Consider the following 55,181-nt stretch of genomic DNA (forward strand, 5'->3'; position numbering starts at 1 on the left):
CGCGTGCGAGTGCGCGACGACGAGCTCGAAGGAGGCGGGGGCGTATGCGTTCGGCCCGGTGCGCGTCGAGAGCCAGTCCGCGACGAGCGCGTCCACGGCCTCCCGCAGCGTCGTGCCCTCGACGGCGCCGGTGTCGAGCAGCAGGCCGCGGTGCCCGCCGAGGAGCAGGAGGATGAAGGGTGCCTCGAAGGTCAGGTCCTTGCTCTGCCGGATCAGGACCGTGCCCGGTGCCAGGTGGTGCACCTGCAGCGGCGGGTCGCCGAGGTGCCGGGGCGAGGGTGAGCCGTGGATCCACTGCACGTCGAGGTGGAGGGGGACCGGCTGGCTGGAGGGCATGGAGGGATTGTGCTCGGGCGAGGTGTCAGCGCGGCCGCTCGGCTCGATTTCTTGTGTGGGGCCCGGCTCCGGTAGCCTGCGCGACGGAGGATTCGCATAGTGGCCTAGTGCGCACGATTGGAAATCGTGTTGGGATAAAACCCTCGGGGGTTCAAATCCCCCATCCTCCGCCACACGACAGCGGCCCCATCGCGTTCGACGCGGTGGGGCCGCTTCGTTTGTCTGTAGGCCCGGTTTCATTGGATGCACCTCAAACCAATCCGGTGCGGCATTCGCCGCGAATGACCTCTTGTGGAGACGGTCGACGACGGCCCCCGCCGGCAACATCGAGGCGGTAGGTCTCCCCATACGGAGGGAATGCAGATGCGCACCACCACCACTCGGATCGCCGGCGCCAGCTTCGTTGCTGCCGCCGCCCTGGCCCTCAGCGTCGGCCCCGCCTTTGCGGCCGACGGCTTCGTCAGCGCCAACCTGAAGCCCGTCGCCGGCAACGGCGTCCAGGGCAGCGGCACGGCCATGGTCGAGGTCAAGGGCAACCAGATCACCGTGACGATGGCCGCCAACGGCCTGCTCCCCGACAGCCCGCACGCCGCCCACATCCACTTTGCCGCAGCAGCCCGACACGAGTGCCCCACGCTCGGGGACGACAAGAACGGTGACGGTCACCTCAACACGACCGAGGGTGGCCCCGCCTACGGCGACATCGTCGTCTCGCTGACGAAGACCGGCGACACGAGCCCGAAGTCGGGCCTCGCCATCGACCGCTTCAGCACGGCCCCCGGTGGCAAGATCGCCTACCAGCGCGGCAGCATCAACGTCTCGAGCGACGTCGCCAAGGCGATCTCGGCCGGCGAGTCGGTCGTCGTCATCCACGGCGTCGACTACAACAAGGACGGCAAGTACGACGGCAACACCAAGAGCGACCTGATGCCGTCGCTGCCGACCGAGGCCACCGACCCCGCGCTCTGCGGCGCGCTGCGGGTGGCTCCGGCCGGTGGCATGCACACCGGTGGTGGCATGGCCGGCGACGGCCTCAAGAGCGGCGGGCAGAACGAGGCCCTCATGCTCGTCGGCGGTGGCGCCCTGCTCGCCGCCGCGGGGACCGGGGCCTTCGCCGCACGCCGCGCGCGGTCGCGCGCCTGAGCGATCGGGGTTCTGCCGATGTCCGAGCACGCCCCGTCCCGACGCAGCGGACGGCTCCCCTCCGCCACCGTCGCAGCCCTGGCTGCGACGGTGGTGCTGATCCTCGTCGGGGCGGTCGCGCTCGTACTCGGCTCTCGAGGTGACACCAGGACGCCCCGGCCGCCGCAGCCCGCGGCCGCCGGGGTCGTCCCGACCACCTCGCCGGTGACCGGTCCGTCCGCGAGGGCGACCGGTGCACCGGGGAAGAGCGTGCCGGCCCCTCCCGGTCGTGGCGGGACGACGGCATCCGGCACCGGGGGGATCGGCACCTTCCTCGAGGCATCGGAGCCGACGTCGATCGAGATCCCGTCGATCGGCGTGCGGTCCTCACGCTTCGTCCCGCTCGAGATCCAGCGCGACGGCACGATCTCCGTGCCGGGGACGACGCACGAGGTCGGGCTCTACGACGCCGGTCCCACCCCGGGCCAGCTCGGACCGGCGGTGCTTGCCGCGCACGTCGACGCGCCCTCCGGGGCGCCGGGGATCTTCTACCGGCTGGGTCGGGTCAAGGCGGGCGACGTGGTGCGGATCAGCCGCCGGGACGGCTCGCACCTGACCTTCACGGTCGATCGTGTGGCGGCGTTCCGCAAGAGCGAGTTCCCCACGGCGCTGGTCTACAAGGGCGACTTCACCCGGGCCGAGATCCGGTTGGTGACCTGCGGTGGCCCGACGGACAGCCGCAACGAGTACCGCGACAACGTCGTGGTCTTCGGCCACCTGACGTCGGCCACCTGACCAGCGAGACCCGCTGCACGCGTACGCCCTCGGTGACCCCGGCTCAGCCGTGACCGATGAGCAGCTCGCCGAGAACGAACGCCAGCACGAAGACACCGCCGAGCAGGGGCAGCATGATGACCGGGACCGACCGCTCCCGGGACACGCTGATGGCGCCCACCGCCGAAGCGGCCGAGACGAGTCCGAGCGCGAGGCTGATCTCGCCGAACGCCGTGAAGGCGAGGGCCACGGCGGCGAAGAAGCAGGCGAGGCTGACCCAACCGCCGGCGCTGGTCGGCACGGCGCCCAGCCGGTCGCCGCGGGCCCGGACCGCGCCGACGACGGTCACGACGAGGGCAACGAAGAGGATGGCAAAGCCGAGCGCCCAGCACAGGTCGGCGAGGGTCGGGTTCGGCACGACGAAGGTCGCGGCCGCGACGAGCACCCCCAGGATGCCGAGCGCGAGGGCGGCCCGGCGGCCCGGCGCCTGCTGCCGCGACGGCTGGCGCGAGGGCTGGCGCGAGGGCTGGCGCGAGGGCTGGCGCGAGGGCTTGCGGCGCTGGTCGAGCGTCGACATGGCAGGCCTCCTTCTCCTGCCTCCAGACTCGGGCCCGGGGGTGTCGGGCCGGCAGGGGCGAAGGTCCCGGAAATCCGGACGACGGCTGTCGGTGGTGACCGGCAGACTCTCCCGGTGAGCTCGACCACGACCCGCCCGCCGCTGTCCTCCTTCTGGCACGACCTGCCACGCGAGGGCCGCTGGCTCATCTCCACCGTCCTCGTGCAGTCCATCGGCACAGGTCTCGTCCTGCCGTTCCTCGTCGTTTACCTCCACGAGGTGCGCGGCATCTCGCTCGAGACCGTCGGCCTGCTGCTGGCCTTCCAGGCGGGCGTCGGCATCGTGCTCGTGACGCCGGCCGGTGCGCTCATCGACCGCATCGGGGCCCGGTTCGTCTACGCCAGCGCCCTGATCGCCCTGCTCGTCGGCGACGTGCTGCTCGCCTTCGCCACCAGCCTGCCGCAGGCCGTCCTCGCCCTGCTCTTCTTCGGCTACGGGTTCGGGGTGGTGTGGCCGGCGTCGAGCTCGCTCGTCGGATCGCTGATCCCGAGCGACCAGCGCCAGCGCTACTTCGGCATCAACTTCACCCTGCTCAACCTCGGTATCGGCATCGGCGGCATCGTCGGCGGCCGATTCGTCGACGTCACCCGGCCCGGCACGTTCGAGGCGATCTACCTGCTCGACGCGGCGAGCTACCTGCTGCCACTGGCGATCCTGCTCGGTCCGCTGCGTCGCGCCGGGGGCCGGGTGCTCCACGCCACGCACGGCGCCACTGACGACGCCGGCGCTCGCGTCTCCTACCTCACCCTGCTGCGCGACCGTCGGCTGCGCGCACTCCTCGCCCTCGGCGCCGTAGCCGCGGTCGTCAGCTACCCCCAGCTCAACGTCGGCATGCCCGCGTACGCCCGTGCCGAGGGGCAGGTGTCCACCGAGGGGCTCGGCTATGCGTTCGCCGCCAACACCGTGGTCATCGTCCTGCTGCAGCTCTTCGTGCTCCAGCGCATCGAGGGCCGGCGCCGCACGCGCGTGACGGTCGTCATGGCCGCGACGTGGGCGGTGGCCTGGTCGCTGCTCGGGGCGACGTCCCTCGTCCCGGGCACCGTCACCGCCACGATCCTGCTCTGCGGCGTCGCCGGTGTCTTCGGTCTGGGCGAGACGATGCTGCAGCCCACGAGCGCCGCCATGGTCAACGACCTCGCCCCCGACCACCTGCGCGGGCGCTACAACGCCCTGAGCTCGCTGATGTTCTCGCTCGCCTTCGCCGGCGGCCCCGTGGTTGCATCGTTCCTCGTCGGTCGGGGCCTCGGCTGGGTCTACATCGGCTTCCTCGTCGGCGGCTGCGTCGCGCTCGCCGTCATCGCCCTGCTCGTGGAGCGGGTGGTCCCCGACCAGGTCAACGGCCTGCGGCCTGTCGAGCCCGCGCCCGCGGTGGTCCCGGCCACCGTCGGAGAGGCGATTTCGGGCTGAGGACGGCTGCGGCATACACTGACCGTCGGCACCCCGCGTGGTGGTACCTCTCCGAACTCCCCCAGGGCAGGAATGCAGCAAGGGTAGGAGAGCTCTTCCAGGTACGCGGGGTGTCCCTTTTGTCAGGGCAGCTACCCGTCACGGCGGCTGTGTCAGGGCAGCGGCGCCGTCGTGGTGCCGACCCGCAGGTCGACCGGCTGCGTGACGCTCCGCGGGCGCCTGCCGTCGAGGCGCCGGCGCACCAGGGTGCCGAGGGTGCGACCCTTCTCGCGGCCGTGCTGGTCCATCGTCGTCAGGCGGTGCGGCAGCCACGGCAGGTCCACGCCGTCGAAGCCGGTGACGCTGAGGTCCTCCGGGACGCGCAGCCCGAGCTCCTCGGCGGCCAGGATCACCCCGGCGGCGATGACGTCGGACTGGGCCACGACTGCCGTCGGGCGCTCGTGCTCGGGCACGTCGAGCAGGGCCCGGCCCGCGATGAGGCCGCCCTCGACCGAGGAGCCGTCGCCGGTCTGGACGGCGGGCGCGTCCGTGCCGAACACGTCCCGGAAGCCGAGCAGCCGCCCGACGCTCGGCACGTAGGCGTCCTTCGGGTGCACCTCGGCGTCGGGCACGCGGCCGGCCGCGCTGGTGGCGAGCATCGGCATGGCGACGTGTGCCACGCGGCGGTGTCCGAGCTCGTGCACGTGGGCGGCGACCGCCGCACCGGCGGCGCGCTCGTCGATGCGCACCTGGGTGATGCGCCGGTCGTTGGGCACGCCAGTGCTGAACATCGGTATGCCGCGGGCCGCCAGGTGCTCGACGGCCGGGTGCTCGCCGGGACCGCAGAGCGAGAAGACGACGGCGTCGAGGGCGAGGGGCGCCAGCTGGGGCACCACCGACTCCGGGTCCTTGGTGGACTGGCCGATGAGAAGCATGCCGGTAGGGACCTCCTCCAGCACCTCCGCCAGCCCGTCGAGGACCGCGATGGCGAAGGGGTCGCGGAACGCCATGCGCAGCCGACCCTCGACGAGCACCCCGATAGCCCCCGAGCGACCCTGCCGCAGCGACGACGCGAGCGGGTTGGGGCCGGCGAAGCCCAGCTCCGCGGCGGCCGCCCGGACCCGCTCGGCGGTGGAGGTGGCGACCGGTCCCTTGCCGCTGTAGACGAGCGAGGCCGTGGACACCGAGACCCCGGCCCGCTCGGCGACGTCACGCAGCGTCGGGCGGGGGCTGTCCGCTTGACCTCGGGGAACCATGCCGGGCATGCTATCGAAACGTTTCGAGTCGAAACGATTCGAACCAGTCGAAGCGCTGCCCGACCTTTGAGAGGCTTTCTGCATGTCCGCCAGCCCGTTGTCGCCCGCCACCGTGCGAACGGCTCGTACGGCCGTCTTCACGGCGTTCGCGCTCAACGGTGCGGCGTTCGCGGCCTTCGCCTCACGCGTACCGGACGTCAAGCACGAGCTGGGCCTGTCGGCCGGTCAGCTGGGGCTCACGCTGCTGGCGGCCTCCCTCGGCTCGGTCCTCGGACTGCCGCTGTCGGGCTGGATCGTGCACCACCTCGGCGCCGCGCGCACCCTCCTCGGGGCGGCTGTCGTCCAGTCCGTCGGCATCGTGGGGGTCGGCATCGGAGTCAACGGCGTGGACAACCGGGCGGTCGTCATGGCCGGCCTGTTCCTCGTCGGGATGGGCACGGGCATCTTCGACGTCGGCATGAACCTCGAGGGCGCCTCGGTCGAGCGTCTCCTCGGCCGCTCGATCATGCCCCACTTCCACGCCGCGTTCAGTGGCGGCACCGTCGCCAGCGCGCTCGTCGGCGCCGGCCTGTCCTACCTGCACGTGCCGGTCGCGGCGCACCTGCTCGGCGTCGTCGTCCTGCTGCTCGTCATCACCCCGTGGTTCCTGCGAGCCTTCCTGCCGCGCTCGGTCGAGACCGACGAGCAGGGCGAGGAGGTCAAGCAGAAGGCCGGCATCGGAGCCGCGTGGCTCGAGCCGCGCACGCTGCTCATCGGCGTCGTCGTCCTCGCGGCGGCCTTCACCGAGGGCACCGCGAACGACTGGGTCGCCGTGGCGCTGTCGGACGGCTACGGCCTCGAGCGGTGGGTCGGTGTCGTCGGCTTCGCCGTCTTCCTCTCGGCGATGACCGCCGGGCGCCTCGTCGGCACCCGCGTCCTCGACCGGCGTGGGCGGGTGCCCGTCCTGCGGGTGCTCTTCGTGTCGGCCGTCGTCGGCTGTGTGCTCGTCGTCTTCGGCGGCCCGGTGCTGGCGTTCGTCGGTGCCGCGGTCTGGGGCATCGGTGCCAGCCTCGGCTTCCCCGTCGGCATGAGCGCTGCCGCGGACGAGCCGAGGCGGGCCGCGGCGCGCATGAGCGTCGTCTCGACCATCGGCTACACCGCCTTCCTGGCCGGCCCGCCACTGCTCGGCTTCCTCGGTGACCACGTCGGCGTGCTGCACTCGCTGCTCGTCGTCGGGGCGATGGCGGTCATCGCCCTGCTGGCGCTCCCCGCAGTCCGCGAGCCGGCGCGCCAGCCAGCGCAGGCGCCCGCGCACCACTGACCCCCGCCTCGTCGCCCCCGGTCCAGTCGAGAGCGCGCCCCGTCCCACTCGAGAGCGCGCCCCGTCCCACTCGAGAGCGCGCCCCGTCCCACTCGAGAGCGCGCTCAACCACAGCGGAGGGGTCGTTTCGGCGATGACGCTGTGACGGGGCGCGCTCTCGAGTGTTGAAGAGTGCGCAGTCGAGTGTTATTGAGCGCGCTCTCGAGGAGAGGGATCAGAAGTACTCGGTGATGTAGGGCTGGCAGGCGAAGGCTGCGTCGAGGGCGGCGTCCCCGTCGAGGGTGCCACCGGAGGCCAGGCCGGCCTGGCGCAGCCGGGACACCGACCAGCCGCACCAGAGCGCCGAGAGTCCTCGCGCCTCCACCCGCAAGACGCTCCCGTCATCGTGACGGGTCGAGGCGATCCCGTCCCCGGGCACGCCGACCCCATCAGCTCGCACCACCGCCTCGTCGATGCGGCGCGCGGTGCCGCGGCCACCGCCGACGGTCAGCGCCCACCGCCCGGTGTTGCTCGCCGCCTCGGGGTCAGAGACCACGAGGTCCACCTCGACCGACACCTGCGGGGCAAAGCCGCGAGCACCGAAGGCCGCCGCGAAGTCGATGACCCGGCCCATCCACGGCACTTGCTGCACCTCGGTCGACGGGAGGCCACCGACCACGAGAGCGACGGGGTCGCGCGGGTCGAGGTAGGTGTGCACCGTGGGGACCGCTGCCGTCCCCGAGCCGACCACACCCCACAGGGTCGCCGCGGCCTCCGGGGTGGTGGCGACGAGCTCCTCCACGGTCAGCGCGTCCCCGGACAGGTCGTAGAGCACGTGACCGCCGTCGACGACGTATGCGTTGAGCTCGTCCCGCTCGAGCGTGCCGCGCAGCGTCGCGACCGACTGGAGCATCGGCCCGCTGACGCCATGACGCGTGCCGGCCTCGCGGGCCACGTCCTGCAGGCGCTGGGCGTCGTCGGGCCGGGCAGGGCGCAGGCCTGTGGTGGCTGCCTCGCGGTCGGTGCCACGGCGGGAGGTGCCGAGCTCGCGCAGGAGGTGGCCGGCATACGTGGTCCGCGTCTGGACACCGCCGATCTCGTAGCCCGAGCGGCGGTAGAGGCTCGGCGTGGTCGGGAACAGGCACGAGACGACGTCGCCGAGCTCGCCCATCCGCGTGATGAGCGCCCGGGTCAGCGTCGTCGCGACGCCGCGTCCGCGGGCGCTCGGCTCGACGTAGACCCCGGCGACACCGCCCATGCGCAGGTGGCGCCCGCCCCAGGCCTGCTCGTACGGGCGGATTCGGCCGGCTCCGAGCACGGTGTCCGACTCGTCGACGACCGCGATCATCCGGCCGTCGAGCGTCTCGGCCGAGACCCGCTGCCACCAGGCGTCGCCGCCGCTCGCCAGCGGCCCGAAGGACCGGGCGCGGATGGCCAGGATCGCGGGCAGGTCGGCCTCGACGACGTCTCGCGTGCGCAGCTCGCTCATGCCCTGAAACCTAACGAGTGCGCCGGCGCGGGGGCGGCCGGGCCTTTCTCAGGTGCGGTGCAGGTAGGTCTGGCGCCGCACCCGCGACACCGCCCAGGCGAGCACCGCGTAGACGAGCCAGCTCACCACCGACAGCCCGGTGTAGCTGCCGCTCTTGGTCAGGACCACCACGAGCGAGCCGAGCACGACCACGGTGAGGGCGGGGACGGCATACCAGAGCGCCACCGTCTGGGGCCGCAGCACGAAGGTCGGGGAGCCGCGGAAGGCCGCGAGCACATTGGTCGACACGAGCAGCACGAGCACGAGCCACAGCGACAGCGGGGCGCTCACCGGCAGCGAGCCGAGCGCGGCTGAGACGCCGACCCAGAAGCCGAGCACGATCGCCGTCAGCACGGTCGGCACGGTGATGTGCGCGACCGCCTCGGTGACCTCCCCGGTGCCGAGCAGCGAGGGCGTGCCGACGTTGTCGGCCTGCAGCCGCAGGCCCTCGGCCCACGCGCCGAAGCCGAGGTAGAGCGGCAGCAGCCCGATCGTCGCGGCGATGCTCGGCGCCGCGGGCTGCGTGAAGGCCCACGTGACGATCGCCCCACCGAGGAGGCTTAGCCCCAGGCCCGAGAGGAAGGCGCCGGGAGTGCGGCGCAGCCCGAGGAGGTCACGGCGCACGAGGACGAGGAAGGGGTGCCCCGCGCGCAGTCGGGCGGAGCGGCCGTGCCGGACCGGCCGCGTCAGGGCAAGGCGGGCGGTGCGCAGGTTGCCGGTCAGCGCCGACCCCGCCATCGTCGACGTGTTGGCCGAGTGGGTCCGCAGGGACTCGGAGTGCAGCTCGCGCAGCGCGTCGCGCACCCGCCACAGCAGGCTGAGCCCGCGGTCGGGGCCGGGCCACGACCGCACCTGCGACCACAGCCACAGCCGGGTCGCGAGCACCCCGAGCGCCGCCCCGGCGAGGGTCGTCACGACGACGGTCCCGATGCCGCTGAGGTGCGCGAACGCCAGGCCGCCACCGATGGTGAGACCGCTCAGGGCGCCGACGAACAGCCCGCCGATCGCCGCATAGCGCCACCAGCGCCGCAGGGCGACGGCCCGGTCGATCGGGGCCGGTAGCACGAGGTCGATCCACGGCATGGGCGGCACCACGGGCCCGCGGAAGCGCCCCGCGAACACGACGGCGCCGAGGAGGGCGGCCACGGACACGACGAGCAGGGCGACCGCGACCGGCGAGCTCAGCTGCCGCCCGAGCGAGCCGGGGTCCGACGTGCGGAAGACCGCCTGGACGATCGGCAGGCCGTAGACGAGGGCGCCGAGGAAGAGGACGTAGCCGGCATACAGCCCCTGCCGCCTGGCCTTGCGCGCGGCCTCGCCGCCGATGACCCAGTCGGCCTGGCCGAGCAGGTCGTGGTCGTCGTAGTCGATCTCACCCAGCGGCGCGTCGTCGTGGCCGGTGTCGTCGCCCGTGTCGTATGCCGGCTCGTCGGCCGGGTGCTCGCGGCTGCTCATCGGGGTGTCCGGGTCTCGGTGAGCTCGCACGTCAGCGGGCCGGGGCCACGTCGACGACGTGAGTGGCGAGCGTCGCCGTCAGCTCGGGGTCGTGACAGGCCATCACGACGGTGGCACCGGCCTCGGTGCGCTCGCGGATCAGCTGGCCGACGACCTGCCGCTTGGCAGTGTCGAGCCGCTGCTCCGGCTCGTCGAGGAGCACGACGCTGGCGGGCCGCGAGAAGGTCAGCGCCAGGCGGAAGAGCTGCTCCTGGCCGGAGCTCAGCTCGTGCGGGAACCGGTCGTCGAGGTGCGCGATGCCCAGGCGGTCCAGCAGGGCCAGGCCCCGCTCGTCGGACGTGGCGGGCGCGCCGCCCCACGTCGAGTCGATGAGGACGAGGTGGTCGATGAGCGTGAGGTCGCGGTAGGTCGTCGGGGCGCCGAGCAGGGCGGCGACGGCGGCTCGGACGGCGCGGTCGCGCTCGTCGGCCTCGCGCCCGCCGATGGTCGCGGTGCCGGTCGAGGGAGCGAGCAGGCCCCCGATGATCCGCAGGAGGGTCGTCTTGCCCGAGCCGTTGGGTCCTCGGAGGACGACGCACTCGCCCGGATCGGCGCTGACGTCGGTCGGCAGCAGCAGGGTGGTCTCGTCGATCGTCTTGCCGACGCCCTGAGCCCGCACCTCGCCGGCCAGCACCGCGACCGCACCCATCTGCTCTTCCCTTCATCGGTCTGCACGGCGCCAGCAGGAGTCCACCGGGCGACCACCCGTCGAGGACACCGTATGCCGTCCGGCTCCGAGCGCGCTGAGCGAGCCGTCCCGCCCCCTCGACGTGGTGACGCAAAGTGCCCACTCGACGTGGTGACGCAAAGTGCCCACTCGACGTACGTCGAGTGGGCACTTTGCTGCAGGTGTCCACAGCGCGTCGAACCGCAACGTCGAGTGGGCACTTTGCGACGGCCGCGGCCGGCGCTCAGCCCTGCTTGCCGACGGGTGGGCCGACGAGGAGAGCGACACCGGTGAGGGCGAGCACGGCGACGACCCCGACGCCGACTGCCACCGCGGGCTTGGCGAGGAGGGCTGCGACGAGGCGCTCGGCGGGGTTGGTCGGGGTCTCGCCGTCGCGGCCGAGGCGCCAGCGGCCGTCGAGGCGACCGCGCCGCTCGAGGCGCCGCTCCCACCACACGGTGAGGAAGGGAGGCACGGCGCTCAGCAGGCCGAGCAGCCCCTCACGCGCGGTCCAGCGCTGGTTGACCCAGAGCAGCACCGTGACCAGGCAGAAGGCGATGAAGACGACGCCGTGCGCCATGCCGAAGACCTTGACGCCGAGATCGGTCGTCTTGGTGACGTACTTGAGGACCATCCCCAGCAGGAGCAGCGCCCACGTCACCACCTCCGCGGCGGCGATGCGGCGGTACAGGGTGCGAGGGCTCATGCGGCGTCTCCTACGTCGTGTCGTACTTGGCTGCCACAGTCTCACCCAGACCTCGACGCAGCGCCCAATCGGGTCATCCCTCCCGGCGGGCGAGGGTCAGCGCGAAGTCGCCCTCGGCGTCGGTCCAGGTGCGTTCGACACCGAAGCCCGCAGCAGCCAGCTCGTCGCGAAGCCGTTCGGGTCGGAACTTCGTCGAGATCTCGACCCGGATCTCCTCGCCGTGCGTGAGGTCGATGACCAGGTCGGCGCCCGGGATGGTCACCCGGTGCGGCATGTCCGCTCGCAGGCGCAGGTCCATCCGCTCCTGCCGAGGGTCCCAGAACGGGACGTAGGAGAACGCCTCGACGTCGAAGTCGGCGCCGAGCTCGCGGTTGAGCACGTGGAGGCAGTTGGCCACGAACTTCGCCGTGACGCCCTGGCTGTCGTCGTAGGCCGCGATGAGCCGGTCGGTGCTCTTGACGAGGTCGGTGCCGAGCAGGAACCAGTCACCGGGCTCGAGGCTGTCGCGCAGGGCTCCGAGGAAGGCGGCGCGTTCCTCGACGTAGAAGTTGCCGATGGTCCCGCCCAGGAAGGCCACCAGGCGTCGGCCCCCGCGCGGCAGGTGGCCGAGGTGCAGGGTGAAGTCGCCGACGAGCGCCTCGACCCGCATGGAGGGGTAGCGCTCGGAGAGCATCGTGGCGGCGTCGCGCAGGGTCTGCTCCGACACGTCGACGGGCACGAAGCACTCGAGGTTGCCGGCAGTGGCGAAGGCGTCGAGCAGCGTGCGCGTCTTGTCGCTCGTGCCGCTGCCGAGCTCGACGACGGTCGTCGCGTCGCAGGCGGCGACGATGTCGGCGGCGTGGTCGCGCAGGATGGCCCGCTCGCACTCGGTCGGGTAGTACTCGGGCAGCCGGGTGATCTCGTCGAAGAGGTCGGAGCCGGCGTGGTCGTAGAGCCACTTCGGCGGCAGGGTCCGCGGCTGCGAACCGAGCCCCCGGCGTACGTCGTCGACGAGCGCCCCGGAAGCCCAGTCGGGGTCGAGGGCGACGGTGACGACGGGCTCGCGGGCGGTCACGAGCGGGCACCTCCGTCCGCGAGGCGCACGCCGGACAGGGCCCATCGCGAGCCCGGCGGGAAGAAGTTGCGGTAGCTGAGCCGCGCATGGCCCGGCGGGGTGAGCGCGCAGCCGCCGCGCAGCACCATCTGGCCCGACATGAACTTGCCGTTGTACTCGCCGATGGCCCCGGCCGGTGGGTGGTAGCCCGGGTAGGCGAGGTAGGCCGAGCTCGTCCACTCCCAGCAGTCGCCGTAGACCTGGCGCAGGTGCCCGGTCGGCGGTCCGGCCGGGCGCGGGTGGAAGGTCTCCGTGTCGGCGAGGTTGCTACGCGCCGCGGAGGCGTCGGCCTGGCCGTCTGCGACGACCGCGTGCTCCCACTCGCCCTCGGTGGGCAGCCGTTTGCCGGCCCACGTGGCGTAGGCGTCGGCCTCGTAGTGGCTGACATGGCTCACCGGAAGGCCGGGGTCGACCGGGCGGGTGCCGCTGAGCGTGTGCTCGAACCAGACGCCGTCGACCTCGGTCCAGTAGAAGGGGGCGCGCCACCCCTCCGACCGGACCCTGCCCCACCCGTCGGAGAGCCAGAGCTCGTGGCGCTCGTAGCCGCGGTCGGCCATGAACTCGAGCCACTCGCCGTTGGTGACGAGCCGGTCGGCCAGGCGGTAGGGCTCGAGCCACTGCTGGTGCAGCGGCAGCTCGTTGTCGAAGCCGAAGCCACCGCCGCGGTGACCGACCTCGACGAGCCCGCCCTCGACCTCGACCCAACCCAACGGGTCGGGAACGGACGGCGCGAGGGGCGTGCCGGCATACGTCGGCTGAAGGGGGTTGACCGACAGCACGTGCTTGATGTCCATGAGCAATAGCTCCTGGTGCTGCTGCTCGTGGTGGAAGCCGAGCTCTATGACCGGCGCGAGCTTCTCGAGCGAGCCGCCGTCGAGCGTCGTGACGAGCTCACGCATGCGGGCGTCGACGTCGGTGCGGTAGAGGCCGACGTCGTGGGCGCCCGGGCGGGTGATGAAGCCGCGCTCGGCCCGTGCATAGCGTGGACCGACCCCTTCGTAGTAGCTGTTGAAGAGGAACCAGTACTGGTCCTGGTAGGGCCTGAAGCCCGGTTCGTGCTCGGCCAGCACGAACGTCTCGAAGAACCACGTCACGTGTGCGCGGTGCCACTTCGTCGGGGAGACGTCGGGCATCGACTGGACGGTCTGGTCCTCGGGTGACAGGGGAGAGGCGAGCGTCTCGGTGTGGGCGCGCACCTCGTCGTAGCGGGCGACGATCGTGTCGGCGTCGCGCATCGGGTCGGGCTTCGGGTCGGGCATCGTTGACCTCCTCCGTCCGGTGGCCGCACGAGGTGCGGCGCTGACCGGTCGTTCGACCCTAGGCGCAGGTGCCGACAGCCGCGCGCCCAAGCTTCCGACCTTCGACAGGAGTTCACGCGGACGCCACTGCGAGGACCGGCGGGAAGGGGTCTCGGTCGTCGTTCCCGGCGTCGGTGGGGGCGGTTAGGGTTTCGGACATGGCCACCGCCCTGTACCGCCGCTACCGGCCCGAGAGCTTCGCCGACGTGATCGGCCAGGAGCACGTGACGGAGCCGCTGATGCAGGCGCTGCGCACCGGTCGGGTCAACCACGCCTACCTCTTCAGCGGTCCGCGCGGCTGCGGCAAGACCACGAGTGCACGCATCCTGGCGCGCTGCCTCAACTGCGAGCAGGGCCCGACCCCCACGCCCTGCGGCACGTGCGACTCGTGCGTGGCGCTCGCGCGCGGCGGGTCCGGCTCGGTCGACGTCATCGAGATCGACGCGGCCAGCCACGGTGGTGTCGACGACGCGCGTGACCTGCGCGAGCGGGCGAGCTACGGCCCCGCGCAGAGCCGCTTCAAGATCTACATCATCGACGAGGCGCACATGGTGACGCCGCAGGGCTTCAACGCGCTGCTCAAGATCGTCGAGGAGCCGCCCGAGCACGTGAAGTTCGTCTTCGCGACCACCGAGCCCGAGAAGGTCATCGGCACGATCCGCTCGCGCACCCACCACTACCCGTTCCGGCTCGTCCCGCCGGCCAAGCTGACCGCCTACATGGAGCGGCTGCTCGAGCAGGAGCACGTGCCGGTGCAGCCGGGCGTGCTCAGCTTCGTGACCCGCGCGGGCGGCGGCTCGGTGCGTGACTCCCTGTCGGTGCTCGACCAGCTCATCGCCGGCTCGGGTCCCGAGGGCCTGACCTACGACGGCGCCGTGTCGCTGCTCGGCTTCACCGACGGCGAGCTGCTCGACAGCACGGTCGACGCGCTGGCCGCCGGCGACGGCGCCGCGACGTTCCGCCAGATCGACAAGGTCATCGAGTCCGGCCACGACCCGCGCCGCTTCGTCGAGGACCTCCTCGAACGCCTCCGCGACCTGATCATCGTCGCCGCCGTGCAGGAGGGCGCCGGGCAGGTGCTGCGCGGCGTCCCCGAGGACCAGCTCGAGCGGATGCGGGTCCAGCAGGCGGCCTTCGGTCCGGGAGCCCTCTCCCGCGCCGCCGACATCGTCAACACCGGCCTCACCGAGATGACCGGCGCCACGGCGCCGCGGCTGCAGCTCGAGCTGATCTGCGCCCGCATCCTCCTGCCGACCGCCTCCGGCGAGCAGGGGTATGCCGCCCGCCTCGACCGTCTCGAGCGGCGCCTCGACGTCGGTGGAGTCCCCAGCGCCGCAGGCGGGGCTGCTGGAGGCCACGGCGGACCCGGGTCCCCGGCGCCGCACGCGCCCTCCGCTCCGCAGCCCGTGGCGGCCCCTCCCCGCACGGTCTCCGACTACACGCCACCCGCGAGCGGTGTCGGCGGCTCGAGCGGCGCGTCCCACGCGGCCGGGGGCATGGGTGGTGGCGGCCGCAGCACGGGCGTCGTGAGCCCGACATGGTCGGCTCCCGGTACGGGGCCGGGCGACGCCGGCCGCGTCGACGCGGCGCGAGCGGAGGTGGGTGCCCCTCCGGTCATGACCCCGGCGGAGTCGGTCGGCGGCCCGTCGGCCGTGGACACCCCGCACGCGCCCGGCGAGCACCTGACCGGAGCGAGTGCGTCGGGCGGCGGCCACGCCGGCGAGCCCGGCAGCGGTCATCGCGGCGACGCCGGCGGCGGTGCGGCTGCACAGGAGAGTGGGGCCGGTGGCGTCCCGTCGACCGGTGCATCCGGCGGTCCCGCTGGTGGCATGGACACCGACGCCATCCGGCGGGCCTGGCCCAACGTGCTCGGTCGGATCTTCACGATGCGCCGCATCACGTGGACCTTCGTGTCGCAGAACGCGCAGGTCACCGCCTTCGACGGCAAGAAGCTGACGCTCGGCATCGCGACGGCCGGGCTCACCCAGACCTTCCGGGCCGGCAACCACGCCGACATCGTGCGTCAGGCGCTGATCGACGAGCTCGGCGTCGACGCCGTCGTCGACGGCGTGCACATCGACACGGTGGCGCAGCAGGCTCCGGTGGCGCCACCCGCGGGCGTGGTCCCGCCCGGACCGCCCGACCCGCCGAGCAAGGGCGAGCCCGCCGGCGGCCCCGGCGAGGCGCCCCAGGGTGACCCCCGCTCGTCGGGCCAGAGCGCTGACGGCTCGCCGGGCCGTGCTTCATGGGGTGATGCCGGCGCGGGGCATGAGTCCGCCGGCCCCGGCGGCTTCGTGCCCGTAGGGGTCGGCGGCTCCGGCGGCGGCGCTCCCGGCGGTGCGCCCGGCCACGAAGGTCAGCAGGGCTCCGGCACGCAGGCCGGCCCGTCCCGCGGTGCGACCGCCCTCGCCGACGCCGGGCTGAGCCCGGTGGCGAGCCGGTCCATGGAGAGCAACGCCGGCTGGGGTGCGCCCACCGGACCTGCGCCCGACTGGGCCACCGCCCCCGCCCCGGCGGCGGGATCCTCGGCAGGCCCGGCTCCGACGGCGGGAGCCCCGGCCGGCGACGACACCGGGCAGGGCACCGGCGAGCGGCCGACGTCGTCCGCGGTCCGCGGAGCCAGTGCCGTGCGGCAGTCGTTCGCCGAGGCGCGCTCCCGTGCGGCTGGGTCACGTTCGGGCGAGGACGAGCAGCCACGCGAGCCGCTCACGGACGACTCGGCCGTGAGCCACGACGACGAGGTCATCGAGCAGTCAAACGACGTCGGTCGCGCCGTCATCGAGAAGGTCCTCGGTGGTCGCGTCGTGCAGGAGCTCAACGAGTGAGGGCCTGAGCCAGCCGTTCGACCACGCGGCACCGCGCGCCGGGAGTAGCCTTTGGCCCGTGACCTTCGAGGTTGCAGCGAGCGCCTACGACCGCTTCATGGGCCGCTACTCGCGCCCGCTCGCGCGCCGATTCGCCGACTGGTCCGGGGTGGCAGCCCCGGGGCGGGCGCTCGACGTCGGCTGCGGCCCGGGCGCCCTCACCGAGGTCCTGGTCGACCGCCTGGGCGTCGAGAACGTGGCGGCGGTCGACCCGTCGCAGTCCTTCGTCGCGGCGCTCCGGCAGGACCGCCCCGGCCTCGATGTCCGAGCCGGTGTCGCCGAGCAGCTGCCCTACGCCGACGACCTCTTCGACCACGTGCTGGCGCAGCTCGTCGTCCACTTCATGTCCGACCCGGTGGCCGGCCTGCGCGAGATGGGCCGGGTCACCCGGCCCGGCGGGACGGTGTCGGCGTGCACGTGGAACCTCGCCGGCGACGACAGCCCCCTGTCGCTCTTCTGGCAGGCAGCGCGCGAGCTGGACCCGCAGGTCGAGGACGAGTCCGGCGTCCCGGGTGCCCGTGAGGGAGAGCTGGCGCAGATGTTCGACCGGGCCGGCCTGAGCCGGATCGAGCCGTCGGCCCTGACGGTCTCCGTGCGCCACGAGAGCTTCGAGCAGTGGTGGGCCCCCTACACGCTCGGGGTCGGCCCGCCGGGCGCCTACGTCAACACGCTCGACGACGACGCCCGCAGCCGTCTTCGCGAGCGCTGCCGCGAGCTGGTGCCCGAGGTGCCCTTCGACCTCAAGGTCACCGCTTGGGCCGTGCGCGCCCGCGCCTGAGCCGAGGTCACCGGCACCCCGGCGGAGGGGAAGACGAGAGCCGGCGGGACGGCATACGGCCTCGGCACGGCATACCAAGAAGTGGACACCCAGGGGTCGCACGGTTGGTCGCGCGCGGTGCGGGACGGACCCGGCCCTAGGCTGTCGCCCATGTTCTACAGCCTCGGGCGCAACCTGCTGTACCCGCTGTCCCATGCGCTGTACCGCCCGACGATCGAGGGCAAGGAGAACATCCCGCGCGAGGGCGGGGTCATCGTCGCGAGCAACCACCGGTCGTTCATCGACTCCTTCGCCATCCCGCTCGCGGCCCCTCGCCAGGTGCGCTTCCTCGCCAAGGAGGAGTACTGGCACGGCCCCGGGATCGGCGGCTTCCTGCGCAAGGGCTTCTTCAGCGCGGTCGGGATGGTGCCCGTCAACCGACACTCGCCGACGGCTGCGCAGGAGAGCCTCGACGCCGCGCTCGAGGTGCTCAAGAACGGTGACGCCTTCGGGATCTACCCCGAGGGCACCCGCTCGCGCGACGGCCGCCTCTACCGCGGCCGTACCGGCGTGGCCTGGCTCGCGCTGACGGCCCAGGTGCCGATAGTCCCGGTCGGGCTGATCGGGACCGAGGACATCCAGCCGGTCGGCGCGCGCTTCCCGCGCCTGGCGAAGGTGACGGTGCGCTTCGGCGAGCCCATCCGCGTCGAGGAGTACGCCGGTATGCCGGCCGGGAAGGCGCGCCGCCAGCTGACCGACCGCGTCATGGACGCGATCGCGGAGCTGAGCGGGCAGGAGCGCGTCGACGCCTACAACGAGGTGCCCGGCGGGGCTCCGCCCGCCTGAGCGCGACCACGCGCTCGACCCGTCGGCCGGGTGGGTGGAGTCGGTCGAGTCGGGCGAAAAGCCGCAAATCGCTGCGGGGCAGCCCGCCACGGCTGTTGCACGCCTTCAGGGCCGTGGCCAGCGCGGTGGGGCCGCTCGTGTGCCACTCGGGGAGGCCCCGCGTTCTCCGGCAAGGCGTCACTGGGCTCGTACTTCCACCAGTACTGAGCCACCGGCGCGGATTCGCCCCCCGGCAGCGGGGGACCCAAAACTGCGATCTCGTTGCAGATGCGACCCAGTCGCATCTAGCGTGGGTCCGTGACCCTGACGACCGCCCGCCCACGGGACCGCGCCGACCACCCCGGCTCCCGACGGCGCCTGAGCCGCGACGAGCGGCGCCGCCTGACCGGCATGGGCGCCTTCGTGCTGCTGCTCCACGTCGTGGGCTGGGGGCTGCTCGTCGGGGTCGTCGCGCCGCAGGAGTACCGCGTGGCGGGCCAGCTCTTCGGCGTGGGACTCGGCGTCACGGCATACACCCTCGGGATGCGGCACGCCTTCGACGCCGACCACATCGCCGCGATCGACAACACGACCCGCAAGCTGATGGGCGAGGGGCAGCGCCCGCTCAGCGTCGGCTTCTGGTTCAGCCTGGGCCACTCGTCGGTCGTCTTCGCCATGGTCACGCTCCTGGCCCTGGGCGTCCGCGCCCTCGCGGGTGCCCTGCAGGACGACGGCTCGACGCTGCAGCAGGTGGCGCACGTCTGGGGCACCTCCGTCTCCGGACTCTTCCTGGTGCTCATCGGCCTGCTCAACCTCGCGGCGCTCATCGGCATCCTGCGCGTCGCCCGCCGGATGCGCGTCGGCGACCTCGACGAGGCCGAGCTCGAGCGGCAGCTGGAGCGGCGTGGCTTCCTGACCCGGATCCTCGCCCGGGTGACGCGCGCCGTCACCAAGCCGTGGCACATGTATCCCGTCGGGGTCCTCTTCGGCTTCGGCTTCGACACGGTCACCGAGGTGGGCCTGCTCGTCGTCGCCGGTGGCGCCGCCGCCGCCAACCTGCCCTGGTACGCCGTCCTGACCCTTCCCGTGCTCTTCGCCGCGGGCATGTCGCTGCTCGACACCATCGACGGCGCCTTCATGAGCGTCGCCTACGGCTGGGCGTTCAGCCGGCCGGTGCGCAAGATCTACTACAACGCCACCGTCACGGCGCTGTCGGTCGCGGTTGCCCTCGGCATCGGCGGCATCGAGCTCGTCTCGGTGCTGGCCGAGCGCCTCGACATCACCTCCGGGCCGCTCGCGTGGGTCGGTGCCATCGACCTCGGCGACGTCGGCTTCTGGGTGGTCGGGCTCTTCGTCGTCACCTGGGCGTTGGCCCTGGCGATCTGGCGCTTCGGCCGCATCGAGGATCGGTGGGGCACGCAGCTTGCCGACTGACCCGAGCGTGCCGGTGGACGCCGCCGCTGGGGCTTAGGGTTGCGGTGTGTACGAAGGCGCGGTCCAGGACCTGATCGACGAGCTCGGACGACTCCCCGGGGTCGGTCCCAAGAGCGCCCAGCGCATCGCCTTCCACCTGCTGCAGGCCGACTCCGAGGACGTCACCCGGCTGGTCACCGCCCTGACCGAGGTCAAGGCCCGGGTGCGCTTCTGCGAGGAGTGCGGCAACGTCGCGGAGGCCGACAAGTGCCGCATCTGCGCCGACCCGCGCCGTGACCACACCGCGATCTGCGTCGTCGAGGAGCCCAAGGACGTCGTCGCCATCGAGCGCACCCGCGAGTTCCGCGGCACCTACCACGTGCTCGGCGGCGCGATCAGCCCGATCGACGGCATCGGCCCCGACGACCTGCGGGTGCGCGAGCTGATGACCCGCCTCGCGTCCGGCGAGGTCAAGGAGGTCATCATCGCGACCGACCCGAACCTCGAGGGGGAGGCGACCGCCACCTACCTGAGCCGGCTGCTGCGCGACGTGGGCCTCACCGTCACCCGCCTCGCCTCCGGCCTGCCCGTCGGCGGTGACCTAGAGTACGCCGACGAGGTCACCCTGGGGCGCGCCTTCGAGGGCCGCCGCCGCGTCGACGCCTGACGCAGTGGGGCGGGGCGCGCTCGCGAGTGGGGCACAGGAGGGCACGTCCCCGACGGGCCGGGCCACACGGCATACGGCATGCTGGGAGTCATGACTGACGAACCGCTGACCGAGAGCCACGCCAGCGAGGTCGCCGACCTGTCGGGCCTCGCCGACCTCACGGCGGCGGAGGCCAGCGCCTTCCTCACCTCGCTGTCGGAGGTGGCCTCGGGCAGCGCGCCCGAGACAGCACTGCCCCTGCTGACCCTCGCACTGTCGCAGGTGCTCGTCGGCGGCGCCCGGCTCGGTGCGGTCCAGGACGTCGTGCCGGAGGAGCGCTTCGAGCCCGACGCGGGGGAGGACGACGCCGACCCGCTGCGGACCGGCCTGGCCAACCTCTTCACCGGCATCGACGAGTACGTCTACGTCATCGACCCGATCACCTCGTCCGAGCGCGCCGACGGCTCGATCACCAACGACCTCGTCGACGTGGCCGTCGCGCTGAGCCACGGGCTCAAGCACTACGCGGCCGGTCGCAAGCTCGAGGCGCTGTGGTGGTGGCAGTTCAGCTACCTGTCCGAGTGGGGCGACCGCGCCATGATGGCGATGCGGGCGCTGCACTCGATCCTCGCGCACCTGCGCCTGGACGCCGACGCCGAGACGGTCGGCGAGGCCGAGTTCGACGCCCTCCACCCCTGACGCGGCGGTGGCGCCTCCCCGGCAGACCCGCACACACCCGCAGATCTTGCGGTGTCCCGGGCCCGGCGCAGCACGTCTCACCATGATGACCGGTCGCAGGCCGGACGCCCCCTCGTGCCTAGACTCGGAGGGCCCTGTCAGCGAGCAGATCCGGAGCAGCGAGTGAGCATCGTCGTCCAGAAGTACGGCGGTTCGTCCGTGTCCGACGCCGAGGCCATCAAGCGCGTGGCCCGGCGCATCGTCGAGACGCAGCGGGCGGGGCACTCCGTCTGCGTCGTCGTCTCGGCGATGGGCGACACGACCGACGAGCTGATGGACCTCGCCGAGCAGGTCACCCCGGCCCCGCCGGCGCGCGAGCTCGACATGCTGCTCACCTCGGGCGAGCGGATCTCGATGGCGCTCGTCGCGATGGCCATCGCCCAGCTCGGCGCGGAGGCGCGGTCGTTCACCGGCAGCCAGGCCGGCGTCATCACCGACGACGCCCACGGCGCGGCCCGCATCATCGACGTGACACCCGGCCGCATCCAGAGCGCCCTCGAGGCGGGGCACATCGCCATCGTCGCTGGCTTCCAGGGCGTGAGCCAGACGACGAAGGACATCACGACCCTCGGCCGCGGCGGCTCCGACACGACCGCGGTGGCCCTCGCCGCAGCGCTCGAGGCAGACGTCTGCGAGATCTACACCGACGTCGACGGCGTCTTCACCGCCGACCCGCGCATCCTGCCCAGCGCCCGCAAGCTCGACGTGCTGTCGATGGAGGAGATGCTCGACCTCGCCGCCAACGGCAGCAAGATCCTGCACCTGCGCTGCGTCGAGTACGCCCGCCGCTACGGCATCCCCATCCACGTGCGCTCGTCCTGGTCCCAGAAGGCGGGCACGTGGATCAAGGACAACCCCTACGAAGGAGAAGGCGCTGTGGAAGCACCGATCATCGCCGGCATCGCCCACGACCGCAGCGAGGCCAAGATCACCATCGTCGGGGTGCCCGACCGGGTCGGCATCGCGGCGAAGATCTTCGGCGCCATCGCCGAGTCCGGCATCAACATCGACATGATCGTGCAGAACGTGTCGGCCGCCGAGACGGCCAAGACCGACATCTCCTTCACCCTGCCGCAGGCCGACGGCGCGCGCGGCATCCAGGTGCTGCAGTCGATCAAGCACGAGGTCGAGTACGCCGACCTGCGCCTCGACGACAAGATCGGCAAGATCGCGCTGGTCGGCGCCGGCATGAAGAGCCACCCGGGCGTGTCCGCGAAGTTCTTCGGCGCGCTCGCCGAGGCCGGCATCAACATCGAGATGATCTCGACCTCCGAGATCCGCGTCTCGGCGGTGACGCGAGCCGAGCAGCTCGACGACGCGGTGCGTGCGGTGCACACGGCGTTCGGGCTCGACTCGGCTGACGAGGCGATCGTCTACGGCGGCACCGGCCGCTGAACGCGCCGAAGCGCGGCCGCCGGGCTAGTTTCGGCAGGTATGAGACTGCTGACGCGATCCGTCCTGCTTGCTGCCGCCACCACCGCGCTCGTCGTCGGCACCACGAGTGCGTATGCCGTGTCGCCCGGCACCGTGGGACGTGACGCCCCCGCTCGGGCCGGCGTGACGGCATACGGCTGGTCGGTCACGCCGACGGGGACGACCGAGCGCTTTCGTGGCCTCGCCCCGGTCTCGCGCGACGTGGCGTGGGTGAGCGGCACGAACGGCACGGTGCTGCGCACGACCGACGGCGGCCGCTCGTGGGCCGACGTGAGCCCGCAAGGACTCGGCACGGACGCGCTGCAGTTCCGCGACATCGAGGCGTTCGACGCGCGGCACGCCGTGGTGCTGTCGATCGGCGAGGGCGGTGACTCGCGCATCCTCGTCACCGACGACGGCGGCTCCAGCTGGACCGAGTCGTTCCGCAACGACGACCCGGCCGCGTTCTACGACTGCATGGCCTTCAGCTCGCCGCGCCACGGGCTCGCGATGAGCGACCCGGTGGACGGGAGGTTCCGCCTCGTGAGCACCTCCGACGGCGGCCGCTCGTGGTCGCTGGTCGACCCGGCCGGCATGCCCGCGGCGCAGGCCGGTGAGTTCGCCTTCGCCGCGTCCGGCACCTGCCTCTCGGCCGGCGTCGGTGGGCGGACCTACCTCGTGAGCGGTGGCGTCGACCCCGCTCGCGTCTTCACCTCCACCGACCACGGACGCACGTGGACGGTGGCGCCCAGCCCGGTGGCGGGCGGCGAGTCGGCCGGCATCTTCTCGGTGAGCTTCCGTGACGCCCGACGTGGCGTCGTCGTCGGTGGCGACTTCGCGTCCCCGACCGGCGCCGACGACAACGCAGCCTGGACGGACGACGGCGGCAGGACCTGGACCAAGTCGACGACCAACCCGTCGGGCTACCGGTCCGGCTCCGCGTGGGTGCCGCGCACGGCGCGCACGGTGCTCGCGGTGGGTCCGTCCGGCTCCGACGTCTCGACCGACGGTGGCCGCTCGTGGTCGACCTTCGACACCGGCAGCTTCGACTCGGTCGGGTGCACCTCCGACGGCGCCTGCTGGGCCTCGGGTGAGCAGGGCAGGGTGGCCGTCCTCACCCGCTGACGACTGCTCCGTCGTGCCCACCTGTGCGTCTCTGATTCCGCGGGTTGCCCTCGCCGACGCGCGGGTATGGTCGGCCTATAGCCACATCCACCCACTCGGGGCGAGAGGCGATGAGACGTGACCCCTCACGAATCACATCTGCAGAGCGACGGATCGGTCTTCCCGCCGGTCACTCCGGACCCGCCGACGCCGCCGGGCCTGCCCGACATCGAGATCCCCGACATCGTCCCGGTCAGGTCGCCGGACGGTCCTGAGCGCCCGGCCGACACCCGCAAGTCGGAGGACTCGCCGGGGCCCACGGGCGACGGCGGCGAGGCCACCTCGGAGACCGACGCCCCGGACTGACCCTCGTGGCGTTCCGGCGTGCGGGCGCAGCAATGCAGCACACCGGCACGAACCGGGTATCTCTCACATGTGAGACTGCGCCGGAGCATCATCGACAAGCCGGGTATCCGACGGGTGCGCCGGGGGCGCGGCTTCGCCTACCTCGACCAGGACGGCCGAGCCATCGACCCCGAGGTGCGTGAGCGCGTCACCGCGCTCGTCATCCCGCCCGCGTGGAAGGACGTCTGGATCAGCCCGTACCCCAACGGGCACATCCAGGCGGTCGGGACCGACGACGCCGGACGGCGGCAGTACCTCTACCACGACCAGTGGCACGAGGCCCGGGCCCGCGAGAAGCACGACCGGGTGGTCGACCTGGCCAAGCAGCTGCCGGCCGCCCGCAAGCAGATCGCTGCCGACCTACGCACCAACGGCCTGACGAAGAAGCGCGTCACGGCCGCCGGCCTGCGGATGCTCGACGCCGGGCTCTTCCGCAGCGGCGGCGAGGAGTACGAGAGCGAGAACGGCTCGCACGGCGTCGCGACGCTACTGCGTTCGCACGTGAAGGTGAGCGGCGAGGAGGTGACGTTCGAGTTCCCCGCCAAGTCGGGGGTCTGGCGCGAGGCCGTCATGAACGACCAGCTCCTCGCCCGGATCATCCTCTCCCTCAAGCGAAGTGGCTACCCGGGGGAGCGGCTGCTCGCCTACCGCGACACGGACGGCTGGCACGAGCTGCGCTCGGGCGACCTTCGCATCGCCTTCAAGGAGCTCGTGGGGGAGCAGTACTCCGTCAAGGACCTGCGCACCTGGGCCGCGACCGTCACGGCGGCGGTCGCCCTGGCCCGCACCGGACCGGTCGCCACCGAGCGCGAGATCAAGCGCGCCGAGAAGGATGCCATGAAGGTCGTCTCCGAGCACCTCGGCAACACGCCGGCCGTCGCCCGCAGCTCCTACGTCGACCCGCGCGTGCTCGACGAGTTCGCCGTCGGCCGCACGATCGCCCGCAACATCTCCAAGCTGACGAAGGCCGACAAGGCCCGGCTGGAGCTCGGCGACATCGTGCAGATCCGTGACCGCGACGCCCTAGAGCGCGCCGTGATGCGCCTCGTCAAGGGCGCCGCCTGAGCGTCGTGGACGATCGCGTATGCCGTGGGCTCCTCTCCACGAGAGGGGGGCCCACGGCATACGGCGGCGTCTCAGGCGGTCAAGTGGCCTGAAGGTGGGCGGCTCAGAGGTCGACGACCTCGTTCTCGCCCTCCATGCGCTGGCCGGTGACCTTGGCCTTGACGAAGTTGGCGATCTGGGTGACCTTCGCGCCGGGCGAGTCCCAGTACTCTGCGGAGTCGGCGCTGACCTTGATGAGGATGTTGTTCGGGTTGTCGGGGCCGCCCTCGAGCCAGGCACCGGTGAAGGAGTTCCACAGCTCGGCGAGCTTGGCCGTGTCGTCGACGACCGTCGCGGTGCCCGAGAGCGATACCCACGAGCTCTGCGAGCTGTAGGCGACGTTGACCTTGGCGGGCGACTGCGACGCGATGTCGCGGGCCTTGTGGCTGTCGCGCTCGGCGATGAAGAGGACGTCACCGTCGAACTCGACCTCCTGAGTGGCCATCGGGTGGCTGACCAGCCGGCCGCTCGAGTCGGCGTGCGTCAGCATCGCGACGCGGATGTCCTTGATCAGGTCGGCGACCTTCTTCGTGCCGTCCTCGTGCTCGCTCATCGCGTCCTCCTCGTTGTCGGGCTGGCTCACCGCCGGGTGGCGGCTGGCCTGCACGACGTACCCGATGGGCTCAGGCGGTGCTCGGCCGTGTCGAGGGTTGCGGCTCGCGCTCGGGCTGCGGCTCGGGCTGCGGCTCGCGCTCGGCCGCGCCGCCGGGGCCGTCGTGCTCGACGTCCTCCGCGCGGGTGTGCGGCATCAGCAGGCCCGCGGCGATGCTGAGCACGGCAGCGACGACGACGGCGAGGAACACGGCCGAGGAGCCGGAGCGGACCGCCTCGCTCGAGGAGTCGCCCCCGCGCGCGGCGATCACCGCATTGGCGATGGCGCCGAAGATCGCGACGCCGACCGCGCTGCCCACCGAACGCATGAACATGTTGGTGCCGGTGACGACGGCCCGCTCGTTCCACGGCACGGACGCCTGCGCGGCGATGAGCGTCGGCGTGGCGACGAGGCCGAGGCCGAGGCCGACGACGAGGCAGGAGCCGGCAGTGGTCCAGACGCCGGGGTGCGAGGAGCTCAGCCAGAGCAGCACGGCGCCCACGGAGGCGACCACGAGGCCGATGAGGGCCGTCGGCCGGAAGCCGATGCGCATGTAGAGCCGGCCCGACTGTGAGGCGGAGATCGGCCAGCCGATGGTCAACGCCGCCACGGCGAGGCCCGCGACGATCGGGGTGGCACGGGTCGAGCGCTCGAGGAAGGTCGGCACGTAGGAGGTCAGCCCGACGAGCACGGTCCCGATGCCGACGCTGATGAGGCAGGTCGCGACGATGAGGCGCCGGGTCAGCACCTCGAGCGGGAGCACCGGCTCGGCGGCCCGGCGCTCGACGACGCCGAACACGGCGAGCAGCACGGCGCCGACCACGAACGAGCCGATGCTCTGCCACGAGGTCCACGCCCACGCCTGGCCGCCCTCGAGGACGGCGAGGATGAGCAGGGTCAGCGCGCCCGTCAGCAGGGCCGCGCCGGCGTAGTCGATGCGGTGCTTCCGCCGCTCGATCGACTCGTCGTAGTTGCGCCACAGCATGGCCGCGGCCAGGAGGCAGAAGGGGATGTTGACGAAGAAGATCCAGCGCCAGGAGGCGAACTGGGAGAAGACGCCGCCGAGCGTCGGGCCGACGACCGACGAGACGGCCCAGACGCTCGCGATGTAGCCCTGGGTCTTGGCCCGCTCGGCGACGGTGTAGATGTCGGCCGCGATGGTCGTCGTCATGGGCAGCACGGCCCCGGCGCCGAGGCCCTGCAGCGCGCGCATGACGATGAGCGATCCCATGCTCCAAGCGAACCCGCACAGGATGCTGCCGACGAGGAAGAGCGCGATGCCGACGAGGATGACCGGCTTGCGGCCCAGGGTGTCGGCGAGCTTGGCGTAGACCGGGACCGACACCGCCTGCGCGAGCAGGTAGACCGAGAAGAGCCACGGGAACTGCGACAGGCCACCGAGGTCGGCGACGATCGAGGGCACCGCGGTGGCCAGGATCGTCGAGTCGAGCGCGATGAGCGACGTCGAGAGCATCAGGGCGATGAGGATCGGCCCCCGCTCGGAGCGGAATCCCAAGCTGGACGAGGTGGACACGTTCCTCCTGCGGTTCGGGGCGACAACGGTGGTCAACGCGCGTTCGCGCGGTTCATTCCCGTGACGTCCGCCATTCGAGCCCGGTAACGCGTCGAACCCTCCCCGCGAGGGGCGACACTGGTGGGAACGGCCATGCGGCACCCGACCACGCGCGTCCCCTCGGAAGGAGCGCCATGGTGCGAACCCTCGGCGTCGAGGAGGAGATGCTCCTCGTCGACCTCCACCACGGACACCCCCGGTCCGCCTCCTCCGAGCTGCTCATGCACGCTGGCCGGAGGGCGAGCGACCCGGCCGTCGTCGGCGGCGTGCAGGGGGCCGTCGAGGGCGAGTTCAAGCAGCAGCAGATCGAGACGCACACGCCACCCGTGCGCGACCTGACGAGCCTGACCCGCGAGGTGGCCCGCTGGCGCCGCGAGGTCGCCGCGGCGGCGCGGGCCACGGGTTCGGGGGTCGCCGCGCTCGCCACCTCGCCGCTGCCGGTGCGGCCGGTCATCGCGCCCAGCCCGAGGTATGCGTGGATGGAGGATCGCTACCAGCTGATCGCGCGCGAGCACCTCGTCTGCGGCTGCCACGTGCACGTCTTCGTGGAGAGCGACGAGGAAGCCGTGGGGGTGCTCGACCGGATCCGCGTCTGGCTGCCGGTCCTGCTGGCGCTCAGCGCGAACTCGCCGTTCTGGAACGGGACCGACACCGGTTTCGCCAGCTACCGCTCCCAGGCGCTCTCGAGGTGGCCGTCGTGGGGACCGACCGACCGGTTCGGCTCCGCCGAGGCCTACCACCGGCTCGTACGCGACATGGTGCAGTCGGCGGTCATCCTCGACGAGAAGATGGTCTACTTCGACGCCCGGCTCGCGGTGCGCTACCCGACCGTGGAGATCCGGACTGCGGACGTCTGCTTCACGGTGGAGGACGCCGTCCTCGTGGCTGCTTTGTCCCGTGGCCTCGTCGAGACGGCAGCCCGGGAGTGGGCCGCCGGTCGGGAGGCTCCGGCTGTGCCGACGCAGCTGCTGCGATTGGCCGACTGGCAGTCCGGGCGCGACGGCGTCGAGGGCTCGCTCATCGACTGGCGCACCGGCCTGCCGGCGCCCTGCTGGCGGGTCGTGGACTCCCTGCTCGAGCACGTCGGACCCGCGCTGGAGGCCGCCGGCGACCTCGACGTCGTGCAGGAGGGACTCGCGCGTATCCGCGAGGAGGGCAACGGGGCCACGCGACAGCGTGCCGTGCACGCCCGCACCGGACGGCTCGCCGACGTCGTCGCGGAGTCGGTCCGCGAGATGGCGCTGCGGTTCGAGGACTGGCGGATCGAGGACTGGCCCGTCGAGGCCTAGCCGGTCGGGGCCTGGTCCGGCCCCGTCCGGCGGCTCGGGGAGCTCGGGGAACGTCGGCTCGAGGTCCGGTCGGGTGGCGTGAAGAGGCGGCGGCCGATCTCGAGGTGCACGCCGACGTACGCCCCGCCGGTGAGCACGCCGGCCAGCGTCATGGCCGTCGGCCCGCCACCGGAAGCGGAGGCGATGAGGGCGCCCAAGGTTCCGGCGACGATCGCGTTGACGGTGGTGAGGAAGAAGGTCGTGCTGCCGATGATGTGCAGCACCAGGTGGCGGCGGGTGCCGAGCGTGTAGGTCTGCATGAGGCCGGCGGCGTCGTCGGTCGTCCCGGTCGTCAGGTAGGGGGCCAGCTCCGGCGCCAGCTCCACGTAGGCTGCGCGCAGCCGGTTCATCGCCCGGATCAGGTCGGCGTCCTCACGACTCGCGAGGTCGACGCGTACGGCCGTGAGGCTGCCCATGACCAGGGCCGCCGCGGCGAAGCCGATGGCCATGACGTGAAAGGCGGTGCCGAAGCCCGTCCGCTGCACCGTCAGGACGAGGACCACGAGGAAGGCCGACACGACGGTCAGGTAGATCGTGATCCGGCTCATCACCTCCGACCACGTCATCGACCGGGTGCCGAGCAGGCTCCAGTGCTCGGTCGAGAGAAACACCGGCAGACCCGGGGCCGTCGAGCCGCGCAGCGCGGAGGGTCTGCCGGCGGTGTCCACATCGTCCGTGCCGGGGCCGCGTGCATTCCCGTCGGGCTCGGCTGTGGGCCGGGGATGCCGGGCCTCTCCCGATGTCTCGACGGCCATGGCGTCCTCCCGCTCGCTCGGCCGGTCGGCCACCGCGATGCGGTGCCCGTCACCAGTGTCGCGCGGACCCCTGCTTCCGTCACCCGAGTCGCGGGTCCTTGGACCCTGTGCAGCCCGAGGCGCAGGCAGGAGGCTCAAGGTGAGCGGAAGGAGGTCCGTGATGCGGACCCTGTCGCTGGTCCTTCGCCGCGCGACCCTCGTCCTGACGACGATCTTCGCCGTCGGCGGCCTGCTCTTCGCCCTCGGGTATGCGTTCGACGACCCGGGCGGGTGGGCGGCGGTGCTGATGGCGCTCGGGGTCGTCGTGCCGACGGCGGCCCTGACCCTGCTGGCGGTTTTCCGGCGTCGCCTCGCCGGGAGGGTGCTGGCCGTTGCTGTGGCGCTCTTCGCCGCCTGGGGCGTCGTCAATTTCGTCGTCGACCTCGTGGAGGCGCCCGACGTCCCGGTGCTGACCCTGATGCTAGCCCTGCCGCTCGCGGTGGTCGGCCTGACGTACCCCCTCCGTGCGGGCGGCCTGCTCCTGGCCGTGGCCGCGGTGCCGTTCCTCTCCGTGTTGGTGCGCCTGCTGCGGGAGCCGGGTGCCGAGGGCCCCGGACTGGGCGCGCTGCTCGGAGGCTCGTCGGGAGCCGTCGTCGCGCCACTCGTGGGCCTGGCAGCGCTCCTGCTGCTGGCGGCCGCCGTCGACCGCCGGGAGCCGGGCGCGGGGACGCGGCGGACCCAGCCGGATCCGCCGCGCACCGTCCCGCCGCGCGGATGGTCGGGGTGACAGGACACCGTCGCCGCGTCCCGCGCTCGTTCCTCGCGCGGTGCGCGGCTCCTCCGGGCATGATGTCCCCCGCCTACGCCAAAGGGCCTGCTGGATGACTTCGTCATTCCAGCAGGCCCTTTGGCGGATGGTCGGGGTGACAGGATTTGAACCTGCGACCTCTTCGTCCCGAACGAAGCGCGCTACCAAGCTGCGCCACACCCCGGTGCTGCACCTGCCTCGGATTCGGTCGACGTGGTCGACCGGAGGCAGCAAGCAGAGATGCTAGCGCAGCCTCCCGTCCATCTCCGAATCGGGTCGTTCCGGTCCGGGCTCGGCTCAGGCCCTCGAGCGGGGGACGAGCGTCAGGAGGCTCGCCTCAGGGCGGCAGGCCAGGCGTACGGGAGCGGTGGGAGCGGTGCCCAAACCTGCAGAGACCTCGAGCCACGCGGCGCCCTCCGGTGCGCGCGACGACGGCGTCGAGCCCGCGCCCGGCCACCACCGCGAGAGTCCCTTGGCCCGGCTCGTGTCGAGGTCGCAGTTGGTCACGAGCGCGCCGAAGCCAGGCAGGCAGACCTGCCCGCCGTGCGTGTGGCCGGCGATGATGAGGTCGGCGCCGTCGGCGGCATACGCGTCGAGGACCCGCTGGTAGGGAGCGTGCGTCACCGCGAGGGTGAGGTCGGCGTCGGGGGAGGCGGGGCCGCGCACGAGGTCGAGCCGGTCGTAGCGCAGGTGCGGGTCGTCCACGCCGACGAGGTCGACGCGCAGCCCGCGGACGGTCAGCGAGTCGCGCCGGTTCGTCAGGTTCACCCAGCCACGCGAGCCCAGCCCGCGCACGAGATCGGCGGTGGGCAGGCGGGGGGTGGTGCCGACGTCGCGGGCGTGATGGCGCGTCAGGTAGCGCACGGGGTTCTTCACCTTCGGCGCGAAGTAGTCGTTGGAGCCGAGCACGAACGCGCCCGGCGTGCCGAGGAGCAGGTCGTACGCGTCGAGCAGCGACGGGACGGCGTCGTGCGCCGCGATGTTGTCGCCCGTCGTGATGACGAGGTCGGGGTCGAGCGAGGCGAGGCTGTGCACCCAGGCCCGCTTGGCCCGCTGGCGCGGCAGCAGGTGCAGGTCCGACAGGTGCAGCACCCGCAGCGGCGCGGCGCCCTCGGGCAGCACCGGCACCTCGAAGCGGCGCAGGACGAACGCGTTGCGCTCGACGAGCGATGCCCAGCCGAGCACGCCCGCACCGGCGAAGCCCAGGCCCAGCACGGTCTTGGTCACGGCACGCATGGGGCCCATCCTCGCACCCGGGGGAGCGCCGGCCGACAAACCGGGCGGGGCGGGGCTGCGCGACCTGTCAGACTTGGCCCATGAGCACCCTCAAGCAGCAGCTGCAGTCCGACCTGACCTCCGCGATGCGCGAGCGTGACCAGGTGCGTGCCGGCTCGCTGCGGATGGCACTGACCGCCGTCACCAACGAGGAGGTCGCCGGCAAGGAGCACCGCGAGCTCAGCGACGACGACGTGCTCAAGGTCCTGACCAAGGAGGCCAAGAAGCGCCGCGAGGCCGCCGAGGCGTACTCCGGCGCCGGCCGCTCCGAGCTCGCTGCCAAGGAGGAGGCGGAGCTCGCCGTCCTCGAGACCTACCTGCCCAAGCAGCTCGGCGACGACGAGCTCGAGGCCATCGTGCGGGAGGCCGTCACCGCATCCGGGGCCACCGGTATGCCGCAGATGGGCCTGGCGATGAAGGCGGCCAACGCCGCCGTGGCGGGTCGCGCTGAAGGCGGGCGCGTGGCCGCCATCGTGCGCCGCGTCCTCGCCGGCTGAGGTGCCTCGGCGGCCCACCCGCTCAGGGTGGCCGGCACGCCAGGACGACGAAGGCCCGACGCGAGCGCGTCGGGCCTTCGTGGTGTCTGGGCTGGTCTACGGCTTCGGGGGCTTGCCCGGCTTGGTCTTGCCGGGCTTGGGCTTGGCGCCGCCGGTGGTGGTGCCGCCACCTCCGCTCGGTTTGACGACCGTGGGCTGCGGCTGGGGCAGTGCCTGCCGTGAACCTCCGCGTGAGGTGTAGATCGTGATGAAGGTGCCGCTCGGCGCCTGCCCCCACGGGGAGGTGCCGGCGACGAGACCCTGGGGCACCGACGAGCTCATCGTGCCGCCGACGCCAGCCGAGTAGCCGGCGGACTGCAGCGTCGCGATCGCCTGCCCGACCGTCATGCCGGTGACGCCGGGGATGGAGCCGGCGGACGTTGAGTCGGCCGGGTTCGAACCCGTCGTGAACTTGCTGGACGGCTCGGGGAACTTGACCTGCGGCAGGCCCTCCGAGGCCCGGTTCATGATCGCCTTCCAGATCGGGGCCGCGATCGCGGCACCGTGCATGACGGGGTAGAACTGGCCGCCGACGCTGACGTTCTTCATGACGCGGGTGATCGGGTCGTAGGGCGTGCCGACCCAGACTGCGGTGACGAGCTGCGGGGTGTAGCCGACGAACCACGACTCGTTGTTGTTGTCGGCGGTGCCGGTCTTGCCGGCCGACTGCCGCTTGCCGTCGTCGAGCTGGTTCCGGATGCCCGAGCCGTTCGTCATGTTGTACTCGAGGAACTTGTCGGTGGCGTGGACGACGTCGGGATCCGCGACCTGCGCGCACGGCGTGGCCGGCAGGGCGATGTTCTTGCTGCCCTGCATGATCTTCGTGATCGCGACCATGGGGCACTTCTTGCCGCTGGCGGCCAGCACGCCGTACGCGTGGGCGACGCCCTGCGGCGAGACGTCGTCGCCGCCGAGGATGTACTGCGGCGCGTATCGTCCGATCTGCCCGCCGTCGGAGCGGTGCAGGCCGAGGCGGATCATCGTGTCACGCACCTTGCAGCCGCCGAGCTTCTCGACGAGCGCGACGAAGGCGGTGTTGGTCGACAGGGCGGTCGCCTTCATCAGGCTGATGTTGCCGCCGGCGAACGGCGTGTCGTTGCGCACCGGCCAGGGCTCACCCGGGCCGCAGTTGTTCGGGCCGCCCGGCCACTCCTTCGGGGTGTACACCGCCTTGGAGCTGCCCCCGGCGCCCTTGGCGTTGACGCTGGCGTTGATCTTCATGCCGGACTCCATGGCGGTCACGAGCGCGAACGCCTTGGCGGTGGAACCGAACTGGAATCCACCGGAGCCGCCGTACTTGAAGTCGAGCGCCCAGTTGATGCTGGTCTTGCCCTCGAGCTCCTTGCCCTTTTCGACGGAGTACTCGGTGTTCTGCGCGAACGCCTTGACCTGGCCCGTGTTGGGATCGGCGACGTACGCCGCGGCACCGATGCGCGCCTTGTTGCCGATCGGCACCTTCTTGGTGACCTCCATCTGCGCGTACTGCTGCAGCTTCGGGTCGAGGGTAGTCGTGATCGTCACGCCGCCGCGGTAGAGCATCCGCTTGCGCTCCTCGAGCGTCTTGCCGAGCTGCGGCATCGCGAGGGCGTAGTTGATGATGAAGTCGCACCAGTAGGGGTAGGGCGAAGCGAGGCACGTGCTCTTGGGCTCCGTGACCCGCATGTCCTGCTTGAGGGTGCGCTTCTTGGCGTCGGTCCACTGCTTGTCGGTGATGCGGCCGAGCTCGTGCATGCGGTCGAGCACGACATTGCGCCGGGCCACCGCGCGCTCCGGGAAGTTCACCGGGTCGGTGGTGCCGGGGTTCTGCGTCAGGCCGGCGAGCAGGGCCGCCTGCGACAGGGTGAGCTGCGAGGCGTGGACGCTGAAGTAGTGCATGGCCGCTGCCTCGACGCCGTAGGCGCGGTCGCCGTAGTAGACGAGGTTGAGGTAGCCCTGCAGGATCTGGTCCTTGGTGAGCTTCTTCTCCAGCGTGATCGCGTACTTCAGCTCCTTGAGCTTGCGCATGTAGTCCTTCTTGACGGCCTCGGCCGCCGCCTCCTTGTTGCCGGAGTTGAGCGCGGAGTACTGGAGCGAGATCTTCACGTACTGCTGGGTGAGCGAGGACGCACCCGAGGTGGTCGCGCCGCTGCGGAGGTTGCCGATCGCGGCGCGGAGCACGCCCTGCAGGTCGACGCCACCGTGCTCGTAGAATCGGTGGTCCTCTATCGCGATCTGGGCCTCACGCATGATCGGCGCGATCTTGTCGAGCGGCACGATCGTGCGGTTCTGCTCCTGCGGGGTCGCGATGACGGAGCCGTCGGCCGCGAGGATGCGGGAGGTCTGGGCCAGCGGGTCGGTCGTGAACTCGCTGGGCAGCTCGTTGAACACGTCGACGCCGCTGCGGGCCAAGGCCCCCGTGGCGCCCACCGCTGGCATCGCCAGGCCGGCGGCGAGAAGGCCGAGCACCAGCGCGGACGCGAGGAACGCGCCGAGCAGGCTGATGACGCCACCGATCGAGGTCGTGCGTGAAGACATGGGCCCAAGGGTAACCGCACACCTTATGACCACAGGTGCCCCGCGCGGGCCGGATCGCCCGAGTTGCGCGCGTGACGCCGAGCCCACCTCGCCTGCGGTGACCACCTCGACCGTGCTCAGGTGACTAGTCACCCGCTCAACTAAATGGTCCATAGAGGCTATGTCCGTCGGGGGGCTCCCGATCCTAATGTCTCCTTTGGGTCTTGGGGGACCCGATGGTCAGGACCGGTGGGACGGTCCAACGGCCGGCTCGGATGTCATGGGAGGCGCCGGGCGGGGAGGGGTAGTGCAATGAGTGCAGTCGTCATGGTGGATCCGTGGGTGGACGAGTGGGCCAGTCAGGCCAAGTGCTCCGGTCAGGATCCTGATGCGCTGTTCGTCAGGGGCAAGGCACAGCACGATGCGAAGGCCGTCTGCAAGACGTGTCCGGTCCTCGCCCAGTGTCTGGCGGAGGCTCTCGACAACAGGACCGAGTTCGGCGTCTGGGGAGGGATGACCGAGCGCGAGCGCCGGGCCCTGCTGCGCAAGCGGCCCGACATCACGTCCTGGAAGTCCGCCCTCAAGGCGGGCATGGCCGCACAGGCCAGGTAGCAGGACGCGCAAGACCGAGCGGCAGCCGGTCGAACAGACTGCCGGTCGCCGCTCTCACAACTTCACACGATCGCGGGGTCGTGACCAATCGGTCACGACCCCGCGAGCGCGTCACCGATCTGGCGCAGGCCCTCGAGGTCGTGGACGTCACGCCCGAGCGCGGGCACCTGCACGACCGGTATGCCGGGGTGTGACCGTGAGAAGCGGTCGGCGAGCTCGCGCTGCCGCTCGCTCGTCGTCACGAGCGCGGCGTGCAGGCGCAGGAGGCCCGCGGCGTTGTCGGCCGACTTCGGGCCATCGCTCTCCTCGAGGTGCTCTGCGGCAGCGAGGGCGCGGGCGGGGGTGACCCCACCGGCCGAGACGCGACCCATGCGGTTGACGACGAGCCCGGCGAGCGGCATGCCGTCCGCTTCCAGCCGGTCGACGAAGTAGGACGCCTCGCGCAGCGCGTCGCGCTCGGGCGCCGCCACGACGAGGAAGGCCGTGCCCTTCTCCGACAGCAGGCGGTAGGTCTCGTCGGCGCGCTCGCGGAAGCCGCCGAACATCGTGTCGAGGGCGTTGACGAACGTCTGCACGTCGTTCAGCATCTGCCCGCCGAGGATCTTGGTCATCGTGTTCGTGACGAGCTGTATGCCGCCGGCGAAGACCTTGAGGCCGGCGCGCCCGCCCGCCTTGGCCGGCGCCGTGAGCAGGCGGATGAACCGCCCGTCGAGGAAGCTGCCGAGCCGGTTGGGGGCGTCGAGGAAGTCGAGGGCCGAGCGCGACGGGGGAGTGTCGACGACGATGAGGTCCCACGGGGCGTCGGGGCTGCCGGCGCTGGCCCTGAGCTGGCCGAGCTTCTCCATCGCCATGTACTCCTGCGTGCCGGCGAAGGAGCTGCTGACCGCCTGGTAGAAGGGGTTGGCGAGGATCTGCTGGGCCTTGTCGGGGTCGGAGTGGGCGAGCACGACCTCGTCGAAGGTCCGCTTCATGTCGAGCATCATGGCGTGCAGGCTGCCGCCGGCCGAGGTGTCGATGCCGGCCACGGGGCGGGGCGTGTTGTCGAGCTCGGTGAGGCCCAGGGACTGGGCGAGCCGGCGCGCGGGGTCGATGGTGAGGACGACGACCTTGCGCCCGGACTCGGCGGCCCGCAGCCCCAGCGCCGCCGCGGTCGTGGTCTTGCCGACACCTCCGGATCCGCAGCAGACGACGATCGAGGTGGCCGGGTCGTCGATGAGGGCGTCGACATCGAGCGCGGGCGGGGCGGGGGACGTGGTCGCCGGGCTCATGCCTGCACCGCCGCGGGGACCGTGGCCGGGGTGAATAGGGGCGCGAGCAGCGCGGCCAGCTCGCGGATCGAGCCCGGGTCGACACCGCCGGGCAGGGCGGGCAGCTGCACGATAGGCAGGCCGGTGGCCTCGAGGAGGGCGAGCTGCTCGCGCTCGAGGTCGACGCGCTCGGCGTGGTCGCGGGCCTCGTCGAGCAGGCCCTCGACGAGCTCGGGGGTGACGCGGATGCCGGACTCGGTGAGCTGGCCCCGGATGGAGGCCTTGTGCAGCCGTCCGTCGCGGGCCTGGTCGAGGGCGACGTCGTCGAGCAGCGGCTCGCGCACCATGTTGACGATGATCGCGCCCGGCCGCAGCGACTTGGCGCGCAGCTCGTCGATGGCGTCGAGGGTCTCCTGCACCGGCATCTCCTCGAGGAGCGTGACGAGGTGGACCACGGTCTGCTCCGACTCGAGCAGCCGCGTGATCGAGGCGGCCTGCGAGGCGATGGGCCCGACCCGGGCGAGGTCGGCGACCTCGGAGTTGACCGAGAGGAAGCGTCCGATGCGACCCGTCGGCGGCGCGTCGAGGACGATGCCGTCGTAGACGGGGGCCGCCTCGCCCTTGTGGCGCCCGTCCCGCCGGCGCCGGTTGGCCTCGTAGATCTTGCCGATGAGCAGCACGTCGCGCACGCCGGGGGCGATGGTCGTCGCGAAGTCGATCGCGCCGAACTTCTCGAGCAGCTTGCCGGCCCGGCCGAGCTTGTAGAACATCTGGAGGTACTCGAGCAGCGCGGCCTTGGGGTCGATCGACAGGCCCACGATCTCGCCGCCTCCGGCCAGGCGCAGGATGCGGGTCTCCTCGGTGCCGAGCGGTGGCACGTCGAACGTCTGGCTGATGCCCTGCCGGCCCTCGACCTCGGCCATGAGGACGCGGCCCGGCCGCGAGGCGAGCGCGAGGGTGATCGCGGAGGCGACCGTGGTCTTGCCGGTGCCGCCCTTGCCCGTGACGACGTGCAGTCGCGCTCGTGCCCAGGGTGCGGCGCTCGGGTCCGTCGTCACGCCTCCCACCTTAGGCGGGGCGCGTTCGGAGGTCGCCTCGACCTCGGGTTGCCCCCTTCCCGGTTCGAGGTGATCCCGTGGGCTGGTGGGAGCTCCTATCACCTCCATCAACTTCTGCCGACGCTGGTTCGAGGTGATCCTGTGGGGTTGGTGCAGGTCGAGATCACCTCGACCCCTGGCGCGGACGGGTCAGGCGGCCGAGGTGCCGAGCTGGGCCTGTCCCTGCGCGACCTGGGCCATGAACTCCTCGGTGTAGACGCGCAGCCCTACCAGATCGATGCGCAGGGCGCGGTCGCCGCGAAGAACCAGGGCGTTGGTTCGTAGGTTGTCCGCCGAGACCGCGAGGGCGCGTTGGTGCTGCACGCCGTCGATCTCGACGACCAGGCCGCCCCGCCACCGGACGTCGAGGTAGACGCGCCCTGTGTCGGTCTGCACGAGGACCTGTCGGTCGGGCTCCGGAAGGCCGCGTTCCCGGCAGAGTCTCGCGAAGTCGAGCTCGCCGAGCGACTGCACCCCGAGTGCGATGTCGCGGACGACGCCCTTGACGAAGGCACGGCGGCGGCGCCCCTTCAGGATTTCGGTCGTGTGCAATAGCTGCTCCGGTGTGGCGAGGCGCTGCTGGACGGTCATCACGAGGATGAGGGCCGCCTGCCGGTCGCTCACGGCCCAGTGGGCTGCACGAAGTGCCGCCACCGCTGGCCGAGTCCGTGGGATCCCGACCGCAACGACCTCGTCAGGAACGCGGCGGATGACTTTGTGCGCCGCAACCCCCGACGGCCAGGTCACCCGCGCGGTGTGGACGACCGAGCAGTGAACACTCGGCTCGTCGTAGTGCTTCAGGCCCGCGACGTGCAGGGACGTGACGCCGTCCAGCGCTGCCACGTCTGGGCCGATCTCCCAGACGGCTCGCCACAGCTGCTCCTCACGGGTCAACGGACGGGTGTGCACCGCCACCGTGACGTCGCCGTGGAGGGTCCACCGTTCTGCATGCACCTCGGATGCGACGTGCTGCCGCTGGATGCCTGCTGCTCGAAGCATGGCGCGCGACACCACGCCACCTTGCTGGTCTGCGAGTTCGCGAGCACGTCGCCGTCGTTCTGCACCTCTCATCCGACGACCGTCGCGCTGACGTCCCTCGGAGGCGAGCGGCATACGCAAGCTGTGGATGTGCGGTGCATCGCCGTGGTGGGTGTGGACAACCGGTTCGAGGTGATGTCGCCGGGGCGAACCCACCACGATCACCTCGAACCACCGGGAGTCTCGATCGATTCGAGGTGATGTTGACGCGGACGGGGCTGCGGTATCACCTCGAACCGGAGAAGGGTCGGGAGGTCAGGGGCTCGTCGACGTGAGCGACCGGACCGCCGCCAGCACCTCGTCGAAGGCGGGGTGGCTCGGGTCGATGATCGCCATGTGGTCGGTGCCGGGCACGACCTGAACCGTCACGTCCCCGCCGGCCGCAGTGGCCCCGAGCACGTATGCGTCAGCGACCTCCGGGGGCACCGTGTCGTCGTCGGCGCCGTTGACCAGGCGCACCGGCACCTTGGGCGGCAGCGTCGTCATCGGGTCGGCGGAGGTCCAGGCCTCGCTGCTGGGCCCGGTTCCGACGAACTCGCGCGCCGCGTCGGAGCCCAGGTGCAGGCGGTCGGACGCACCGAGGTCGACCACGCCGGCCAGCGACACGACGCCGGCGATGCCGCGCTGGGTCGCCCACGGCTGCCCGGCCACCCACGTCACGAGGTGGCCACCGGCGGAGTGGCCCACCGGGACCAACGGCTTCGGCAGGTCCGGCTGGGCAGCCACCGACGCGAGGAGGTCGCGCACGTCGTCGAGGGTCCCGGGGACGCCGCCACCCGGCATACCTGCTCGGCGGTACTCCGCCACGACGACGTGCCAGCCCGCGGCGGCGAAGGCGCGCGCCTCGGGGAGGGCGTGGTCGCGGTCGTACTCCTTGCGCCAGAAACCGCCGTGCACGACGACGACGGTGCCCGGCGCCGGCGGCGCGTCGGCGGCCGGGAGGAGCACGTCGTAGACCTGCGCGGGGTCCTCGCCGTAGGAACGGGTCTCAGGGCTGGTCTCGGCGCTGCTCGTCATGCGCGTCATGCTGCCACCCGGGGCGCCGAGCGCTCGTCGGGGCGTGCTGCGGCCGCTGAGTAGGGTGAGCCCATGACCCAGTGGGAATACCTCACCGCACCGCTCCTGATCCACAACACCAAGCAGATCCTCGACAACTTCGGGGCTGACGGCTGGGAGCTCGTCCAGATCGTCAACGGCCCCGACGGCACGAGCCTCGTCGCGTACTTCAAGCGCCCCAAGTCCTGAGCCAGCCACCGCTGAGCCACCTCCGAACACCCCCGAGCCACCCCTGAGGAGCCCCCGCACCATGTCTGCTGTCGAAGACCGCCTGTCCGAGCTCGGCCTCACCGTCCCCGAGGTCGTGCCGCCCGTCGCCGCCTACGTCCCCGTCGTCCGCGAGGGCGACCTCGTGTTCACCTCGGGCCAGCTGCCGATGGCCGACGGCGCCCTCGCCGCGACCGGCAAGGTCGGCGCGGAGGTCGACGCCGACACCGCCAAGTCCCTCGCCGAGACGTGCGCGCTCAACGCCATCGCCGCGATCAAGTCGGAGATCGGCGACCTCGACGCGGTGACTCGCGTCGTCAAGGTCGTCGGCTTCGTCGCGTCCGACCCGTCCTTCACCGGCCAGCCGGCCGTCATCAACGGCGCCAGCGAGCTGCTCGTGAAGGCCTTCGGCGACAACGGGATCCACGCCCGCTCGGCCGTCGGCGTCGCCGCCCTGCCGCTGGACGCCCCGGTCGAGGTCGAGGTCATCGTCTCCGTCGCGAAGTGACCTCGACGTGACCTCGACGGGCCGCCGGTTCCCGCTCACCACGACCCCCGGCATCGCCGACGCGGCGACGCGCTGGCTCGCCGGCGAGCGGTGGGACGTGGCTGCGCCCCGCCGGGCGAGCACGGTGATGCTCGTCCGTGACGGCGCCGGCGGCCCCGAGGTCTTCATGCTCCGGCGCGTCTCCGCGATGGAGTTCGCGCCGAGCATGATGGTCTTCCCCGGCGGCGGGGTCGACGCGCGCGACGGCGACCCGACCCTGCCCTGGGCGGGGCCCTCGCCCTCGGAATGGGCTGCGCGACTGGGCTGCTCGCCCGCCGAGGCGCAGATGTTCGTGGCCGCAGCGGTGCGCGAGGTCTTCGAGGAGTGCGGTGTGCTGCTCGCCGGCGCCTCCGCCGACGGCCCGCTCGCCGCGGTCGACGGGCCGGAGTGGGCCGGCGTGCGGCAGGCCCTCGTCGACCGGCGGCTGTCCCTCGACGAGGTGCTCCACGACAAGGGCCTGGTGCTGCGGTCCGACCTCGTCGTCGCCAAGGCGCACTGGGTGACGCCGGTCTTCGAGCCGCGCCGCTACGACACGTGGTTCTTCGCCGCGCTCATGCCCCCGGCGCAGGTCGCCGACGGCGACACCACCGAGGCCGACCACGCCGACTGGTTCGTCCCGTCCGAGCTGTTGAGGGCGTATGCCGCCGGGTCGGCACTCATGCTTCCCCCGACGGTCGTGTGCGTGGAGGAGATCGCCGACGCGCGTTGTGCCGCAGACGTGGTCGTGCACAATGACGCGCTGCCGCTCGTCATGCCGCAGGTCGTGTCCGGCCCCGAGGGTGCGGCCATCGAGATCGTCGAAGTGGTCACGACGTGAGTGCAGGGGGCGGGTGGTGAAGGGATCGGAGGCCGACCCGAGCTGGCACGGCGGCGTCATGACCGAGCGCGCCGAGTGCGTGCTCTGCCCGAACCCGTCGCCCATGACGCTCGACGGCACCAACACGTGGCTGCTCGCCGAGCCCGGCTCCGACGAGGTCGTCGTCGTCGACCCGGGCCCGCTCGACGAGGCCCACCTGCAGCACGTCGTGCGCCGTGTCTCCGAGTCAGGGCGCCGGGTGGCCCTCACCCTGCTGACGCACGGGCACGCCGACCACGCCGAAGGGGTGGGCCGTTTCGCCGAGCTGACCGGTGCGCCGGTGCGCGGCTTCGGCAGGGGCCACGACGACCTTCGAGCCGGGGAGACGGTCCGGGTCGGTGGGCTCGAGATCCTCGCCGCCCCGACCCCCGGCCACACGAGCGACTCCTTCTCGTTCGTGCTGCCCGCCGACAACACGCTCCTGACCGGCGACACCGTGCTCGGGCGCGGCACCACCGTCGTGGCCTGGCCCGACGGCAGCCTCGAGGCCTACCTCGCCTCGCTCGAACACATCGAGGCGCTGACCCGCGCCGGTGAGGTGACGAGCCTGCTCCCGGGGCACGGGCCGTTCGTCGCCGACGCGGCAGCCACCGTCACCTTCTACCTTAAGCACCGCGCCGAACGGCTGGAGCAGGTGCGCGAGGCGGTCGCCCGAGGTGCGCAGACGGCATACGACGTCGTGGAGCAGGTCTACGCCGACGTGCCGCGCAGCGTGTGGCCCGCCGCCGAGCTGTCGGTGCGGGCCCAGCTCGACTACCTCCGCGCCCACGCCTGAGCAATGGACCGCGGCATCGGAGCCCTGGCTGCGGCGGCGTTAGCGCTCGTCGGCGACCACCGGCGGGTCGTCCTTGGCATCGCCGGTGCGCCCGGCGCCGGCAAGTCGACCCTCGCTGACGCGCTGGTCCGAGCGGTCGGGGCCGCGCAGGGCAGGGACTGGGTGGCGCACGTGCCGATGGACGGCTTCCACCTCGCCGACGCGCAGCTCGAGCGGCTGGGAGCGCTGTCCCGCAAGGGTGCTCCCGACACGTTCGACGCGGACGGCTACGCCCACCTGCTGCACCGGGTCGTTACCGAGCCCGACTCGTGGGTGTACGCGCCGGGCTTCGACCGGACCCTCGAGCAGCCACTGGCCGCGGCGATGGTGGTGCCGCCGTCTGCTCGTCTTGTCGTGACCGAGGGCAACTACCTGCTCCTGCCCGAGGCGCGCTGGGAGCGGGCGCGGGCGCAGCTGGCCGAGGTGTGGTTCGTGGCGGGCGACGACGAGGTGCGCCGGTCGCGTCTCGTCGACCGGCACGTCACCTTCGGCAAGAGCCCGTCGGCAGCGCTGGCCTGGGTCGAGCAGACCGACGAGGCGAACGCGGTCGCGGTGGCCGCCACGGCCAGTCGCGCCGACAGGGTCGTCCTCAACGGGCCGGACGGCTGGCGCCTCGCCGGTCCGACGGGCTGACCGGAAGGCTCAGCGGGCGCGGCGCTTGAGACGCTCGACGTCCTGGAGCAGGACGGCCCGGGCCTCGAGGCGCAGCCACCCGCGCGTCGCGAAGTCCGCGAGTGCCTTGTTGACGGTCTCGCGGGAGGCGCCGACGAGCTGCGCCAGCTCCTCCTGCGTGAGGTCGTGGGAGACCATGATGCCGCCCTCGACGGGCCTGCCGAAGCGCTCCGACAGGTCGAGCAGCGCCTTGGCGACGCGGCCGGGGACGTCGGTGAAGACGAGGTCGGCGAGGTGGGCGTTGGTGCGGCGCAGGCGCTGGGCCAACGCGGCGAGCAGGGCCTTGGACACCTCTGGGCGGCCGGTGAGGATCGCCGTGAGCGAGTCGTTGCCGAGCCCGAGCAGTTGGGTCTCGGCGACGGCGGTCGCGGTCATCGTGCGGGGCCCCGGGTCGAAGAGGCTGAGCTCGCCGAACATCTCGCCGGGACCGAGGATCGCGACGAGGTTCTCGCGGCCGTCGGGGCTGCGGCGGCCGAGCTTGATCTTGCCCTCGGCGATGACGTAGAGCGTGTCGCCGCGGTCGCCCTCGTGGAAGAGCACGTCGCCGCGCTCCATGTGCGACCGGCTCATCTCGGACTGCAGGGCGGAGGCCGCCTCGTCGTCCAGAGCCTTGAACAGGGGCGCACGCCTCACCACGTCGAGATCCACGGGGTCAGTGTGCCACGTGGTGCGTGCCGATGCCCTGACACCACAGGCACATCCGGTCGCGCGTCGAACTGTGGCCCGCCCCGGCCCGACCGTCTGCTGCTCGCACGCGGCTCAGTCGTCGATGCGGTAGTCGATGGGCTTGCACACGCCGTTGTTGGACTTCTCGGCCGAGCAGGCGGTCAGGCCCACGATGAGGTCGGCCTCGGCGCGCAGGACGAAGCGGTCACCGGCACGCGAGGTTGGCGGGTCGATGTGCAGCTCGCCGCCGCGCTCGTTCCACACGTTCATGAAGATGTTGAGTGTTGTGGAGATCCGGTCGGGGTCGACGTCGTAGGCCGCCATGTTGGTGGCGAGGTTCTCGTAGCAGCTGGGGTGGTAGGCCCCGTGGAACTCGGGATAGAGCAGGTCGAAGGTCTCCTGCGAGCACGGCGTCAGCAGGATGTCGTGGTGCCCGCACGTGTCCTCGACGACGGTGGCCATCCGCCGGCTGCGGTTGCTGTAGAGCACGCTGCCGGTGGTCACGGCCGTCGAGTTGGCGTAGTCGATGGTGCGACCGGAGCTGAACCACTCGTCGCGGTCGTCGGCCATGACGGCGAAGAAGTCGCTGACCTGCTCGCCGGTGGGGTCGACGACCGTCAGTCGCTGGCCCGCCCGCAGGAGGAAGGCGGTGCCGGTCTGCGGGGCCAGGCGGGTGAGCTCCATGCCGTCACCGTAGCCGCCGAGCGGTTGGAAGACCGGTCCGCCGGGGCCGAAGAGGCGCCCGAGGGTGGTGTGCGTCAGGTCCTGCGAGATCGTCATCCTTGCTCCCCTGGGTGGGTGGTGGCGCGGGCTCCCATCGGGCACCGGCTCGCGCTCGCGGTGGTGGTCGGGACGTGCGTGCCGTCAGTGGCTGCGGCGGCCTCGGGGTTGACCTCGAGCGGCGGCTGCCAGCCGTCGGGATGGTGGCGCCCGGAGTACTGCAGGGCCTCGGTGCTGTCGCCGTGGTCGGCGACCATGGGGTTGACGAACCCCTGCAGGTCGACGTCGCGACGGCGGATCGTGCTGCGCATGTGGTCGAAGCGGCCCTCGGCGCGCAGGTTCTCGAACTGGTCGTGCGGGTTGAACACGAGGGTGGGCAGCGGGGCCCGCCGGGCCACGCGGGAGGCGGCGGGGTGCAGGCCGACGATGAAGTACGCGGTGCCGCCGGCGCTGAAGGCGAAGTGCGGGTCGCTGGGGTCGGAGCCCACCCCGTCGGCCCACGACTCGTCGTCGACGTCGTGCAGCCGCTGGAGCAGGTCGAACAGGGCCGTCTCGAAGCCGGCCTCGTCGGCGGGCACCGGCCCGCGGAAGGTGACGATGAAGGAGTGGAAGCCGCTCTCGCCCTCGATACTGGTCGCGAAGGCGCGGAGCCGCTCGAGGAGCTGGCCGGGGACGTCCGGATCGGTCATGTCGCCGAGCACCAGGTGGTCCATGCCGCCGCGGCGGAAGACGGACTTCGCTCCCAGGCAGGGGAACTCGGCGTGGGTCACCATGAGCTCGAGGGCCCGGACGACGTCCTGCTCGGGCGAGTGGGCGAGGTCCATACCGGCCAGCAGGTCGAGGGTCGACTCCAGCCCGTGGTGCTCCTCGGGTTCCGTAAGAGCGACCGGCACGGCCGCGGGCGACGCTGGGATCACGGAGGCAGGCAGAACGCTCGCCTCGGCAGGCGTTGGGGCATCGATGCGCGTATCCGTTGACATGTCGGACTCCCTCCGTGCGTTGCAGCACGTACCCAGAAGGAGAGGTCTTCGCTCGAAGGTTGGACAGGGGTGTGGGCTCTGTCACGTGCGGTCCTGCGGGCCCGGCTCGGCGAGGAGCGCGGCGGACGGCGTGACCCAGCGCGGCGGCATACAGTGTCGTGCGTGTCTCCCCGTGCCGTCGTGACCGCCGACGAGAGCCCCGTGGCGCGGACCCGGCGCGCCCGGAAGATGTACCGCCTGCTGCACGAGCGCTACCCGTACGCGCACTGCGAGCTCGACTTCAGCACCCCGCTCGAGCTGCTCGTGGCGACGATCCTGTCGGCGCAGACGACCGACGTCGGGGTCAACAAGGTGACGCCGATCGTCTTCGCCAAGTACCAGAGCGCCGCCGACTACGCCGCGGCCGACCGGACCGAGCTCGAGACGATCATCCAGCCGACCGGCTTCTACCGGAACAAGGCCGACTCGCTCATCAAGCTCGGCATCGCCCTCGTCGAGAACTTCGACGGCGAGGTGCCCGGAAGGCTCAAGGACCTCGTCACCCTCCCGGGAGTGGGCCGCAAGACGGCCAACGTCGTGCTGGGCAACGCCTTCGACGTGCCGGGCATCACCGTCGACACGCACTTCGGGCGGCTCGTACGCCGCTTCGGCTGGACCGAGGAGGAGGACCCCGTCAAGGTCGAGCACGAGATCGGCCGGCTCTTCCTCCGACGCGACTGGACGATGCTCAGCCACGTCGTGATCTTCCACGGCCGCCGCACCTGCCATGCGAAGAAGCCCGCCTGCGGCGCCTGCCCCGTCGCCCGGCTGTGCCCGAGCTACGGCATCGGCGAGACCGATCCCGACAAGGCGGCGAAGCTGCTGAAGTACGAGCTGGCACCGAAGTGACGGAGGTCGTCAGCGGCATCGCGTATGCCGGCCCGTCGGGCGCCATCGAGCCGTCCCCAGCGCTGGATGGTGGCACCGCCCCGCGCCCGGCGTGGATGGACGACGTCGCGGTGCGCCTCGAGAGCGTGGCGCCGCAGTACTTCTCGCGCTTCCTGCCGCCCGAGGAGGGCGGACGGGAGTCGGCGGTCCTCATCCTCTTCGGCCCGCCACCCGCGGGATCCGACGACGACGGGGAGCATGTCGTGCTCATCGAGCGTTCTCACACCATGCGCACCCAGCCGGCCCAGATCGCCTTCCCGGGCGGCTCGCGCGACCCCGAGGACGACGACCTCGTGGCGACTGCGCTGCGCGAGGCGCAGGAGGAGACGGGCGTCGACCCGGGCGGGGTCGAGGTCGTCGCGCAGCTGCCGTCGCTCTTCCTCGCGCCGGCCCAGTTCGTCGTCGCCCCGGTGCTCGGCTGGTGGGCCAAGCCCACGCCCATCGGCGTCCGCGACCCCCGCGAGGTGCACGACGTGCTGTCCGTGCCGGTCTCGCACCTCGTCGCCCCGGCTACGCGCTTCTCGGTGACCCACCCGTCCGGCTACACCGGGCCGGGCTTCGAGCTCGACCACCTCTTCCTCTGGGGTTTCACCGCCGGACTGCTCAGCAGCGTCCTCGAGCTCGCCGGCCTGTCCCAGCCGTGGGACGCGGGCGTCATGCGGCCGCTGCCCGAGGTCTTCCTGCGTCAGGGGAGGCGGGCATGACCGGCAGCAACCTGCTCGACGTCGTCCTCGTGCTCCTGCTGCTCGCGTATGCCGTGTCGGGCTACCGACAGGGGCTGATCCAGAGCGTGTGCTCGCTCGTCGGCTTCTTCGCCTTCGCCATGCTCGCGGTCTGGCAGCTGCCCGGGATGCTCACGCGCTGGCCGGCCGTCGCGAACGACAGCCGCACCCGGGTGCTCGTGCTCGTCGTCGGCGTCGTGGGCTTCGGCTGGCTGGGACAGTTCCTCGGCAGCCTGCTCGGCTCACGCATACGGCGTCGGGTCGGGCAGACGTCGCTGCGACGCGTCGACTCGGCGCTCGGCGCGGTCGTCGTGGCGCTGGCGGCGAGCCTCATCGTCTGGTTCATCGGCGGCGCGCTGCGCACGGCCGGCAACCCGACGCTGTCGAAGGCCATGGCCGACTCGAAGGTGCTGCAGGTCGTCAACTCGGTGGTGCCCGAGGAGACGGGGCAGGTGTTCGCCGGCTTCCGCGGGTTCCTGTCCAGCCAAGGCTTTCCGCAGGTCTTCGGCGGCCTCGCGCCCGAGCCGATCACGCCGGTCCAGGGACCAGACCCCGCCGTCGCCCACTCGCAGGCGATCCGCGGCGCGGCCCGGTCGGTCGTCAAGGTCACCACGCAGTCCAGCTCGTGCCAGCGTGGCCAGGAGGGCACCGGGTGGGTGCTCATGCCCGGGCGCATCGTCACCAACGCGCACGTCGTCGCCGGCGCGGACGACGTGCAGGTGCAGAGCGGCGACCAGGTGCTGAAGGCCCGCGTCGTCGTCTTCGACCCGCGCCGCGACCTCGCGGTCGTCAGCGTGCCGGGCCTGCTGGCTCCGCCCCTGCAGCTGGGCGGGGAGCTGCAGCGCGGCGACTCCGCGGCGGTGCCGGGCTACCCGCTTGACGGCCCCTACCGCGCGGTGTCCGCGCGCATCCGGGCCCAGCTCGACGCCCGGGGCTTCGACATCTACAGCAAGGACCGCGTCGTCCGCCAGATCTACTCGCTCGCCGCGACGGTCCAGCCGGGCAACTCCGGCGGCCCGCTCCTCGACACGAACGGCCGCGTCGTCGGCGTCATCTTCGCCAAGTCGCTCGAGGACGCCAAGACGGGCTACGCGCTGACCCTCGCCGAGGCCCGGCCGGTGCTCGACGAGGCCTCCTCGGCCGGCATGGAGGTCAGCACCGGCGCCTGCGTGGCCAGCTGACCATCTCTCGCCCAAGTCGAGTGGGCACTTTCCGACGTCGAGTGGGCACTTTGCGACGGCTCGAGGTGACGCACAGTGCCCACTCGACGTGGGGGGCGGACGGGGAGGGCAGGATTCGGGCATGCGCATCGACAGTCCCGGGCTGACGACCGACCTCGAGCTGCTGCGGCTGCAGGGCTCGACCGTCACCGACCACGGCCACCACCTCGTCGTCCGGACCGAGGCCAACCCGACCTTCTGGTGGGGCAACTTCGTGCTCGTCGAGGGCGAGGCCCGGGCGGACGAGGTCGACCGCTGGGTCGCGCGGTTCGAGGAGGAGTTCCCCGAGGCGAGGCACCGGGCCGTCGCCTTCACCCTCGACGGCGGCGACACCGAGGCGTGGGCGGCGCGTGGCTGGGAGGTCGAGGGCGCCGTCGACCTGGCCACGACGCAGCTGCCGGTCGCCGGGGACGTGCCCGACGGCATACGCACTCGGCCCCTGGAGGGCGACGACGACTGGGAGCAGTCGGGCACGTCGGCGCGTCCGACACCGGGGACGCCGGGCTGGAGGAGCGCATGGTGTTCGAGCGGCGGCGCGCCGGCGCCCAGCGCGCGCTCGCCGGGTCGGGGCGGGCGCGGTGGTTCGGCGCCTTCGACGGCGACCGGCTGGTGGCACGGCTGGGCATCGTCCGCCTGGGTGGGCTCGCGCGCTACCAGGACGTCGTGACCCTGGAGAGCCACCGGCGGCGAGGCATCGCGGGGGCGCTCGTGCGCGCCGCGGGGGAGTGGGCGCTCGAGGACCGAGCCGTGCGCCAGCTCGTCATCCTCGCCGAGGACGGCGGCCCCGCGATCGGGCTCTACCGGCGGGCCGGCTTCGCGGAGGTCGCCCGTCACGTCGACGTCTCCAAGCCCCCCGCCTGACGCCCGATACGTCGAGTGGGCACTTTCCGTCGTCGGAAAGTGCCCACTCGACGTGATGTCTTGCGTATGCCGGGTCGCTCAGGCCGCCTTGACGGCGAGCACCGGGCAGGTGGCGTCGAGCAGGAGGCGCTGGGCCGTCGAGCCCAGGAGCAGCTTGCCGACCGGGCTGCGGTGGCGGATGCCGATGACGAGCATCCGCGGCGACTCCGTCTCGATGATCCGCAGGAGCGCCTCGGCGGGGTCGGTGCCGTGCTCGATGCGCCGCACCTCGTGGGCCACGCCCGACTCGGCGAGGTCGCCGTCGAGCCGGTCGAGGTCCGAGCCGGCGGCACGGTGGGCGTCGACGAGCTTGTCGTCACGCGACATGTTGATGACGAGGACCGACTCGTCGTGCGACCTGGCCTCGGCGATCGCGGCCGCGAGGGCGGCCTCGCCTTGCGGGGTGGGGATGTAGCCGACGAGGATCGTCATGCCGTCACCTCCTCCTTGAGCTCGGAGACGAGCCCGGAGCCGGGACCACCGTTGCCGCCGCGGGCCGCACGGATGGCGCGGGCGATCAGCGGCCACAGGATGGTCAGGGCGATGATGCCGTAGCAGACCCAGGCGACCGGGCCGCCGAGCAGGCCGCTGACCTCGCCGTGCGAGAGCTGCAGCGAGCGGCGCAGGTGCAGCTCGGCGATCGGGGCCAGGATGACGCCGATGATGAGCGGCAGCACCGGGAAGCCGAAGCGGCGGATCGCGAAGCCGACGAGGCCGATCCCGAGCAGCAGGTAGAGGTCGAAGGCCTGGCCGTTGACCGCCCACGCACCCATCGTCGCGAAGAAGAGGATGCCCGCGTAGAGGTAGGGCCGCGGGATCTGGAGCAGCTTCGCCCACAGCGGCGCCATCGGCAGGTTGAGCAGCAGCAGCAGCGTGTTGCCGACGAAGAGGCTGGCCACGAGCGTCCAGACGAGGACCGGCTCCTTCTCGATGAGCAGCGGACCCGGCTCGAGGCCACGGCCCTGCAGGAACGTGAGGATGATCGCGGCGGTGGCGTTGGTCGGCAGGCCGATGGCGAGCAGCGGCACGAGGGTGCCCGCGGCCGACGCGTTGTTGGCGGCCTCCGGGCCGGCGACGCCCTCGATGGCGCCGTGGCCGAACTCCTCGGGGTGCTTGGTCAGCTTGCGCTCGGCCACGTAGGACAGGAACGTCGGCACCTCGGCGCCGCCGGCGGGGATGGCGCCGAAGGGGAAGCCGAGCGCGGTGCCGCGCAGCCACGGCTTCCACGAGCGCTTCCAGTCCTGGCGGCCCATCCACGGCTGGCCCACGGGGATGACGCCGCCGGCCTTGCGCCGCAGGTGGGCGGCGACCCACAGGGCCTCGCCGACGGCGAAGAGCCCCACCGCGACGACGACGATGTCGATGCCGTCGGCCAGCTGCGGGATGCCGAAGGTCATCCGCTGCTGGCCGGTCACCTTGTCGATGCCGATGATGCCGATGGACAGGCCGACGAGCAGCGAGGCGAAGCCGCGCAGGCGCGAGGAGCCGAGCACCATGCTCGCGCCGACGAAGGCCAGCAGGATGATCGCGAAGTACTCCGGCGAGCCGAGCTGGATCGCGAAGGCGACGACCTGCGGCATGACGAGCACGAGCAGGACGGTGGCGATGGTGCCGGCGACGAAGGAGCCGATGGCGGCGGTGGCGAGCGCCTGGGCGGCGCGTCCGGCCTTGGCCATCTTGTTGCCCTCGAGCGCGGTGACGACCGACGACGACTCGCCCGGGGTGTTGAGCAGGATCGAGGTCGTCGACCCGCCGTACATGCCGCCGTAGAAGATGCCGGCGAACATGATGAGCGCCTGCGTCGTGTCGAGGGTGAAGGTGATCGGCAGCAGCAGGGCCACGGTCATGGCCGGGCCGATGCCGGGGAGCACGCCGACGGCCGTGCCGACGACGACGCCGATGAACGCGAAGAGCAGGTTCAGCGGCGTCATGACGTGCGCGAAGCCGTCGAGGAGGTGGTTGAGGTTGTCCATCAGAGGATTCCTTGGAGGATGCCGGCGGGCAGGTTGACCCCGAGCCCGATGGCGAACGCGTAGAAGGTGCCGAGGGAGATCGCGATCCCCACGAGGAGGCCACGGACGACGTGGCGGTTGCCGAGCGCGTACGCGCAGCCGGTGAAGAGCAGCGTGCCGGCGATGACCCAGCCAAGCGGCTCCATGAGGGCGGCGCTCACGCCGAAGATGACGACGAGCAGGCCGACGGTCTTCCAGTCGGCCTTGGCGCCGAGGTCGACGTCCTCGCCCTCGTCGGCAGCCCCGACCCCACCGCGGTGGATGTCGATGGCGTAGAGCACGGAGGTGACGAGGAGCAGGATGCCCAGGACGGTCGGGATGACCCTCGGGCCGAGCGAGTCGTTGCTGCTCGCCACCGGGGCGAGCGAGGCCGAGTTGACGAGCAGGACGATGCCGAGGCCGGCGAGGGCCGCGCACATGCCGTACTGCGCGCGGTCCCCGCCCTGCTTCTCGACATCCTGGCCCGCGGGCTCGGGGTGCGTGCGGTCAGGTGTCGTGTCCGTCATGTCAGCTGGTCAGCCCGAGACCCTTGAGGATGTCGGCGACGTCCTGGTCCTGCGCCTTGAGGAAGGTGCCGAACTGGTCGCCGGTCTCGAAGGCGTCGGTCCAGCCGCGCTTCTCGAGCTCGGCCTTCCATGCGTCGGAGCCGTGCATCTTGGTCAGCGCGTCGACCCAGACCTGCTTGTCGCCGGCCGAGATCTGCGGCGGGGCGACGATGCCACGCCAGTTGGTGAAGGTGAAGTCGATGCCCGACTCCTTGACGGTGGGCACGTCGGGGAGGGCGTCGATGCGCTTGTCGCTCGTGACGGCGAGGATCCGCACCGAGCCGGACTTGACCTGCTCGAGGAACTCGCCGAACCCGCTGGCGCCGAAGGCGATCTTGTTGCCGAGGACCGCCGGGAGCAGCTCGCCGCCGCCGTCGTAGGAGATGTAGGAGACCTTGGTCGGGTCGATGCCGACCGCCTTGGCCAGCTGCATCGGCAGGAGGTGGTCGGGGCCGCCCGGGCTGGAGCCGCCGCCGACGTTGATCTTCGACGGGTCCTTCTTCCAGGCGTCGACGAGGCTCTTGAGGTCCTTGTACGGCGAGTCCTTGGAGACGACGATCGCGCCGGCCTCCTCGATGAGCTTGGCGATCGGGGTGGTGTCACCGAGGGTGGCCTTCGACTTCTGCGTGTAGGCCGCGCCGACGACGCCGAGGCCCATCTGCATGGCGAGCTTGCCGTTGCCCTTCTCGTTGACGACGCGCTGCAGGCCGACGGTGCCGCCCGCGCCTGGCAGGTTGAAGACCTGCACCGAGTTCGTGACCTTCTGGTTCTCCATGACCTGGGCCACCGTGCGGGCGGTGGTGTCGTAGCCGCCACCGGGGCTGTTGGGGACCATGATCTGCAGGCCCGTCGCGGGGCCGGCGGCGGCGCCGGTGGAGGCGTCGTCCTTCTTGGCGGTAGCGCCGCAGGCCGACAGGGCCAGGGCGCCGGCGGCGGCGAGGGCGACGAACGCGCCGACACGACGGCTGCGGTCGTGACGGGCAGTGGGGTGAGTGCTCATCGTTGAGATCTCTTTCGCGATCTGAGGCTGGACGGGCATGATCGTGCCCGCGTCCCGGAGCGGTGTCGCCGTTGTGTCACCAATGAAGGTTGAGTTCGTTGTGGTCAAGCAGAGCAGGCGCCGGTGGTTCGGCCGGTGGTTCGGCGGGCTGACCCTCACGGGGCAGCTGTTCGCCGTGCAGCTGCTGATTCTCCTCGGCGTCCTCGTGGCGGTCGCGCTCGTCTCGCTGTCCCAGTCGGAGGCCACCTTCACGCGTACCGAGGGCCGTCGGGTGTCGGCGATCGCCGAGCAGCTGGCGGCCACCCCGATCGTGCGCACCGAGATGTCGCCCGGCGGGGTGCCCAACGTGCTGCCGAGCCTCGTCCAGACGATCGTGACGCAGTACAACATCACCTCGATGAGCGTCGCCGACGCCGACGAGGTGGTACGCGTGTCGTCCGACCCGACGCTCGAGCGGGCTCCGATGCCGGTCGGGTCACCCGCGGTGTCCGACGGGGCGAGCTGGACGGGCGTCATGGAGCTCGGCGGCGAACGGATGATCGTCGCGCAGAGCCCGCTGCTCTCGGTGCCCGACCCGAGGGCCGACGAGCCGCAGCTGCCCGTGGGCACCCAGCTCGGGACCGTCATGATCGCCGTGCGTATGCCGTCCGCCTGGGACCGCCTGCTCGGCAACTCCTCGTACCTGCCGACCTACCTCGGCATCGCGCTGCTCCTGGGCGGGGTCGGCTCGTGGCTGCTGGCGCGGCGCATCAAGCGGCAGACGCTCGGGCTCGAGCCGGCGGAGATCACCGGGCTCGCGGAGAGCCGCGAGGCCATGCTCTTCGGCCTGGCCGAGGGGGTGGTCGCACTCGACACCAACGAGCGGATCACGTTGGTGAACAACGTCGCCCAGCGTCTGCTCGACCTTCCCGAGCACGCGGTCGGGATGCGCCTGGACGACCTGCCGATGGGTGACCGGTTGCGGGACGTGCTGCGCGGGGTGGCCGATGAGGGCGAGGCGACGGGCGCTGACGGGTCGGTCGCGGTGCCGCGCGACCAGGTGGTGGTGCGGCGAGGGCGGGTGCTCGTCATGAACCGCATGGAGGTCAGCAAGGACGGCCGGGCGCTCGGCTCGGTGACGACCCTGCGCGACCGCACCGAGCTGGCCGACCTCGAGCGCGAGATCGGCTCGTTCCGCAGCACGACGGAGCTGTTGCGGGCGCAGGCGCACGAGTTCGCCAACCAGCTGCACACGATCAGCGGGCTGATCCAGCTCGAGGAGTACGACGAGGTGGTCGGCTACGTCGACTCGGTCAGCGAGCACCGCGCCCAGCTCGACCTCACGGTCACCCGGCGCATCCGCGACACGGCGGTCACGGCCCTGGTGATGGCCAAGGCGGCGCAGGCGACCGAGCGCCGGGTCGAGCTGCGGGTGTCTGACGACACGTCGCTAGGCCGCATGGGCGCCCGCGACTCGGCGGACGTGGCCGCGGTGGTCGGCAACCTCGTCGACAACGCGATCGACGCGGCCGCGTCGTCGGAGGGCGCGGACAAGTGGGTCGAGCTGTCGATCCGGCAGGACGCCAGCTCGCTCGAGATCAGCGTCGTCGACTCCGGGCCCGGGATCGCGCCGGAGGTCGTCACCGAGGTCTTCACCCACGGCTACACCACCAAGGCGGCCCGCGCCGGCGAGCGCGGCATCGGCTTGGCCCTGACGCGCCTGATCTGCCAACGTCGGGGCGGCGAGGTGGACGTCGAGAACACGCCCACCGGTGCGAAGTTCGTCGCACGCCTCACCGTCGAGGCCGCACCGGTGCTGATGGAGGAGAAGCGATGACCAGCGTTCTCGTCGTCGACGACGACTTCATGGTGGCCCGCATCCACCGGGGCTTCGTCGAGCGGATCGAGGGCTTCGAGGTCGTCGGCTCGGCGCAGACGGGTGAGGAGGCGCTGGCCCTGGTCGGCTCGCTGCAGCCGGACCTCGTGCTGCTCGACCTCTACCTGCCGGACGCGTTCGGGCTCGACGTCGTGACCCGGCTGCGGGCTGCCGGCGAGACGTGCGACGTGCTCGTCATCACCGCCGCCAAGGAGGCCGACGCGGTGCGCGGTGCGGTGCGCCAGGGCGTCGTCGGCTATCTCCTCAAGCCGTTCACCTTCGCCGACCTCGAGCAGCGACTGAGGGCGTATGCCGCCGAGCGGGCTCGCGACCTCGGCGACGACCTCACGCAGGAGCAGATCGACGCCGCCTTCGGGGGGCAGCCGGTCGGGCGCGGCGGGGTCGCGCTGCTGCCGAAGGGGCTGAGCGCCGAGACGGCGGAGGCCGTGCAGGCGGCGCTGCGCGACGCGACGGACACGTTGTCGGCGACGGAATGCGCTGAGGCCGTGGGGATCTCGCGGGTGAGCGCCCGCCGCTACCTCGAGCACTTCGCCGCGTCTGGGCGAGCGGACGTCACGCTGCGCTACGGCGCGACCGGCCGCCCGGAGCGCCGCTACCGCCGCGTCTGACCTGTGGACAGATGAAGCAAACTGCCCACTCGACTTTCAGGAGCGGAGGCACCCACCCACAAACCACGTCGAGTGGGCACTTTCCGTCAGTTGTCCACACCCCGATGCCACGAGTCGGCGCGTCAGGCTGTGGACAGATGCAGCAAAGTGCCCACTCGACTTGGCAGGGAGGAGGGGGCGTGCTCGTCAGCTGGCTTGGGTCTCGGGCTCGTCGTCCACGGCAGGTGCCGTCTGCTCGACGGCCTCGATGGGCTCGACCGGGTGCGGGAGGTGGGTGCCGAAGAGGCGGTCGTGGTAGGTGAGCGGCCGGCCCGTGCCCGCTTCCGCCGCGACCACTGCGCCGATCACGACGACGTGGTCGCCGGCGGGGACCAGCGAGCGCACCTCGAGGCCGATCCACGCATGGACCCGCGGCAGCCGCGGGGCGCCTCCCAGAAGCGTCCAGTCGAGCCCGGCGAAGCGGTCGGCAGCCGCGCGGGCGAAGCGCATCGCCAAGGAGGCCTGCGTCGAGCTCAACACGTTGACGCCCAGGCGTGTGCCGGGCGCGACCAGGGCGAGCAGCCGGCTGGATCGCTGCAGGGCCACGGTCATCAGGGGCGGGTCCATCGAGAGTGAGTCGAACGCCGACACGGTCGTGCCGTGGGGCGTCCCGTCGACGCATGCCGTCACGACCGAGACCGGGGCCGCGACGTGCCG

The 55,181-nt window shown here is 71.9% G+C and carries 57 protein-coding genes, 2 tRNA genes and 1 other RNA gene (2 of these 60 cut by a window edge); 33 read left to right on the forward strand and 27 right to left on the reverse strand.

The features are described 5' to 3' along the window. Positions 1–336 carry the 5' end (the start) of an MBL fold metallo-hydrolase gene (locus tag AB0316_RS12760; RefSeq protein ID WP_366273397.1) on the reverse strand. The gene continues 612 nt to the left of window position 1, outside the view, so 336 of the gene's 948 nt are visible here — the first part of the coding sequence; its start codon is at positions 334–336; the stop codon falls past the left edge of the window. 85 nt (positions 337–421) lie between these two features. Between AB0316_RS12760 and AB0316_RS12765 the strand changes: the two genes are divergently transcribed. The 3 genes from AB0316_RS12765 to AB0316_RS12775 all read left to right on the forward strand — a co-directional run bounded on the left by AB0316_RS12765 (position 422) and on the right by AB0316_RS12775 (position 2,253). Beyond that, a tRNA-Ser gene (locus tag AB0316_RS12765) sits at positions 422–509 on the forward strand. Between the two features lie 190 nt (positions 510–699). After that, the gene (locus tag AB0316_RS12770) at positions 700–1,479 is read left to right on the forward strand and encodes a hypothetical protein (protein ID WP_366273398.1); all 780 of its coding nucleotides are present in this window, start codon (positions 700–702) and stop codon (positions 1,477–1,479) included. A gap of 18 nt (positions 1,480–1,497) precedes the next feature. Further along, positions 1,498–2,253 carry a sortase gene (locus AB0316_RS12775; protein WP_366273399.1) on the forward strand — a complete coding sequence of 252 codons (756 nt, stop codon included), beginning with the start codon at positions 1,498–1,500 and terminating at the stop codon, positions 2,251–2,253. A 43-nt stretch (positions 2,254–2,296) separates the two neighbouring features. On the opposite strand, the gene AB0316_RS12780 is transcribed toward AB0316_RS12775, so the two are convergent. Then, on the reverse strand, positions 2,297–2,809 hold the full coding sequence (locus AB0316_RS12780) for a hypothetical protein (RefSeq protein WP_366273400.1): 513 nt from the start codon (positions 2,807–2,809) through the stop codon (positions 2,297–2,299). A gap of 114 nt (positions 2,810–2,923) precedes the next feature. Here AB0316_RS12780 and AB0316_RS12785 point away from each other — a divergent pair, with 114 nt between their 5' ends. Together AB0316_RS12785 and ffs are read left to right on the forward strand one after the other, a co-directional pair. Further along, entirely contained in the window at positions 2,924–4,255 is a 1,332-nt protein-coding gene (locus AB0316_RS12785; RefSeq protein ID WP_366273401.1) for an MFS transporter, read from the forward strand. A gap of 24 nt (positions 4,256–4,279) precedes the next feature. Beyond that, positions 4,280–4,378, forward strand: an RNA gene (gene ffs / locus AB0316_RS12790) — signal recognition particle sRNA small type. Positions 4,379–4,407: 29 nt separating this feature from the next. On the opposite strand, the gene AB0316_RS12795 is transcribed toward ffs, so the two are convergent. Beyond that, positions 4,408–5,490 (reverse strand): LacI family DNA-binding transcriptional regulator, encoded by a 1,083-nt coding sequence (locus tag AB0316_RS12795; RefSeq protein WP_366273402.1) that lies wholly within the window; start codon positions 5,488–5,490, stop codon positions 4,408–4,410. An 82-nt stretch (positions 5,491–5,572) separates the two neighbouring features. Here AB0316_RS12795 and AB0316_RS12800 point away from each other — a divergent pair, with 82 nt between their 5' ends. Further along, a complete protein-coding gene (locus AB0316_RS12800) occupies positions 5,573–6,790 on the forward strand; it encodes an MFS transporter (protein ID WP_366273403.1) in 1,218 nt (405 codons plus the stop codon). A gap of 214 nt (positions 6,791–7,004) precedes the next feature. Here the strand turns inward: AB0316_RS12800 and AB0316_RS12805 are convergent, their stop codons facing one another. From AB0316_RS12805 to egtB, 6 genes are all read right to left on the reverse strand, one after another. Then, the gene (locus AB0316_RS12805) at positions 7,005–8,258 is read right to left on the reverse strand and encodes a GNAT family N-acetyltransferase (RefSeq protein ID WP_366273404.1); all 1,254 of its coding nucleotides are present in this window, start codon (positions 8,256–8,258) and stop codon (positions 7,005–7,007) included. A 48-nt stretch (positions 8,259–8,306) separates the two neighbouring features. Next, a complete protein-coding gene (locus tag AB0316_RS12810) occupies positions 8,307–9,752 on the reverse strand; it encodes a hypothetical protein (RefSeq protein WP_366273405.1) in 1,446 nt (481 codons plus the stop codon). Between the two features lie 31 nt (positions 9,753–9,783). Beyond that, entirely contained in the window at positions 9,784–10,440 is a 657-nt protein-coding gene (locus AB0316_RS12815) for an ATP-binding cassette domain-containing protein (protein ID WP_366273406.1), read from the reverse strand. A 262-nt stretch (positions 10,441–10,702) separates the two neighbouring features. After that, the gene (locus AB0316_RS12820; protein WP_366273407.1) at positions 10,703–11,164 is read right to left on the reverse strand and encodes a DUF3817 domain-containing protein; all 462 of its coding nucleotides are present in this window, start codon (positions 11,162–11,164) and stop codon (positions 10,703–10,705) included. Positions 11,165–11,237: 73 nt separating this feature from the next. Beyond that, the gene (gene egtD / locus AB0316_RS12825; protein WP_366273408.1) at positions 11,238–12,218 is read right to left on the reverse strand and encodes an L-histidine N(alpha)-methyltransferase; all 981 of its coding nucleotides are present in this window, start codon (positions 12,216–12,218) and stop codon (positions 11,238–11,240) included. Further along, on the reverse strand, positions 12,215–13,516 hold the full coding sequence (egtB, locus tag AB0316_RS12830) for an ergothioneine biosynthesis protein EgtB (protein ID WP_366273409.1): 1,302 nt from the start codon (positions 13,514–13,516) through the stop codon (positions 12,215–12,217). The genes egtD and egtB overlap by 4 nt, the downstream gene beginning before the upstream one ends. Before the next feature lie 197 nt (positions 13,517–13,713). Between egtB and AB0316_RS12835 the strand changes: the two genes are divergently transcribed. The 10 genes from AB0316_RS12835 to AB0316_RS12880 all read left to right on the forward strand — a co-directional run bounded on the left by AB0316_RS12835 (position 13,714) and on the right by AB0316_RS12880 (position 24,785). Then, entirely contained in the window at positions 13,714–16,380 is a 2,667-nt protein-coding gene (locus AB0316_RS12835) for a DNA polymerase III subunit gamma and tau (RefSeq protein ID WP_366273410.1), read from the forward strand. A 58-nt stretch (positions 16,381–16,438) separates the two neighbouring features. After that, the gene (locus AB0316_RS12840) at positions 16,439–17,197 is read left to right on the forward strand and encodes a methyltransferase domain-containing protein (protein ID WP_366273411.1); all 759 of its coding nucleotides are present in this window, start codon (positions 16,439–16,441) and stop codon (positions 17,195–17,197) included. A gap of 150 nt (positions 17,198–17,347) precedes the next feature. After that, positions 17,348–18,022: a lysophospholipid acyltransferase family protein gene (locus AB0316_RS12845; protein WP_366273412.1), complete on the forward strand. Its 675-nt coding sequence runs from the start codon at positions 17,348–17,350 to the stop codon at positions 18,020–18,022. Between the two features lie 297 nt (positions 18,023–18,319). Next, positions 18,320–19,435 (forward strand): HoxN/HupN/NixA family nickel/cobalt transporter, encoded by a 1,116-nt coding sequence (locus AB0316_RS12850; RefSeq protein ID WP_366273413.1) that lies wholly within the window; start codon positions 18,320–18,322, stop codon positions 19,433–19,435. Between the two features lie 46 nt (positions 19,436–19,481). Then, complete coding sequence (recR, locus tag AB0316_RS12855) at positions 19,482–20,081, forward strand: recombination mediator RecR (RefSeq protein WP_366273414.1); 600 nt, start codon at positions 19,482–19,484, stop codon at positions 20,079–20,081. 90 nt (positions 20,082–20,171) lie between these two features. Beyond that, entirely contained in the window at positions 20,172–20,759 is a 588-nt protein-coding gene (locus tag AB0316_RS12860) for a DUF5063 domain-containing protein (RefSeq protein ID WP_366273415.1), read from the forward strand. Between the two features lie 162 nt (positions 20,760–20,921). Further along, entirely contained in the window at positions 20,922–22,193 is a 1,272-nt protein-coding gene (locus tag AB0316_RS12865; RefSeq protein ID WP_366273416.1) for an aspartate kinase, read from the forward strand. A 39-nt stretch (positions 22,194–22,232) separates the two neighbouring features. Next, complete coding sequence (locus AB0316_RS12870) at positions 22,233–23,336, forward strand: oxidoreductase (RefSeq protein WP_366273417.1); 1,104 nt, start codon at positions 22,233–22,235, stop codon at positions 23,334–23,336. A gap of 117 nt (positions 23,337–23,453) precedes the next feature. Next, positions 23,454–23,681: a hypothetical protein gene (locus AB0316_RS12875; protein ID WP_366273418.1), complete on the forward strand. Its 228-nt coding sequence runs from the start codon at positions 23,454–23,456 to the stop codon at positions 23,679–23,681. 69 nt (positions 23,682–23,750) lie between these two features. Next, positions 23,751–24,785, forward strand: coding sequence for a DNA topoisomerase IB (locus tag AB0316_RS12880; protein ID WP_366273419.1), 1,035 nt, complete (start codon positions 23,751–23,753; stop codon positions 24,783–24,785). Positions 24,786–24,888: 103 nt separating this feature from the next. Here AB0316_RS12880 and AB0316_RS12885 read toward each other — a convergent pair whose 3' ends face one another. Then, entirely contained in the window at positions 24,889–25,377 is a 489-nt protein-coding gene (locus tag AB0316_RS12885) for a pyridoxamine 5'-phosphate oxidase family protein (protein ID WP_366273753.1), read from the reverse strand. 70 nt (positions 25,378–25,447) lie between these two features. Continuing rightward, complete coding sequence (locus AB0316_RS12890; protein ID WP_366273754.1) at positions 25,448–26,890, reverse strand: MDR family MFS transporter; 1,443 nt, start codon at positions 26,888–26,890, stop codon at positions 25,448–25,450. Positions 26,891–27,123: 233 nt separating this feature from the next. Here AB0316_RS12890 and AB0316_RS12895 point away from each other — a divergent pair, with 233 nt between their 5' ends. Then, positions 27,124–28,278, forward strand: a complete 1,155-nt coding sequence (locus AB0316_RS12895; protein WP_366273420.1) for a glutamate--cysteine ligase — start codon at positions 27,124–27,126, stop codon at positions 28,276–28,278. On the opposite strand, the gene AB0316_RS12900 is transcribed toward AB0316_RS12895, so the two are convergent. Then, on the reverse strand, positions 28,275–28,928 hold the full coding sequence (locus tag AB0316_RS12900; protein ID WP_366273421.1) for a hypothetical protein: 654 nt from the start codon (positions 28,926–28,928) through the stop codon (positions 28,275–28,277). The genes AB0316_RS12895 and AB0316_RS12900 overlap by 4 nt on opposite strands. Positions 28,929–29,232: 304 nt before the next feature. Here AB0316_RS12900 and AB0316_RS12905 point away from each other — a divergent pair, with 304 nt between their 5' ends. After that, positions 29,233–29,838 carry a hypothetical protein gene (locus AB0316_RS12905; RefSeq protein ID WP_366273422.1) on the forward strand — a complete coding sequence of 202 codons (606 nt, stop codon included), beginning with the start codon at positions 29,233–29,235 and terminating at the stop codon, positions 29,836–29,838. 128 nt (positions 29,839–29,966) lie between these two features. Here the strand turns inward: AB0316_RS12905 and AB0316_RS12910 are convergent. Next, a tRNA-Pro gene (locus tag AB0316_RS12910) sits at positions 29,967–30,043 on the reverse strand. Between the two features lie 113 nt (positions 30,044–30,156). Further along, a complete protein-coding gene (locus AB0316_RS12915; RefSeq protein ID WP_366273423.1) occupies positions 30,157–31,095 on the reverse strand; it encodes a metallophosphoesterase in 939 nt (312 codons plus the stop codon). A gap of 80 nt (positions 31,096–31,175) precedes the next feature. On the opposite strand from AB0316_RS12915, the gene AB0316_RS12920 reads away from it, so the two are divergent. Continuing rightward, positions 31,176–31,631, forward strand: coding sequence for a GatB/YqeY domain-containing protein (locus tag AB0316_RS12920; protein ID WP_366273424.1), 456 nt, complete (start codon positions 31,176–31,178; stop codon positions 31,629–31,631). A 96-nt stretch (positions 31,632–31,727) separates the two neighbouring features. On the opposite strand, the gene AB0316_RS12925 is transcribed toward AB0316_RS12920, so the two are convergent. Continuing rightward, the gene (locus AB0316_RS12925; protein ID WP_366273425.1) at positions 31,728–34,184 is read right to left on the reverse strand and encodes a transglycosylase domain-containing protein; all 2,457 of its coding nucleotides are present in this window, start codon (positions 34,182–34,184) and stop codon (positions 31,728–31,730) included. Positions 34,185–34,490: 306 nt separating this feature from the next. Here AB0316_RS12925 and AB0316_RS12930 point away from each other — a divergent pair, with 306 nt between their 5' ends. After that, the gene (locus AB0316_RS12930; RefSeq protein ID WP_142206161.1) at positions 34,491–34,775 is read left to right on the forward strand and encodes a WhiB family transcriptional regulator; all 285 of its coding nucleotides are present in this window, start codon (positions 34,491–34,493) and stop codon (positions 34,773–34,775) included. Between the two features lie 92 nt (positions 34,776–34,867). Here AB0316_RS12930 and AB0316_RS12935 read toward each other — a convergent pair whose 3' ends face one another. From AB0316_RS12935 to AB0316_RS12945, 3 genes are all read right to left on the reverse strand, one after another. Then, positions 34,868–36,043 (reverse strand): ArsA family ATPase, encoded by a 1,176-nt coding sequence (locus AB0316_RS12935; protein WP_366273426.1) that lies wholly within the window; start codon positions 36,041–36,043, stop codon positions 34,868–34,870. Then, positions 36,040–37,080 carry an ArsA-related P-loop ATPase gene (locus tag AB0316_RS12940; RefSeq protein WP_366273427.1) on the reverse strand — a complete coding sequence of 347 codons (1,041 nt, stop codon included), beginning with the start codon at positions 37,078–37,080 and terminating at the stop codon, positions 36,040–36,042. The genes AB0316_RS12935 and AB0316_RS12940 overlap by 4 nt, the downstream gene beginning before the upstream one ends. A 189-nt stretch (positions 37,081–37,269) precedes the next feature. Beyond that, a complete protein-coding gene (locus tag AB0316_RS12945) occupies positions 37,270–37,743 on the reverse strand; it encodes a hypothetical protein (RefSeq protein WP_366273428.1) in 474 nt (157 codons plus the stop codon). A 147-nt stretch (positions 37,744–37,890) separates the two neighbouring features. On the opposite strand from AB0316_RS12945, the gene AB0316_RS12950 reads away from it, so the two are divergent. Beyond that, positions 37,891–38,358, forward strand: a complete 468-nt coding sequence (locus AB0316_RS12950; RefSeq protein WP_366273429.1) for a hypothetical protein — start codon at positions 37,891–37,893, stop codon at positions 38,356–38,358. A 54-nt stretch (positions 38,359–38,412) separates the two neighbouring features. Here the strand turns inward: AB0316_RS12950 and AB0316_RS12955 are convergent, their stop codons facing one another. Further along, on the reverse strand, positions 38,413–39,174 hold the full coding sequence (locus AB0316_RS12955; protein ID WP_366273430.1) for an alpha/beta hydrolase: 762 nt from the start codon (positions 39,172–39,174) through the stop codon (positions 38,413–38,415). Positions 39,175–39,246: 72 nt separating this feature from the next. On the opposite strand from AB0316_RS12955, the gene AB0316_RS12960 reads away from it, so the two are divergent. The 5 genes from AB0316_RS12960 (at position 39,247) to AB0316_RS12980 (ending at position 42,270) form a co-directional block, all read left to right on the forward strand. Beyond that, entirely contained in the window at positions 39,247–39,402 is a 156-nt protein-coding gene (locus AB0316_RS12960) for a DUF4177 domain-containing protein (RefSeq protein WP_142179199.1), read from the forward strand. A 61-nt stretch (positions 39,403–39,463) separates the two neighbouring features. Then, positions 39,464–39,928 (forward strand): RidA family protein, encoded by a 465-nt coding sequence (locus AB0316_RS12965; protein ID WP_366273431.1) that lies wholly within the window; start codon positions 39,464–39,466, stop codon positions 39,926–39,928. 7 nt (positions 39,929–39,935) lie between these two features. Then, positions 39,936–40,784 carry an NUDIX hydrolase gene (locus AB0316_RS12970; RefSeq protein WP_366273432.1) on the forward strand — a complete coding sequence of 283 codons (849 nt, stop codon included), beginning with the start codon at positions 39,936–39,938 and terminating at the stop codon, positions 40,782–40,784. A 58-nt stretch (positions 40,785–40,842) separates the two neighbouring features. Then, complete coding sequence (locus AB0316_RS12975) at positions 40,843–41,598, forward strand: MBL fold metallo-hydrolase (protein WP_366273755.1); 756 nt, start codon at positions 40,843–40,845, stop codon at positions 41,596–41,598. A 3-nt stretch (positions 41,599–41,601) separates the two neighbouring features. Then, the gene (locus AB0316_RS12980) at positions 41,602–42,270 is read left to right on the forward strand and encodes a nucleoside/nucleotide kinase family protein (RefSeq protein WP_366273433.1); all 669 of its coding nucleotides are present in this window, start codon (positions 41,602–41,604) and stop codon (positions 42,268–42,270) included. A gap of 9 nt (positions 42,271–42,279) precedes the next feature. On the opposite strand, the gene AB0316_RS12985 is transcribed toward AB0316_RS12980, so the two are convergent. The 3 genes from AB0316_RS12985 to gntA all read right to left on the reverse strand — a co-directional run bounded on the left by AB0316_RS12985 (position 42,280) and on the right by gntA (position 44,612). After that, entirely contained in the window at positions 42,280–42,957 is a 678-nt protein-coding gene (locus AB0316_RS12985) for a Crp/Fnr family transcriptional regulator (RefSeq protein ID WP_142182183.1), read from the reverse strand. Between the two features lie 111 nt (positions 42,958–43,068). Further along, on the reverse strand, positions 43,069–43,755 hold the full coding sequence (locus tag AB0316_RS12990; RefSeq protein WP_366273434.1) for an urea carboxylase-associated family protein: 687 nt from the start codon (positions 43,753–43,755) through the stop codon (positions 43,069–43,071). Then, positions 43,752–44,612 (reverse strand): guanitoxin biosynthesis heme-dependent pre-guanitoxin N-hydroxylase GntA, encoded by an 861-nt coding sequence (gene gntA / locus AB0316_RS12995; protein WP_366273435.1) that lies wholly within the window; start codon positions 44,610–44,612, stop codon positions 43,752–43,754. The genes AB0316_RS12990 and gntA overlap by 4 nt, the downstream gene beginning before the upstream one ends. A gap of 291 nt (positions 44,613–44,903) precedes the next feature. On the opposite strand from gntA, the gene nth reads away from it, so the two are divergent. From nth to AB0316_RS13020, 5 genes are all read left to right on the forward strand, one after another. Further along, complete coding sequence (nth, locus tag AB0316_RS13000; RefSeq protein ID WP_366273756.1) at positions 44,904–45,563, forward strand: endonuclease III; 660 nt, start codon at positions 44,904–44,906, stop codon at positions 45,561–45,563. Further along, complete coding sequence (locus tag AB0316_RS13005; protein WP_366273436.1) at positions 45,560–46,306, forward strand: CoA pyrophosphatase; 747 nt, start codon at positions 45,560–45,562, stop codon at positions 46,304–46,306. Before nth ends, AB0316_RS13005 begins: the two co-directional genes overlap by 4 nt. After that, positions 46,303–47,505, forward strand: a complete 1,203-nt coding sequence (locus AB0316_RS13010) for a MarP family serine protease (RefSeq protein ID WP_366273437.1) — start codon at positions 46,303–46,305, stop codon at positions 47,503–47,505. Before AB0316_RS13005 ends, AB0316_RS13010 begins: the two co-directional genes overlap by 4 nt. Before the next feature lie 121 nt (positions 47,506–47,626). After that, entirely contained in the window at positions 47,627–48,211 is a 585-nt protein-coding gene (locus AB0316_RS13015; protein WP_366273438.1) for a hypothetical protein, read from the forward strand. Continuing rightward, the gene (locus AB0316_RS13020; RefSeq protein WP_366273439.1) at positions 48,154–48,405 is read left to right on the forward strand and encodes a GNAT family N-acetyltransferase; all 252 of its coding nucleotides are present in this window, start codon (positions 48,154–48,156) and stop codon (positions 48,403–48,405) included. The genes AB0316_RS13015 and AB0316_RS13020 overlap by 58 nt, the downstream gene beginning before the upstream one ends. A gap of 78 nt (positions 48,406–48,483) precedes the next feature. Here the strand turns inward: AB0316_RS13020 and AB0316_RS13025 are convergent, their stop codons facing one another. From AB0316_RS13025 to AB0316_RS13040, 4 genes are read right to left on the reverse strand one after another with little or no spacing between them, the layout of a single operon-like run. Next, a complete protein-coding gene (locus tag AB0316_RS13025) occupies positions 48,484–48,876 on the reverse strand; it encodes a universal stress protein (RefSeq protein ID WP_366273440.1) in 393 nt (130 codons plus the stop codon). Further along, on the reverse strand, positions 48,873–50,417 hold the full coding sequence (locus AB0316_RS13030; RefSeq protein WP_366273441.1) for a tripartite tricarboxylate transporter permease: 1,545 nt from the start codon (positions 50,415–50,417) through the stop codon (positions 48,873–48,875). Before AB0316_RS13030 ends, AB0316_RS13025 begins: the two co-directional genes overlap by 4 nt. Beyond that, complete coding sequence (locus tag AB0316_RS13035; RefSeq protein ID WP_366273442.1) at positions 50,417–50,962, reverse strand: tripartite tricarboxylate transporter TctB family protein; 546 nt, start codon at positions 50,960–50,962, stop codon at positions 50,417–50,419. Before AB0316_RS13035 ends, AB0316_RS13030 begins: the two co-directional genes overlap by 1 nt. Position 50,963: 1 nt before the next feature. After that, positions 50,964–52,001, reverse strand: coding sequence for a tripartite tricarboxylate transporter substrate binding protein (locus tag AB0316_RS13040; RefSeq protein WP_366273443.1), 1,038 nt, complete (start codon positions 51,999–52,001; stop codon positions 50,964–50,966). Between the two features lie 82 nt (positions 52,002–52,083). Between AB0316_RS13040 and AB0316_RS13045 the strand changes: the two genes are divergently transcribed. Further along, entirely contained in the window at positions 52,084–53,817 is a 1,734-nt protein-coding gene (locus AB0316_RS13045) for an ATP-binding protein (protein WP_366273444.1), read from the forward strand. Next, entirely contained in the window at positions 53,814–54,485 is a 672-nt protein-coding gene (locus AB0316_RS13050; protein WP_366273445.1) for a response regulator, read from the forward strand. The genes AB0316_RS13045 and AB0316_RS13050 overlap by 4 nt, the downstream gene beginning before the upstream one ends. Before the next feature lie 186 nt (positions 54,486–54,671). Here AB0316_RS13050 and AB0316_RS13055 read toward each other — a convergent pair whose 3' ends face one another. Continuing rightward, positions 54,672–55,181 carry the 3' portion of a flavin reductase family protein gene (locus AB0316_RS13055; RefSeq protein ID WP_366273446.1) on the reverse strand. The gene runs 66 nt beyond the window's last position, so 510 of the gene's 576 nt are visible here — the last part of the coding sequence; the start codon falls outside the window, past its right edge — the gene reads right to left on this strand; its stop codon occupies positions 54,672–54,674.

It is taken from the genome of Terrabacter sp. NPDC080008 (assembly GCF_040702505.1).
GTDB lineage: Bacteria > Actinomycetota > Actinomycetes > Actinomycetales > Dermatophilaceae > Terrabacter.

Coding starts and splice junctions, on each gene's coding strand:
- AB0316_RS12770 (WP_366273398.1), top strand. CDS start 700: ATGCGCACCACCACCACTCGGATCGCCGGCGCCAGCTTCGTTGCTGCC.
- AB0316_RS12775 (WP_366273399.1), top strand. CDS start 1,498: ATGTCCGAGCACGCCCCGTCCCGACGCAGCGGACGGCTCCCCTCCGCC.
- AB0316_RS12780 (WP_366273400.1), bottom strand. CDS start 2,809: ATGTCGACGCTCGACCAGCGCCGCAAGCCCTCGCGCCAGCCCTCGCGC.
- AB0316_RS12795 (WP_366273402.1), bottom strand. CDS start 5,490: ATGGTTCCCCGAGGTCAAGCGGACAGCCCCCGCCCGACGCTGCGTGAC.
- AB0316_RS12800 (WP_366273403.1), top strand. CDS start 5,573: ATGTCCGCCAGCCCGTTGTCGCCCGCCACCGTGCGAACGGCTCGTACG.
- AB0316_RS12805 (WP_366273404.1), bottom strand. CDS start 8,258: ATGAGCGAGCTGCGCACGCGAGACGTCGTCGAGGCCGACCTGCCCGCG.
- AB0316_RS12810 (WP_366273405.1), bottom strand. CDS start 9,752: ATGAGCAGCCGCGAGCACCCGGCCGACGAGCCGGCATACGACACGGGC.
- AB0316_RS12815 (WP_366273406.1), bottom strand. CDS start 10,440: ATGGGTGCGGTCGCGGTGCTGGCCGGCGAGGTGCGGGCTCAGGGCGTC.
- AB0316_RS12820 (WP_366273407.1), bottom strand. CDS start 11,164: ATGAGCCCTCGCACCCTGTACCGCCGCATCGCCGCCGCGGAGGTGGTG.
- egtB (WP_366273409.1), bottom strand. CDS start 13,516: ATGCCCGACCCGAAGCCCGACCCGATGCGCGACGCCGACACGATCGTC.
- AB0316_RS12835 (WP_366273410.1), top strand. CDS start 13,714: ATGGCCACCGCCCTGTACCGCCGCTACCGGCCCGAGAGCTTCGCCGAC.
- AB0316_RS12845 (WP_366273412.1), top strand. CDS start 17,348: ATGTTCTACAGCCTCGGGCGCAACCTGCTGTACCCGCTGTCCCATGCG.
- AB0316_RS12860 (WP_366273415.1), top strand. CDS start 20,172: ATGACTGACGAACCGCTGACCGAGAGCCACGCCAGCGAGGTCGCCGAC.
- AB0316_RS12870 (WP_366273417.1), top strand. CDS start 22,233: ATGAGACTGCTGACGCGATCCGTCCTGCTTGCTGCCGCCACCACCGCG.
- AB0316_RS12885 (WP_366273753.1), bottom strand. CDS start 25,377: ATGAGCGAGCACGAGGACGGCACGAAGAAGGTCGCCGACCTGATCAAG.
- AB0316_RS12890 (WP_366273754.1), bottom strand. CDS start 26,890: ATGCTCTCGACGTCGCTCATCGCGCTCGACTCGACGATCCTGGCCACC.
- AB0316_RS12895 (WP_366273420.1), top strand. CDS start 27,124: ATGGTGCGAACCCTCGGCGTCGAGGAGGAGATGCTCCTCGTCGACCTC.
- AB0316_RS12905 (WP_366273422.1), top strand. CDS start 29,233: ATGCGGACCCTGTCGCTGGTCCTTCGCCGCGCGACCCTCGTCCTGACG.
- AB0316_RS12915 (WP_366273423.1), bottom strand. CDS start 31,095: ATGCGTGCCGTGACCAAGACCGTGCTGGGCCTGGGCTTCGCCGGTGCG.
- AB0316_RS12920 (WP_366273424.1), top strand. CDS start 31,176: ATGAGCACCCTCAAGCAGCAGCTGCAGTCCGACCTGACCTCCGCGATG.
- AB0316_RS12925 (WP_366273425.1), bottom strand. CDS start 34,184: ATGTCTTCACGCACGACCTCGATCGGTGGCGTCATCAGCCTGCTCGGC.
- AB0316_RS12930 (WP_142206161.1), top strand. CDS start 34,491: ATGGTGGATCCGTGGGTGGACGAGTGGGCCAGTCAGGCCAAGTGCTCC.
- AB0316_RS12935 (WP_366273426.1), bottom strand. CDS start 36,043: ATGAGCCCGGCGACCACGTCCCCCGCCCCGCCCGCGCTCGATGTCGAC.
- AB0316_RS12955 (WP_366273430.1), bottom strand. CDS start 39,174: ATGACGAGCAGCGCCGAGACCAGCCCTGAGACCCGTTCCTACGGCGAG.
- AB0316_RS12960 (WP_142179199.1), top strand. CDS start 39,247: ATGACCCAGTGGGAATACCTCACCGCACCGCTCCTGATCCACAACACC.
- AB0316_RS12965 (WP_366273431.1), top strand. CDS start 39,464: ATGTCTGCTGTCGAAGACCGCCTGTCCGAGCTCGGCCTCACCGTCCCC.
- AB0316_RS12975 (WP_366273755.1), top strand. CDS start 40,843: ATGACCGAGCGCGCCGAGTGCGTGCTCTGCCCGAACCCGTCGCCCATG.
- AB0316_RS12980 (WP_366273433.1), top strand. CDS start 41,602: ATGGACCGCGGCATCGGAGCCCTGGCTGCGGCGGCGTTAGCGCTCGTC.
- AB0316_RS12990 (WP_366273434.1), bottom strand. CDS start 43,755: ATGACGATCTCGCAGGACCTGACGCACACCACCCTCGGGCGCCTCTTC.
- nth (WP_366273756.1), top strand. CDS start 44,904: ATGTACCGCCTGCTGCACGAGCGCTACCCGTACGCGCACTGCGAGCTC.
- AB0316_RS13010 (WP_366273437.1), top strand. CDS start 46,303: ATGACCGGCAGCAACCTGCTCGACGTCGTCCTCGTGCTCCTGCTGCTC.
- AB0316_RS13015 (WP_366273438.1), top strand. CDS start 47,627: ATGCGCATCGACAGTCCCGGGCTGACGACCGACCTCGAGCTGCTGCGG.
- AB0316_RS13025 (WP_366273440.1), bottom strand. CDS start 48,876: ATGACGATCCTCGTCGGCTACATCCCCACCCCGCAAGGCGAGGCCGCC.
- AB0316_RS13030 (WP_366273441.1), bottom strand. CDS start 50,417: ATGGACAACCTCAACCACCTCCTCGACGGCTTCGCGCACGTCATGACG.
- AB0316_RS13035 (WP_366273442.1), bottom strand. CDS start 50,962: ATGACGGACACGACACCTGACCGCACGCACCCCGAGCCCGCGGGCCAG.
- AB0316_RS13040 (WP_366273443.1), bottom strand. CDS start 52,001: ATGAGCACTCACCCCACTGCCCGTCACGACCGCAGCCGTCGTGTCGGC.
- AB0316_RS13045 (WP_366273444.1), top strand. CDS start 52,084: ATGAAGGTTGAGTTCGTTGTGGTCAAGCAGAGCAGGCGCCGGTGGTTC.
- AB0316_RS13050 (WP_366273445.1), top strand. CDS start 53,814: ATGACCAGCGTTCTCGTCGTCGACGACGACTTCATGGTGGCCCGCATC.